We start from the raw sequence: 51372 nt of genomic DNA, 5'->3' as shown, positions 1-51372 counted from the left end.
CATTCATGCGCCCCTGGCCGAGCCATATACCGTGGTTATACGCATTCATGCGCCCCTGGCCGCCTCTACAGCAGCAGGCCGGCGCCGTACAGCACGGCGGCGGAGACCACGCCGGCGATGATATCGTCGACCATAATGCCCATTCCGCCATGTACGTTTTTATCGAACCAGCGAATAGGCCACGGTTTCCAGATATCAAAGATCCGGAAGATAACAAAGCCTGCCAGCACCCACCAGCCGTTAAGCACCGGGATGGCCATCAGCGTGATCCACATGCCGATGAACTCGTCCCAGACAATGCTACCGTGATCGTGTACGCCCATATCACGCGCGGTGCGATGACAGAGATAAACGCCCACGCTGATACCCACCAGCACCACCAGCGAATAGAGCTGCAGCGGCAGAAACGTCATCAGCCACCAGAACGGAATGGCAGCCACCGAGCCTACTGTGCCGGGCATAAATGGGCTTAACCCGCTGCCAAAACCGGTTGCCAGCAGATGCCAGGGATTACGCATCCGCAGGCGACTTTTTGCTACATCTTTATCGCGCGTCAAAATGGTCAAATCCTTTGTGGTTATAGCGGCGCGGCTTGCCGTGCTCCAGCAGCGTCAACCCTTCGGCTTCCGGGGCAATCTGTCCGATGCAGGTATAAGGTGCACCAAGCCGGCCCAGCGCCACATCCAGCGCGCCGCGGTTTACTTCAGGCACCGTGAAGCAGAGTTCATAATCCTCGCCGCCGCTCAGCGCCCAGCGCAGCACCTGCTCCGGCGCAAAATGATCGCGCAGCGTAGCGGAGAGCGGCAGCGCGTCGAGATTCAGGCGTGCGCCAACCCGGCTGGCCGTGAGAATATGACCAAGATCGGAAATCAGACCATCAGAGATATCGATCGCCGACGTAGCGAGACTGCGCAGCGCCTGGCCCTGCAGCACGCGCGGCATCGGACGCAGATGACGCTTGATCAGCACCTCATGCACCGCCGGATCGTCGAGACGATGGTGATGCTGCAGCAGCGATAGTCCCGCCGCGCTGTCGCCCAGCGTGCCGGTAACGTAGATCCAGTCACCCGGCTTTGCGCCGGAGCGCTTCAGCGCGCGCCCGGCAGGCACCAGCCCATGAATACCCAGCGTCAGGCTGAGCGGACCGCGCGTGGTGTCGCCACCAATCAGCTGCATATCGTAGTAGTCGAGCAGCTCAAACAGGCTGTCGCTGAAGCCTGCCAGCCAGGTCTCATCGACCTCAGGCAGCGTCAGCGCCAGCGTCAGCCATGCCGGATCGGCGCCCATTGCAGCTAAGTCACTGAGGTTGACCGCCAGCGCCTTATAGCCGAGATCGGCCGGATGGATATCGCGTAAGAAATGGACGCCCGCCACCAGCGTATCGGTGCTGATAGCGAGGGTCTGTTTGTCAGGAACGTTCAGTAACGCACAGTCATCACCAATGCCCTTCTCCACGTCGCGACGGGAGCTGGTTACACGGTTGAAATAGCGTGCGATCAGTTCAAATTCACCACAGGACATAAATCAGGTCTCAATGAAAAAAGGCCGGTCACCCGGCCTTCTGCACTACTTTCTGTTTGGTCGTATTTGCGGAGCAGCTTTATCCAGCACGCCGTTGACAAACTTATGGCTGTCTTCAGCGCCGAACACTTTTGCCAGCTCAATACCTTCGTTGATGGCGACTTTATACGGCACATCCGCACGCTTGCTCAGCTCATAGAGCGAGAGGCGCAGGATCGCTTTTTCTACCTGACCCAGCTCTTCAAGCTGGCGCGACAGGTACGGTTTCATCAGGCCATCCAGGTACGCGCTGTTGGTCGCCACACCGGCCAGCAGTTCGCGGAAATAGCTAATATCGACGTCTTTGACGTCTTGTTCCGCCAGAAACTGGTATTCCACATCGGCAATGTCGTTGTTAGACAACTGCCAGGAGTAGAGCGCCTGGACAGCGCACTCACGGGCGCGACGACGAGCAGCAGGTTTCACAAAATTCCCCTTACAAAAATCAGGCTTTAATGGCTTTCAATACGTTGATCATTTCAAGTGCGGTCAGCGCGGCTTCCGCGCCTTTGTTACCCGCTTTCGTGCCGGCGCGTTCAATCGCCTGCTCGATATTTTCGGTGGTCAGAACGCCGAAGGTGACCGGGATTTCGCAGCTCATTGCCACGTTGGCAATACCGGAGCTCGCTTCGCCCGCCACATATTCGAAGTGGGCAGTGCCACCGCGGATCACCGTGCCCAGCGCAACAATTGCGTCGTGCTTACCGGTATTCGCCAGCGCACGCGCGGCCAGCGGCAGCTCATAGGCGCCAGGAACCCAGACCACGGTAATGTTTTCAGCTTTAACCTGACCGATACGCTTCAGCGCATCGACCGCGCCATCCAGCAGACTGTCATTGATAAAGTTGTTAAAACGCGCAATTACAATGGCAATTTTGGCATCAGGCGTGGCAACAGCAGCTTCGATAACGTTCATACATATCCTTTGGGTGTGTGTTTTATAGCCCCCGCAGAAGGGGGCGGATTCTATCATACTCTTTAGCCGTGCGCTCAGGCTTTTCCGTGCATGCTTAACGCAGGGTCAGGGTAAGACGCAGATCGTCACCCACTTTGCGCACATCGCGAAAATCGAGGCGCGGCGCGGCGCTCAACGCCTCCAGCCCGGGCAGCGTACAGAGCCCGCGCCCGGCGTCGCCAAGCAGCACCGGTGCCATATAAACAATCAGCTCATCCACCAGCCCGGCCTGAATCAGCGCGCCCGCCAGACCCGCCCCCGCCTCGACCCAGACGCTGTTGATCTGGCGCTGTCCGAGCAGCATCATCATCGCCACCAGATCAAGCTGTTCGCCGCGCGGCGGCACCGCAATCTGCGTCACGCTCTCCGGCCACGCTGCGTTATCGGGCGCGGTGCGCATCAGCCAGCTCTCACCCGGCTGATGAATCAACCGGTGCTGCGGCGTCACGCGCTGCTGGCTGTCAACCACCACCCGCACCGGCTGCCGCAGCGTCTGCGCATCCAGCTGCTGGCGGAGGCTATCGCTGAGTTCCTCGGGGCGCACCGTGAGTGACGGATCGTCGGCCAGCACGGTGGCGCTGCTGGTGAGAATCGCGGAACTCTGTGCGCGGAACTGCTGCACATCCCGGCGGGCGGCCGCCGAGGTGATCCACTTGCTCTCACCGCTCGCCATTGCTGTGCGACCATCCAGCGACGCGCCAAGCTTGAGCTGTATCCAGGGAAAACCGGTGCGCATACGCTTGAGGAACCCGCGATTGAGCGCTTCCGCTTCCGCCATCATCAGCCCGTGACTGACCTCGATTCCCGCCTGCTGCAGGCGCCAGAGGCCGCGCCCGGCGACCTGCGGATTAGGATCCTGCATGGCCACCACCACGCGACTGACGCCAGCGGCAATCAGCGCATCGCAGCAGGGTGGCGTCCGGCCATGATGGCTGCACGGCTCCAGCGTGACGTAGGCCGTTGCGCCGCGCGCCTGCTCCCCTGCCATGCGCAGCGCATGCACTTCAGCATGGGGTTCACCTGCACGCTGATGCCAGCCTTCGCCGACCAGTGTGCCGTCACGCACGATCACGCAGCCGACATTGGGGTTCGGCATCGTAGTAAAGCGACCGCGTCGCGCCAGTTCCAGCGCGCGCGCCATATAGCGAGCATCGGTCATGATTCAGTCCTGTAAGCGGGCGATCTCTTCGCCGAAGTCGCGGATATCTTCAAAGCTGCGGTAGACCGAGGCGAAGCGGATATAGGCGACCTTATCCAGTTTTTTTAGCTCTTCCATCACCAGATTGCCAATCAGCTTGCTGGCAATCTCACGTTCGCCGGTCGCACGCAGCTGCGTTTTGATGTGATTTACTGCGCTATCAACCGCATCAGCACTGACGGGACGCTTCTCCAGCGCTTTCATCATGCCGCTGGTCAGCTTATCTTCGTTAAAAGGCTCACGCACGTCGTTGCTTTTCACCACGCGCGGCATCACCAGCTCCGCCATCTCAAACGTGGTAAAGCGCTCATGGCACACCAGACACTGACGGCGGCGGCGCACCGAGGAACCTTCACTGACCAGGCGTGAGTCGATCACTTTGGTATCCACAGCGGAACAGAATGGGCAATGCATGACGTTTCCTGTCGCGAGATTTTGGGCCACACAGTGTAACGCGAACTCACATTTAACAAAACAGAGGCTGCCTGTCCGGCGCTTTTTTCAGCAGTCATCACCTCTTCTGCCAGCAAACCCTAAAAACGCACTACGCTTAAAAGGCCAATCCGGCACAATCACAGGAGGAACTATGGGTCTGTTTAACTTTGTCAAAGAGGCAGGAGAGAAACTGTGGGATACCGTGACAGGCAGTGATGACTCCAGCAAAAAGCTGCAGGATCACATCAACAAGCTCGGCCTGCCAGACAGCGACAAAGTCAATGTCAATGTACAGGGCGATACCGTGACCGTCAGCGGCGATGGCATTTCACAGGAGCTGAAAGAGAAGATTCTGGTGGCGGCCGGTAACGTTGCGGGCATCACTAAAGTCGATGATAAAGTCACCGTCAGCGACACCGCACGTGAAGCCAACCTCTATACAGTGAAGAAAGGCGATACCCTGAGCGCTATCTCTAAACAGGTTTACGGCGATCCTAATCAGTACAACAAGATTTTTGAAGCTAACAAGCCGATGCTGAGCCATCCGGACAAAATCTATCCGGGTCAGGTACTGCGTATTCCTGAATAAGAGACCGGAGAGAGCATGAGACTCAGGAGCTTACCGGTTCCGTTGGCGCTGCTGTTGCTGCTTAGCGGTTGCAGTACCCCGCCCCCTGCCCCGCAGGTCAGAGAACTGCATCAGGAGGTGAGCCAGCTCAATCAGCAGATGCGTCACCTTACCCGCCGTGCCAGCGCGCTGGAACTACAGGGGCAGCTTAACCGCCAGTCCACTCAGGGCGCATGGCTGGTGCCGCACTCCGCGACGCCGGTAGATCTGGAGACGCAGCTGGGTACGTTGCGCCTGTCACTGCTGAACTTAAGTGCAGAGGCTAACGGAAGCCGGGCCAGCCTGGTCATCCGGTCTGCTGATAACAAGCCGGTACCGGCGCTGAGTGCGACCGTAGTCTGGGGTGAAAGCGATCCGGTCAGCGGCCAGCCGCTGACCGCTGGCAGCCTGAGTCAGCGTATCAGCGTGCCCGCCAGCCTGATGCCGCGCAGTTCTGTGACGGTGCCGCTACGCCTGAGTGGCCTGACACCGGGCCTGCTGGGCTATGTGCGCGTACATGAGGTGACGGCAGACGCCGCGCCATAAAAAAAGGCCCTTCCGGAGAAGGGCCTTTTTACATCGGTCAGCGCCGGGCTTACGGCAGAATAGAAGGCTGATCGGCGCCCTCTTTTTCCACTTTCTGCACCAGCATGTGCTCACGCTTCATCCCCAGCTTCAGCGCCAGCGCTGAAGAGACATAGATGGATGAGATCGTACCGATAGTCACACCAATCAGCATCGTGAGCGAGAAGCCTTTCAGCAGCGCGCCGCCAAAGATGAACAGGATCAGGATCATCGCCAGCGTGGTGATAGAGGTGATCAGGGTACGGCTCAGCGTCTGGGTCAGCGACACGTTGGTGATATCGTAAGAGGAACCGCGACGGATCTTACGGAAGTTCTCACGAATACGGTCAGAAACCACAATCTTATCGTTAAGCGAGTAACCAATCACCGACATCAGCGAGGCAACGATGGTCAGATCGATTTCAATGCTGAACAGCGCCAGCAGGCCGCAGGTAATGATAACGTCATGCGCCAGCGCCAGCACGGTACCCAGTGCCAGACGCCACTCAAAGCGAAACCCGATGTAGATCAGAATAGCGATTAACGCAGAGAGCAGCGCCATCGCCCCCGCCTGCGCCAGATCGCTGCCCACGCTTGGCCCGACAAACTCAATGCGTTTTACCGTCGCGTTCTGCTGCGTGGTCTGATTGATAGAGGACAACACCTTGTTGCCCAGCTCCTGACCCGCATTGCCGGTCGCAGGTGGCATCCGCACCATCACGTCGCGGCTGCTGCCGAAGTTCTGCACCAGCGGCTCGTCAAAGCCCGCTTTTACCAGCCCTTCGCGCAACGCATCCAGGTCCGCAGGTTTTTCCAGGTTAATCTCAATCACCGTACCGCCGGTGAAATCGAGTCCCCAGTTGAACCCGCGCACGCCGATAATGGCGATGGACGCCACGATCAGCAGACCCGAGATGATAAACGCCAGCGTATCCCAGCGCATAAAGTCAACGACCTTACGCCCGTGGTTCAGCTGTTCAATACTATATTCCTGTGCCACAACGCACTCCTCAGATAGACAGCTTGTTGATGCGTTTGCCGCCGTACACCAGGTTAACGATGGCACGGGTGCCGACGATAGCGGTAAACATCGAGGTTGCAATACCGATAGCCGTCGTGATTGCAAAGCCTTTGATAGAGCCGGTACCGACCGCATAAAGAATGATGACTTTAATCAGCGTAGTGACGTTGGCGTCGACGATACTGGAGAAGGCACCTTTGTAGCCTTCATGGATCGCCTGCTGGACCGAACGTCCGTTACGCAGCTCTTCTTTAATACGTTCGTTAATCAACACATTGGCATCTACGGCAACCGCCAGCGTCAGCACGATACCGGCAATGCCCGGCATGGTGAGCGTGGCACCCGGCAGCAGCGACATGATGCCGACAATCAGCACCAGGTTACACAGCAGCGCGCTGGTCGCGATCAGACCAAATTTTTTGTAGAACACCACCATAAAGATAATCGAGGCGATCAGACCCCACAGGCAGGCTTCCAGACCCTGCGTGATGTTCTGCTGACCCATGGTCGGGCCAATAGTACGCTCTTCGACAATCTGAATCGGTGCAATCAGCGCACCGGCACGCAGCAGCAGCGACAGCTGGCGCGCTTCATTCGGGTTGCTGATACCGGTGATGCGGAAGCTGTTACCCAGACGCGACTGAATATTCGCCACGTTGATCACTTCTTCCTGTTTCGCCAGAATCGCTCTGCCGTTGGCATCTTTCTTGCCGCTGTCCTTGTACTCCACAAACAGGGTCGCCATCGGTTTGCCGATATTGTCCTTGGTGAAGTTCGACATGATGTTACCGCCCGCGCCATCCAGTGAAATATTCACCTGCGGCTGGTTGTACTCATCCATGCTGGACGTGGAATCAGTGATGTGGTCGCCAGTGAGAATGACACGCTTATAGAGCACAACCGGCTGCCCTTCACGCGTTTTCTTCACTTCTGAGTCACCCGGCACGCGTCCATTCGCCGCAGCACCCGGATCCACGCTGGTGTTAACCAGACGGAACTCCAGCGTCGCGGTGGCACCCAGAATCTCTTTCGCACGCGCGGTATCCTGGATACCTGGCAGCTCAACCACAATGCGATCGGCACCCTGACGCTGCACCAGCGGTTCGGCAACGCCCAGCTGGTTAACGCGGTTACGCAGGATAGTAATATTCTGCTGCACTGCGTATTCCCGCGCTTCACTCAGGCGCGCATCGGTCATCATCGCGCGCATTGCATCGCTGCCCGCGCTGGTGAATACCATATCGCGGTGGCGTGGCGTTAAGTAGCTGATCGCGTCATCGCGGCTTTTGCCGTCGCGGAAACGGACTTCCACACCGTAGTTAGCGAGTTTGTTAACGTTGGTGTAAGGGATATTTTTTTCACGCAGATCGCTGCGCAGGCCGTCTGCATTCTGCTCCTGCAGCTTGCCCAGCGCGGTATCCATATCCACTTCCATCAGGAAGTGCACCCCGCCCCGCAGGTCGAGACCGAGCTTCATCGGTTCCGCCGCCAGCAGAGTGAGCCAGCGCGGCGTGGCTGGCGCAAGGTTGAGGGCTACCACAAAATCGTCACCCAGCGCAGTCGTGAGCGCTTCGCGCGCGCGCAGCTGCACATCGGTGTTATCGAAACGCGCCAGAATAGCGCCATTTTCCAGTGCGAGGGATTTGCTCTGAATGTTGTCTTGTTTGAGTACGTTCTGGATCTGATCCAACGTCTGCTCACTGGCGGCGCTTCCGCGCGCACCAGTGATCTGAACGGCCGGATCCTCACCATAAAGGTTAGGAAGCGCATACAGCAGGCCGATGAGAATAACGGCGACCAGCATGATGTACTTCCACAAAGGATAACGGTTTAACACGGCAGTTCCCTTCGGGAGATAAAATTACAGCGCCTTCATCGACCCTTTCGGCAGGACGGCGGCCACGAAATCACGTTTGATTACTACTTCAGTGGTGTCGTTCAGGGCGATAGCGATATAACCGGTATCAGCAACTTTAGTGACACGACCCACCAGGCCGCCGTTGGTCAGCACTTCATCTCCTTTCGAGATAGAGTCCATCAGCTTCTTATGATCTTTAGCGCGCTTCTGCTGCGGACGCAGGATCATGAAGTAGAAAATCAGACCAAAAACCACCAGCATGATCACCAGAGAATACGGACTTCCCTGTGACGGAGCGCCCGCTGCTGCGACGGCGTCAGAAATGAAAAAGCTCATTTAATTTCCCTCATTGATAGAATAATCAGACGTTTAACGGTGGAACCGCTTTGCCCGTCCGTAGGTAGAACTCGCTAACAAAGTGCTCTAATTTACCCTCTTCGATGGCCTGGCGTAAACCCGCCATCAGACGCTGGTAGTAGCGCAGATTGTGAATCGTATTCAGGCGTGCGCCCAGTATTTCGTTACAGCGATCAAGATGATGCAAGTAGGCGCGGCTGTAATTGCGACAGGTGTAACAATCACACTCTGCATCCAGCGGTGCGGTGTCATCTTTATACTTCGCGTTGCGGATTTTCACCACGCCGTCGGTAACAAACAGATGACCGTTGCGCGCGTTGCGGGTAGGCATAACGCAGTCAAACATATCGATACCGCGACGTACGCCTTCCACCAGATCTTCCGGTTTCCCGACGCCCATCAGGTAGCGCGGTTTATCCTGCGGAATTTGCGGGCAGACATGTTCCAGAATACGGTGCATATCCTCTTTCGGCTCGCCCACCGCGAGGCCGCCCACAGCGTACCCATCAAAGCCAATCTCTACCAGACCTTTGACGGAGACATCTCGTAAATCTTCGTAAACACCGCCCTGGATAATCCCGAACAGCGCATTTTTATTGCCGAGCGAATCAAAGCGATCGCGGCTGCGCTGCGCCCAGCGCAGCGACATTTCCATTGAGCGTTTCGCGTAATCCCAGTCAGCCGGATATGGCGTGCACTCATCGAAAATCATCACGATATCGGAGCCGAGATCGTACTGGATCTCCATTGATTTCTCCGGATCGAGGAAGATCGGATCGCCGTTGATCGGGTTGCGGAAATGCACGCCCGCTTCCGTGATCTTACGGATATCACCCAGGCTGAATACCTGGAAACCGCCCGAGTCGGTAAGAATCGGCCCCTGCCAGTTCATAAAGTCATGCAGATCGCCATGCAGCTTCATGATCTCCTGACCCGGACGCAGCCAGAGGTGGAAGGTGTTGCCCAGCAGGATCTGCGCGCCGGTCTCTTTCACCTCTTCCGGCGTCATGCCTTTAACGGTGCCGTACGTGCCCACAGGCATAAATGCCGGGGTTTCGACAACGCCACGATCGAAAACCAGACGACCACGACGCGCGCGTCCGTCTGTTGTATCTAATTCAAATTTCACATTAACCTCATCAGAGAAACAGTCTGATTTACCCGACTGAACCCGCGCCACCCGCAGGCGGCACCGGGACATTAAGGGTGTGTGCTTCCGACAGGTTCGTCAGGAGCGTGCGGATTACGGGTGATGTACATCGCATCCCCGTAGCTAAAGAAACGGTACTGTTCGGCAACCGCGCTCTGGTACGCCGCCATGGTGTTTTTATACCCGGCAAACGCAGAAACCAGCATAATCAGCGTCGATTCCGGCAGATGGAAGTTGGTAATGAGCGCATCGATAATCTGATAGCGATAGCCGGGATAGATAAAGATCTGCGTGTCATCAAAGAAAGGCGCCAGCGGCGCATCCTGACTCGCCTGTGCGGCACTCTCCAGCGAACGCACCGAGGTGGTTCCCACCGCCACAACTTTATTACCGCGTGCTTTGCAGGCCAGCACCGCGTCAACCACATCCTGCGGCACCTCTGCATATTCCGAGTGCATGATGTGGTCATTGATATTCTCAACGCGCACCGGCTGGAAGGTCCCTGCCCCGACGTGCAGCGTCACAAAGGCCATCTCCACCCCTTTGGCTTTCAGCGCCTCCAGCAGCGGTTCATCGAAGTGCAGGCCTGCGGTCGGCGCAGCCACCGCACCGGGACGTGCGCTGTATACCGTCTGGTAAAGCTCACGATCGGCCTCTTCATCCGGGCGATCGATATAGGGCGGCAGCGGCATATGGCCTACGCTGTTGAGGATATCAAGCACCGCGCGTTCATCGCTAAACGCGATCTCAAACAGCGTGTCATGCCGCGCTACCATGGTCGCTTTTACGCTCTCATCATCGCCCAGCAGCAGCTCAGCGCCCGGCTTTGGCGCCTTTGAAGCGCGCACGTGCGCCAGCACCCGCTTGTCATCCAGCATACGCTCTACCAGCATTTCAATCCGGCCGCCGCTGGCTTTACGTCCATAAACGCGCGCCGGGATCACGCGCGTATTATTGAACACCAGCAGATCGCCGGGATTGAGCTTTTCCAGCACATCGGTAAAGACACCGTGCTTCAGGGCACCGCTCGGGCCATCCAGCGACAGCAGACGGCATCCGCTGCGCTGCGCCTGGGGATAGTGGGCAATCAGGGATTCGGGCAACTCAAAGCTAAAATCGGCGACACGCATGTATAACTTTTCCGGACTCAAAAACAGGCGGCATAGTTTAGCGGAAAAGTGGGAAATTCTGAACAACTGGCTGCAGAGACGCGATTCTGCCTATAATAGCGCATGAATTTTCTTGCTCACCTTCATCTTGCCACGCTGGCAGACAGCTCACTGCTGGGCAACCTGCTGGCTGACTTTGTGCGCGGCAACGTTCAGGCGCAGTGGCCGGCACCGGTCGCTGCGGGGATCGCCCTGCACCGCCGTATCGACGTGCTGACGGATAATCTGCCTGAAGTGCGCACCGCCCGGCAGTGGTTTCGTCCGGAAACGCGGCGTGTTGCTCCGATCACGCTTGATGTTATCTGGGATCATTTTCTTGCGCGCCACTGGAAGCAGTTTCAGCCCGACATCTCCCTGGCCGCATTTAGTGCGGCCGCGCAGCAGCATATCGTGCCCCAGCTGGCGGGAACGCCGGAAAGCTTTATTGAGCTGAACGCGGTGATGTGGCGCGAACGCTGGTTTGAGCACTACGCTGACCCGGCACGGCTGGAGCGGGTGCTGAGCGGAATGGCGCATCGGCGTCCCCGTCTTGCGGCACTGCGCGACTCCTATCAGGATTTTGTTGACCACTATGATGCGCTGGAAGCGCTGTTTTTTGCTTTCTATCCGCGTCTGATGGCGGATGCACGCGCGCAGCGCCTCTGAATCCACTATCCGCGCCAATACCGCTTTTCCCCTCTTGCCAGCCGCATATATCTGCGGCTTAATGAAGCCTTTCTTAACTTTACCAGACCCGGCTACACCACCATTCCGCCTGTTCAGGCACGTCTGGTTACTACACCAGCCAGAAAATGATAAGAGGGAAACATGTCATCAGCTACGTTAACTGAATTAGAGGCGCGCTATCATTTTGCCTGCGAGGTCGCCAGAGCCGCCGGCAGTCGCGCCATGTCGTGGTATCAGCAGCGTAACCAGCTGGTTGCAGAATATAAGAAGGATTTACAGGATCTGGTCAGTGAAGCCGACCGCAACGTTGAAGAGCTGATCAGGCACCTTATTCTTGAACGCTTTCCTGAAGATGCGGTTATCGGCGAGGAGAGCGGCGGAGACGCCGGAGAGGCACGTTTTATCTGGGTAGTCGACCCGATTGATGGCACCAGCAACTTTCTCAGCGGGCTGCACAACTGGTGTGTAGCGCTGGCGATTGTGTGTGAGGGCGAACCCGTCATTAGTGTGGTATGCGATCCTAATCATCAGGAGACTTTTCACGCCTGCCGGGGCAAAGGCGCATGGATGAATGAGCAGCGTATCCAGGCACACAGCGCCGGGCAGCTGAGCCAGGGCGTGTTTGGCCTGGGCTGTTCAACCAGTCAGCCTGCGGCTCCGCTGCTCGACTTTATCAGCGCGCTGCTGCAGCAGGGCGGCATGTTTATCCGCAACGGTTCCGGCGTACTGATGAGCGCGTGGGCGGCCGCTGGCCGGCTGACCGGCTACTATGAAGCGCGCATGCAGCCGTGGGATGGCCTGCCCGGCATTGTGCTGATGCGGGAAGCGGGCGGAGAGACTAACCGTTATGAACACAATAACGGCCTGACGCAGGGCAATCCGGTGCTGCTGGCTAACGCCACGCTCTGGCCGCAGATCAATGCGCTGCTGGCGGAGCCGCTGACGTGAAATCGCTGCTGCTATTGCTGCTGCTGCCGCTGCTGGCCACCGCAGCCGATCCCTGGCAGCTGGAAAAGGTCGTGGAGATCAGCCGGCACGGCGTGCGTCCTCCGACCGCGGCTAACCGGGCAGAAATTGAAGCGGCCACGCAGCGTCCCTGGCCGCGCTGGAGCACGCCAGATGGCGAACTTACCGGTCACGGCTACAGCGCGGTAGTGAATAAAGGGCGCTGGCAGGGTGACTATTACCGTCAGGCGGGTCTGCTTCGTGCAGGCTGCCCTGACAGCCGGCAAATCTACGTGCGCGCCAGTCCGCTGCAGCGCACGCGGGCTACGGCCCAGGCGCTGACCGACGGTGCGTTTCCCGGCTGTGGTGTGCCGGTGCATGCTGTCGCCGATGCGCCGGACCCTTTGTTTCAGAGCGAAACGTTTCCATTTGCCCGGACCGATGCTGCCCGCGAGCAGGCGGCTATCGCCGAACGAGCCGGCGATCTTGCTGCACTGCAGCAGCGGCTGCAGCCGGTGATCCGGCAGCTGAATGCGGCGGTCTGCGATGGCGAATGCCGCTTTTTTTCGCGTCCATGGCAGCTAAAGCAGACCCGAAACGGCCACAGCTATGTTCAGGGATTAAGCGTGATGGCAAGCATGGTGGAAACGCTGCGGCTGGGCTGGAGTGAAAACCTGCCGCCGGAGGCACTGGCGCAGGGTCGCCTGACTTCAGCACAGCATATTACGGCACTGCTGCCGCTGCTCACTGCCAATTACGATCTGAGTAACGATGTCCCCTATCTGGCACAAAAACGCGGTTCTCTATTGCTGGATGCGGCGATCGCGGCGCTGGAAGATCGGCCCGGTTCGCCCGATACCCGCTGGCTGCTGCTGGTGGCCCATGACACTAATATCGCCATGGTACGCACCCTGATGCATTTCAGCTGGCAGCTGCCGGGCTACGCACGCGGGAATATTCCGCCAGGCAGCAGCCTGGTGTTTGAGCGCTGGCGCGATACGCGCGATAACAGCCGCCAGCTGCGTATTTACTTTCAGGCTCAGAGTCTGGATGCGCTGCGCCAGCTCACGCCGGTAGATCGGCTGCATCCTTTACTGCAGGCAGAGTGGCATCAGCCAGACTGTCACAACAGCGCCGTCGGCACGCTCTGTCCTTATCAATCAACGCTGGCTCAGCTCAGACAGGGAGTTGACAGCAGCGCCCTCGCCCCCGTCACGTGGGCACCCTGAGCCAGTTGCACCTTTGTTCAGCCCGCCATGCGGGCTTATTAATTTTTTACCTGCCTTTTAATTCTGCTGAAGCGTTTTTGTCGCTGAATTGCGATAATTCTATATTTGCCTGCATTGACGTAACACTATGAAAATTAGGGTATTCTGAGGGCGTCAATCATCCCTTAGTTTTGACCTATTTTTCCGTTTTTGTTCTATTTTTCGGCGACAGGATGCGCCGAATACTTTTTTTTCCATAAAAAAAGTCGCCACACAGGGCGACTCTTTTCTTTTCAGCTCAGCGTAACGCTCAGCGTTTCTGTCTTTTTACCAGCGGCCACGCCAGCAGCAGCAGCACAATCCATGCAAAGCCCACATAGAGTGAAATTCGCGTATCCGGGAAGTAGCCAATCAGCGCAATGATAAAGGCAAGAAACAGCACGCCTGCCCAGGTCGTGGCACTGCCGCCTGGCACGGCAAACTGCAGCTGTGCCGCCTGCGCCTTACCAATTTTGCGCCGGAATGCAATCTGCGACAGCAGGATCATGATCCACACCCACACCGTGGCAAAGGTCGCCAGCGAGGCGATCACCAAAAAGACTTTTTCCGGCATCAGATAGTTAAGATAAACGGCGATGAGCATCGCGAACATCATCACCACCACCGTGACCCACGGGATACCGCGCGAAGAGACTTTCTGAAACACTTTAGGCGCGTGACCCTGCTGCGCCATACCGTGCAGCATACGTCCCACACCAAACACATCGCTGTTGATGGCAGACAGCGAAGCGGTCAGCACGACAAAGTTAAGAATTGACGCCGCCGCAGCAATCCCCAGATGCTGGAACGTCAGCACAAACGGGCTGCCCTCGGTACCCACCTGATTCCACGGGTAGATCGACATGATGACAAACAGCGTGCCGACATAAAACACCAGGATACGCAGCGGCACTGAATTGATCGCGCGCGGAATGGATTTGGCTGGCTCATCCGCTTCACCGGCAGTAATACCGATGATCTCGATGCCCCCATAGGCAAACATCACCATCTGCAGGGAGAGCAGCATACCTACAATACCGTGGGCGAAGAAACCGCCGTTGCTCCAGAGATTATGGATCCCGGTTGGCTGGCCGCCGTTGCCGATGCCCCAGAAAATCATGCCAAAACCCGCCACAATCATGATGATAATGGTGGCGACCTTGAAGAAGGAGAACCAGAACTCTACCTCGCCAAATACCTTCACGCTCATCAGGTTGATGGCACCAATAATCAGCACCACTGACAGCACCCAGATCCAGTGCGGCACCTCCGGAAACCAGACGCCCATATAAATGCCAAAGGCAGTGACGTCCGCAATCGCCACAATCAGGATCTCAAAGCAGTAGGTCCAGCCGGTGATGTAGCCCGCCAGCGGACCGAGATAATCCTGCGCATAGCGGGAAAAGGAGCTGGATTGCGGGTTGTTAACCGACATCTCTCCCAGCGCACGCATAATGATATAGGCCACTGCGCCGCCGATAATATAGGCCAGCAAAACGCTGGGGCCCGCCATCCTGATAGCATCCGCCGAGCCGTAAAACAGCCCGGTGCCGATTGCCGATCCCAGCGCCATAAAGCGAATATGGCGCGTGCTCAGTCCGCGTTTGAGCGTGTTGGTTTCTTGCATAACAAACAGGTCCTGTGAAAATGAAAAAACCACGGGCAAGCCCGTGGTCGGAATGAACAGCCGTGTCGTTTACTGCCGGACCGCTACCTGCTGCGATCCTTTAACGCGATCTACAACGGCAGCAATCACCATCATTGCCAGCGAAGGCGGCAGCCAGGCGAGTCCCTGATCGGCCAGCGGCAGATGCTGACTGAACAGCGGCAGTATCTCTTTAAAGCTGGTGGTTTTGATTGCATCCACAATGCCAAACAGCAGGCTGACCAGCATGGTTGGCGCAATAATACGCGCACTGCGGTTCCACCAGTTGAGGGTGAAGCTTAGCACTATCAGCACGATACAGGGCGGATAAATTGCTGTCAGCACCGGGATAGAGATCTGAATCAGATGGCTCAGGCCCAGATTCGACACCACCATTGAGAACAGGCCCAGAATAAACACCAGCGCTTTATACGACAGCGGCAGATATTGTGCAAAAAATTCAGCGCAGGCGCAGGTCAGGCCAACGGCCGTTACCATGCAGGCGATAAAGATCAGCGCAGCCAGGAAGAAGCTGCCCATGCTGCCAAACGTCTGCTGTACGTACGCATGCAGGATCGCGGCGCCGTTAGCATTCTGGTCAACCAGACCGGCGCTGCCGGAGCCGAGCTTAAACAGGCTCAGGTAAACCAGCGTCAGTCCGACACCGGCGATAAGGCCAGCCAGCATGGTGTAGCGCGTCAGCAGTTTCGCATCTTCAACGCCGCGTGAACGCGCCGCATTCACAATCACAATACCAAACACCAGTGCGCCCAGCGTATCCATGGTGAGATAGCCATTCACAAAACCGGTAGAGAACGCAGCGCGCTGATAGTCTGCCGTCGCAGGTGCAATACCGCCTGCCGGCCAGACCAGCGCCGCTACGCCGAGTATGGTCAGCGCCACAATTTTCAGCGGTGCCAGCACGTGCCCTACGGTATCCAGCAGTTTGCCCGGATAGAGAGAGATGCCGATCACCAGCGCAAAGTAGATCAGGCTGTAGATAAACAGCGGCAGCGCGCCGTCACCGGTCAGCGGAGCGATACCGACTTCAAACGACACTGTTGCGGTACGGGGTGTTGCGAACAGCGGACCCACGGCCAGATAGCAGACCGTCGCCAGCAGCAGACCCGCCGCTTTACCGATTGGCGAGCTGAGCGCATCGATGCCGCCGCCAACGCGCGCCAGCGCAATCACGGTCATAACCGGCAGGCCAACCGCGGTAGCGAGGAAACCGAATGCAGCAACCCAGACGTGTTCACCAGACTGAATGCCCACCATAGGTGGAAAGATAATGTTGCCTGCGCCAACAAACAGGGCAAAGGTCATAAAGCCCAGCGCAAGGATGTCCTTCGGGGTTAAACGGTATGTCATAACGTCTGTCGTGCCTGTAGCTGATGTTGCGGTGGAAGTTGAGTTTGTGTTGTCCCCTGATTGCGCAGTAACAATGGCTTAGCTGGATTAACCAGTGCGAAATGCGGGCCGAATCGAGACAGCGCAGGTGATTTAATCTGCTTTTCTTCTGTTCACAGAGGGATGAATCGACAACGGCGCAAATTAAAACGTTTATAGCGGAGAAAGACAATACAGGATCGAAAAACCAGAAGGATATCGCGCATAAGCGCATGCAGGCAGTGATTATGGGCGAAATAGCCGCTAAACGCCCCAGATGATTTGTTTAAAATTCAGACAAACCAAAAGTTGTTCTTGCATAAGTGCGGTTCCGGATGCACAAAAGGCGCGATTTACGCGCCTGTCTGCACAACTTTACACTCTCACCACACCTGTTTAGCAATATCCACGACCAGGCGGATCTTCTGCCACTGTTCCGCTTCGCTCAGGCTGTTGCCCTCTTCGGTAGAGGCAAAACCGCACTGCGGACTGAGGCAGATCTGATCGAGGCTGATATACTGCGCCGCTTCCTGCAGCCGCGCTTTGACCTGTTCAGGATCTTCCAGCGCGCCGGTTTTCGTCGTGATAAGACCGAGTACCGCTTTCTGATGGCCTGGCTTAATGAAGCGCAGCGGCTCAAATCCGCCGGAGCGCTCATTGTCATACTCCAGGAAAAAGGCGTCGATATTCACGCTGCCGAACAGGATTTCCGCTACCGGCTCATAGCCGCCTTCCGATATCCAGGTAGAACGGAAGTTGCCGCGGCACACGTGCAGCCCGACGGTGAGATCCGCCGGTTTGTCTGCCAGCGCTGCGTTGAGTACCTGTGCATAGGTGCGGGCCAGCGCCTGCGGATCGTCACCGCGCGCGCGGATCTGTTCCTGCTGTTCACCGGAGCAGAGATAGGCCCAGACGGTGTCGTCCAGCTGCAGATAGCGGCAGCCGGCAGCATAAAACGCGGCAATGGCGTCTTTATAGGTCTGAGCCAGATCGGCAAAATAGGCGTCCAGATCGGGATAAACCGTGGCGTCGATAACCTTACGGCCGCCGCGGAAATGCAGCACGCTCGGGCTGGGAATGGTCATTTTAGCGACCGCATCGCCGGCGATACTCTGCAGAAAGCGGAAGTGATCCAGCATCGGATGCGCCGGATTAAACGAGACTTTACCGGTGACTTTTACGCCGTGCGCTTTGGTCTGCACGCCGTTGAACTGGATACCCTGCTCCGCTTCAAACAGCTCCACGCCATTCAGGTCGCCAAAGAAATCAAAATGCCACCATGCGCGACGGAACTCTCCGTCAGTAACAACCTGCAGGCCATTGGCGCGCTGCTGCTCTACCACATGACGGATAGCCTGATCTTCCACTTCGCGCAGCTGCTCAGCGCTAATTTCACCACGGGCGTGCTGCTCGCGTGCCTGTTTAATGGCAGCGGGACGCAGAAAACTGCCGACGGTATCGGCGCGGAACGGGGCATGCAGAGCGGACATAGATTCTCCTTGCAGACCGGTAGTTGCGGTCAGGTATAATTTCTCATGGTTATTTTAGCCGTCTGGATGGCTATATGTCCAAAGAGTGCCACGCTTCAGCGCGCAGGGCAACGGAAGAATTTTCAGCAGACATGAGGAAAATTCACTTTCCTGTGTCCGTTCTTCATATTTATTCAATGGCCGCCCGCGCAGCGGAGATTTGCGTGTCTGAGAGAGGTAAATAGCCCGCTTCCGCCACCCGGCGCTGCCCCTGCGACGACAGCACCTGATGCAGAAATGCAGCCACCAGCGGTGGCAGCGGCTTGCCGGGCGGTTTGTTCACATAAATATAGAGTGGCCGCGACCAGGGATAGCGGCCACTGCGGATCGACCCGGCATCAGGCATGATGCTTTCACCGGTTCGGGTCACTATCGGCAGCATCCTGACGCCGCTGAGATGAAAGCCAAAGCTGGCGTAGCCGATACTCTCTGGCGTGGCCGCTACCGCCTGCACCACGGCAGCCGAGCCGGGGAACTCCGCCACGTCAGCGCGAAAATCGCCGCGACAGAGCGCCTGCTGTTTGAAGAAGCCCCAGGTGCCGGAGGCGGAGTTGCGGCCAAAGCGCTGGATACGCCGCTGCGCCCATTTACCGTCTGCAACGCCTGTATCGCCCCAGCGCTGCGGCACCTGCGTGCCGCCGCACAGGCGGGTGACGGAATAGATCGCATCAAGCTGCGGCTGACTGATACTCCGTAACGGATTAGCCTGATTCACCACCACCACCAGCGCATCCATCGCGACCGGGACAGCGAGCGGTGCGTAGCCGTAACGGGCAATGAAGAGCTGACGTTCCTCATTTTGCATCGGCCGGCTCATTGCGCCCAGCTGTGCGGCACCTGCCGCCAGCGCCGTTGGCGCGGTCGAAGAGCCCGCAGCCTGAACCTGAACGTTAACACCGGGTGCCTGCAGGCTGAAATCTTCTCCCCACAGCGTCATCAGATAGCCCAGCGTGTCGGACCCCACGCTACTGAGATTGCCGGTCAGCATCGCTTTTTGCGCCTGCGCCAGAACCGGGGAGAGCAGCAACAACGTGAAGAGCAGAGATTTCAGCATGGTGCCGCCGTCAGAGAAAAGAGAAATGCTATTGTGGCGCGCCGGCGAAAGCGGCGCAATGCTGATTACCCTGCCCGTTCCTGCGCGGCCTCTTCCACAATCAGACGCGACGGCAGCAGAAAGCGAAAGCAGGTCTCCTGATGCGGCTGGCTGGTGATCTCCAGCCGGGCGTTGTGATGGCTCAGCGCATGCTTGACGATCGCCAGCCCCAGTCCGCTGCCCCCTGTTGCCCGGGAACGCGCTTTATCAACGCGGTAAAAGCGCTCCGTCAGGCGCGGAAGATGCTCTTCGCTGATGCCGGGGCCGTTATCGCAAACTTTAAACTCTGCCCCCCGTCGCGTGCGCAGCCAGCTGACAGTGATATGGGTGCCTTCCGGCGTGTGATTAACCGCGTTATAGACCAGGTTAGAGATAGCGCTGCGCAGCTGCTCGTCGTTACCCAGTACGCGCAGATGAGGATCGGTTTGAAAGTGAATAACGTGACGCCCCTGGCTCAGCGTTTCCGCTTCGCGCTGCAGCAGATGCAGCATGGCCGGCACGTCGACCCGCTCTTTGAGATCGAGCGCCGGCGCCGCCTCAATGCGTGACAGCGTCAGCAGCTGCCTGACCAGACTGTCCATGCGCCGGGTCTGCTCCTGCATCGTACCCAGCGCTTTGCTGCGCGTGCGCGCATTCATCGCCTCATCGTCCATCATCTCCAGATAGCCCTGCAGCACCGTGAGCGGCGTGCGCAGTTCATGACTGACGTTGGCAAAAAAGTTGCGGCGGGCGCCCTCCAGCTGATGCATCTGGGTCACGTCGCGCGCCACCATCAGCCACTGCCCTTCACTGTAAGGCATCACGCGGAACTCCATGTGCCGCTGATTGTTCAGTACCACCGTCAGCGGCCGGTCAAAATCGCGCTGGCGGATATAGCGGGAGAATTCCGGATAGCGCAGCAGGTTGAGAATATTCTGGCCGTTATCCTCCGGCCAGCGCAGCCCCAGATGCTGCTGAGCGAGGCCGTTACACCAGAAAATGGTTCCCTCTTCGGTGGTCAGCACCACGGCATCCGGCAGCGACTCCGCGCCGCTGCGAAAGCGTTTGATCAGGTTTCCCAGCTCGCGGCGGCGGCGGCGGTTACGCAGCTGCATCTGATAGAGGCCATAAAACAGCGGCTCCCAGCTGCCGCGCCCGGTGGGTGGTGTCATTGAGCGGTCGACCCACAGCCAGTGGGAGAGACGCATCAGGTTAGCGAAATGCCAGAGCAGAACGCCTGAAACAGCAGCCAGCAGCCACCACGGCAGATAGCCAGACAGCAGGCCGAGCAGCAGCGCAGGCAGACAGGCCAGCGCCAGCTCGGTCAGTAATCGCTTCCAGGAGAGGCGTTCCAGCACGGTAGCAGGCTCCGTTTAGTAGCGGGCAGAGAAACGGTACCCTGTTCCGCGTACGGTTTGTACCATGCGGTCATGGCCGGAGGTTTCCAGTGCTTTACGCAGGCGACGGATATGAACATCAACGGTGCGATCTTCGACATACACATTGGTGCCCCAGACGTGGTTCAGCAGCTGTTCACGACTGTAGACCCGCTCCGGATGCGTCATAAAAAAATGCAGCAGTTTATATTCAGTCGGCCCCATCTCCAGCGGCGTGGTTTCCGACATCACGCGATGTGAGGAGGGATCGAGACTCAGTCCCTGCATCTCAATCACCTCTTCGACCGCCATCGGGGAGATACGCCGCATCACGGCTTTGATGCGCGCCATCAGCTCTTTTGGTGAGAACGGCTTGGTGATGTAATCGTCGGCACCCACTTCCAGCCCGCGCACGCGATCTTCTTCTTCACCGCGCGCGGTCAGCATCATGACCGGGATATCGCGCGTCATGGCTTCACGCTTCAGATGCTTAATAAACTGAATGCCGCTGCCGCCGGGTAACATCCAGTCCAGCAGGATCAGATCGGGCCAGGGCTCAATCAGCCGGCTAATCGCGCTGTCATAATCGTCCGCTTCGATTGGCTGGTAGTCATTCTGTTCCAGCACAAAACATAACATCTCCCGGATGGGTGCTTCATCTTCCACAACCAAAATGCGCTTGGCCATTATTGCTCCTGCGAGTGTGACGGGATGTCACTGGGATATGCGGCGTCATTATGCGTCAGTTTTATGACACTTTTATGAAAAACCCTGCCCGTAAGCAAGAGATAAAAACGGCAGCATCACCGGCAAAAACGTGTTTTTTCCTTTACGGCCGAAGCCGTTATACTGGCCGCCAGCTTTCAGGCAGGACACCCCATGCGCATTATTCACACCGCAGACTGGCATCTCGGTCAGTTTTTTTACAGCAAGAGTCGCGCCGCAGAACATCAGGCTTTTCTCGACTGGCTGCTCCGGCAAATTGCTGAGCATCAGGTTGATGCACTGATCGTGGCAGGCGATCTGTTTGATACCGGCTCGCCCCCCAGTTATGCCCGTGAAATGTTTAACCGGTTCGTCGTCGCGCTACAGCCCAGCGGCTGTCAGCTGATTGTGCTGGCGGGCAATCACGATTCGGTTGCCACGCTGAATGAGTCGCGTGAACTGCTGGCCTGCCTCAATACCCGGGTGATCACCAGCGCCACGCCCGGCGGCGAACAGCAGGTGCTGACGCTGATGCGCCGTGACGGATCGCCGGGCGCACTGCTGTGCGCCATACCCTATCTGCGCCCGCGCGATATTCTGCGCAGCCGGGCCGGTCAGTCCGGTCGCGACAAACAGCTGTCGCTGCTGCAGGCGATTGAACAGCACTATCAGCACTGCTACAACGCTGCCGTGGCAGAACGAGACCGGCTGGATCAGCCGCTGCCGATCATCGCCACCGGCCACCTCACTACCGTGGGCGTGACCAAAAGCGACGCGGTACGCGATATCTATATCGGCACGCTGGATGCGTTTCCGGCGCAGGCGTTTCCGCCCGCAGACTATATTGCGCTCGGCCATATTCACCGCGCGCAGCGGATTGGCGGCACGGATCATATTCGCTACAGCGGCTCCCCTATCCCGCTCAGCTTTGATGAAACCGGACGAGATAAAAGCGTCTTTCTGCTCGATTTTAGCAGCACGCTGGAGCGCGTCACTGCGCTGCCTGTACCCGCCTTTCAGCCTATGCAGATGCTAAAAGGATCGATGGCAGACATTGAGGCACAGCTGGCACAGTTTGCGCGCTATGACGAGCCGCTGCCGGTATGGCTGGATATTGAGATCACCACGCAGGAGTATCTCACCGATCTGCAGCGGCGTATTGAACAGCTCACAGCCACCCTGCCGGTAGAGGTGCTGCTGGTGCGCCGCAGTCGTACGCTGCGTCAGCGCAGCCTGGAGCAGCTCACTAATGAAACACTGAGCGAGTTAAAGGTAGAAGAGGTGTTTGCCCGTCGTCTGGCGCAGGAGTCAGAGCTGGACGCGCAGCAGAGTGACGGGCTGACCCGCCTGTTTCGCACCGCGCTGGCTGCACTGGAGGATCCATCCGCATGAAAATTCTGACGTTACGTTTTAAAAATCTCAACGCGCTGCGCGGCGAATGGCTGATCGACTTCCGTCAGGAGCCGTTTGCCAGCAACGGCCTGTTTGCCATCACGGGTGCCACCGGCGCCGGGAAAACCACGCTGCTCGATGCCATCTGTCTGGCGCTCTATCACCAGACGCCGCGCCTTGGCGGACTGTCGCAGAGTGAAAATCAGCTGATGACGCGCGACACCGCCGAGTGTCTGGCCGAAGTGGAGTTTGAAGTTAAAGGTGAGGCCTGGCGCGCTTTCTGGAGCCAGAACCGCGCACGCGGTCAGGCTGACGGCAAGCTGCAGGCGCCACGCGTTGAGCTGGCGCGGGTCGCCGATAACCAGATCGTGGCGGATAAAGTCGGCGATAAGCTGAAAGCCATAGAGTCGCTCTCCGGGCTTGATTTTGCCCGCTTCACCCGTTCAATGATGCTGTCGCAGGGTCAGTTTGCGGCATTTCTGAACGCCCGGCCCGGCGAGCGCGCCGAACTGCTGGAGGAGCTGACCGGGACCGAAATTTATGGCGATATCTCCATCCATATCTTTGAACGCTGGCGCGCGGCGCGCGCGGCGCTTGAAACGCTGCGCGCCCGTGCCGGCGGCATGACGCTGCTGGATGAAGCGCAGCGTGCGGCGCTCACACAGCAGCTGAACACATTAAGCGCTGAAGAAGTCGCGCTGAATACCCAGCTCACGCAGGCGCAGGAACAGCAGCAGTGGCTGACGCAGGCGCAGCAGCTGACGCAGGAGCAGCAGATCGCTGCCGCAGCGCGTCAGGCTGCCGAACAGGCGTGGCAGCAGGCGCATACAGATCGCCAGCGACTGGCGCGCGCCGAACCGGCAGAGAAGCTGCGTGCCGGGCTGCAGCTGCGCGGGCAGCTGCAGCAGGACAGCGATGCACAGCAGCAGCTGATCCGCCAGCTGCAGCAGCAGCAACAGCAGGCTGAAGCGACGCTGCAGCAGGCAGAACACGGCTATCAGCAGGCGCTGCAGATGCGCGATGATGCGGCCGGGGCGGGACAGCAGCTTGAAACGCTGCTGACGGAGCAGGTGCTGCCGCTCGATCAGCAGATAGCGCGCACCGCACAGCAGCTGAGTGAACAGCAGCAGCTGCTGACACAGCAACAGCAGGCGGTCGTGCAGAGCGAACAGGCGCTGCAGCAGCAGCAGCAGGCGAGTGAACGCTTACAGCAACAGCTGGCGGAACAGCAGGCGTGGCGCACGCGCGAAGCGGCTACCGCGGGCTGGGGGCCGGAGCTGGCGCGCTGGCAGGCGGATATCGATCATCTTGAGGGGCGTGAACAGGCGGCGACGCAGCTTGCCGAACAGCGGCAGCGGCAGCGACAGCAGCTGGCGCAGCAGCAGCAGGCGCTGGCGGCGCGCGAACAGGCGGCTCAGCCATTAGCGCAGGCGGAAGCGGAGAGCCGCCAGCAGCGCGAACAGGCTGAGCAGGCGCTGACCTCTCTGGAAAATCAGCAGCGCAGCGCCGATCTGCGTGACGCCCTCGCCCGCTATCAGCAGCAGCGTGCCCCGCGTCAGCAGCTGACGCTGCTGGCCGCGCAGTGGCAATCGCTGCAGCCGCAGCGCATACAGCGCGCTACCCGGCTGAAGCAGCTGCAGCAGAGTTACCGGGAGGGTGAAGCGACGCTGCAGACGCTGCGCGACAGCTGGAAGCGCGAGCAGCAGGCGCTGCTCGATCTGCGTCGCCTGTGTGAACTGGAACGGACCATCGCCCGGCTGGCTGATGAGCGCGCCAGGTTACAGCCTGACACCCCCTGCCCGCTGTGTGGTTCCTGTCAGCATCCGGCGATAGCGGAATATCAGCAGGTCAGACCGGATGACAATCAGCAGCGACTTGCCGTGCTGGAGACGGCCGTCGCACAGCTAAAAGAGTCAGGTACGGCACAGGGCGAACAGCAAAAACTCTCCCTGCAGCAGCAGCAGGCGCTTGAAGAGGAGCTGGCTGAACTGGATCGCCAGCTGGCGGCACTGGATAGCGAGTGGCAGGCGCTGTGCGCTACTCTGGGGCTGCACTATACGCCTGCACAGCATGCGGAATTCACCGCCTGGCAGCAGCAGCTGGAGGCGCAGGCGCTGGCGGAGCAACAGCAGCTGCAGGCGCGCGAGCAGGCGGCGGCAGCGCTGCAGCAGGCCAAAGATGCGCATCTCCAGCAGCAGCAGCAGTGGCAGCAGCACCAGCAGCAGCAGCAGCTTGCGCAGCAGCAGCTGGAGAGCGCACAGCAGCAGCTGGCCGATCTGGAACAGCGCCTCCGGGATGAGCAGCAGGCGCTGCAGCAGTATACGACGCGGCTGACAGAGCAGCTCAGTGCCCATCAGCTTATTCTGCCGGACGCCGCCGGACGCGCCAGCTGGCTCGCTGCACAGCAGCAGCGCTGGCAGCGCTGGCAGGAAAGTGAGCAGTTACTGACTTCTCTGCAGCCGCAGCTCGCCAGAGCCGGAAGCGAGCAGCACAGCCTGCAGCAGACGCTGCAGCGTGAACAGCAGCAGCAGGAGAGCCTGCAGCGCGCTCTGACGCTGATGCAGCAGCAGCAGCAGGAGCAGCAGCAGCAGCGCAACCAGCTGTTTGGGTCGCGCAGCGTGACGGAGGCGCGCCAGCAGCAGCACGCGCGACTGCAGCAGCAGGAACAGGCGCTGGCACAGGCGCTGCAGCAGCGGCAGCAGGCGCACAGTGGGCTGCACAGCCTGCAGGGGCAGCTGGCGCAAACGCACAGCCAGCAGAAAGCTCTGACAGAGCGTCTGCAGCAGGCTGAGCAGCAGTTCTGCCAGGCGCTGCAGCAGAGCGCGTTTGCGGATGAAGCGGCGCTACGCGCGGCGCTGCTGCCGGAGGAGACGCTGCAGCAGTTGCGCACACAGCTGCAGCAGCTGGAGCAGCAGCGTTTGCAACAGATCGCCCGCGATGAGCAGCTGGAGCAGCGACTGACGCAGCATCAGCAGCAGCGTCCGGCTGGCCTCAGCGATGAGCAGGCTGCCACGCTCAGCCAGCAGCTTGAGACGTTACGTCTGACGCTGCGTGATAACGCGCGCCAGCAGGGAGAAGCGCAGCAGCAGCTGCAGAGTGATGCGGCCCTGCGTCAGCAGCAGCAGACGCTGCTGGCAGAGATCGCTGCCGATGAAGCTGAGCTGGTGCAGCTAAGCCGCCTCAACGATCTGATTGGTTCAGCCAAAGGGGATAAGTTCCGGCGTTTTGCTCAGGGGTTAACGCTGGATCATCTGGTATGGCTGGCAAATCGTCAGCTCGATCGCCTGCATGGCCGCTATCTGCTGCAGCGACGCCTCAGCGATGAGCTGGAGCTGGAGGTGGTGGATACCTGGCAGGCGGACGCCACCCGCGATACCCGGACGCTTTCGGGTGGTGAAAGTTTTCTGGTGAGTCTGGCGCTGGCGCTGGCGCTTTCCGACCTGGTCAGCCATAAAACCCGCATTGAATCCCTGTTTCTCGATGAAGGGTTTGGCACGCTTGATGCGGAAACGCTGGATACCGCGCTCGACGCGCTGGATGCGCTTAACGCCAGCGGGAAAACCATTGGCGTGATCAGCCACGTTGAGGCGATGAAAGAGCGTATTCCGGTTCAGATCCGGGTACGAAAAATGAATGGTCTGGGATACAGCAAGCTGCTGCTGCCGGGTGAGTAACCTGCGACTGATTCTGGTTCTGCAGAGAGTCAGAGGAATGCCATAGCTTTCCGCCCGGCGCGCGGTAGACTCAGCGGCTGACTTCCGTTTATCAGGCTCTGTTATGAAAATACCGTTTATTGCCGCCGCAGCGGGCCTGCTGCTGACAACGCTGATGCTGAATGGCTGCGCCCGTTCGCCTGCCGTTCAGCCCGTCGCATCAGCCAACCTGTGTGAGCCGGATGCGGCGCCGGAAAGCGCTTCCTGCCACTGGACGCGCAGCGTTCAGCATCAGCTTAACCAGCAGTTCCGCGATGCGGCACGCTATGCCGGACAGCAGTGCTGGCTGCGACTGGAGTGGCAGGCCAGCGGGCGCTTTGCCGTCACCCAGACGCAGGGTGACGAGGCGCTGTGCCTGCGCGCCTGGCAGCTGGTTGCCCGGTCCGGCGCGCTGCCCCCGCCGCCCGATCGCACGCAGCCGGCGTGGTTTGGTTTTGCGCCGCATACGTCATAACGTTGCCTGCCCTTCCAGCGGCCAGAGCCAGGCAGCACCGCGCACGCCGCTGGAATCGCCGTGCAGCGCTTTACGTACCGGCGTTTCACACTCGCGGCCAAACACCCAGGGTTTCATCAGGGCGGGCAGCGTCTGATACAGGCGATCCACATTACTCATACCGCCGCCCAGCACAATCACGTCGGGATCGAGCAGATTCACCACCTGCGCCAGCGCTTTCGCCAGCCGCTGTTCGTAGCGGCGCATCGCCTGCTCCGCCAGCGGATCCTGCTGCGCGATCAGCTGCATAATCTCCGCGCCTTTCAGCGCCTGTCCGCTCAGCCGCTGGTAGTCAGTGGCAAAACCGGTGCCGGAGACAAAGGTTTCAATACATCCCCGTAAACCGCAGTAGCACGGTACTTCCTGCTGAAAGCGCTGCTCGTCGGCATCCATCCACGGCAGCGGATTGTGCCCCCACTCGCCGGCGTTGCCATTTAGCCCGATGCGCGACACGCCGTTCATGGCGATCCCCGCGCCGGATCCGGTGCCGATGATCACCGCAAACACCAGCGGCTGACCGGCGCCGGCGCCGTCCGTGGCTTCAGAGACCGCCAGACAGTTTGCATCATTGGCAATACGCACCTCCCGGCTCAGCGCCTGCGCCAGATCTTTGTCCAGCGGCTGACCGTTCAGCCAGGTGGAGTTGGCATTTTTAACCCGCTGCGCATAAGGCGAAATCGAGCCGGGAATACCGACCCCGACGCTGCCCCGTTCTCCGGTCTGCGCCTCGGCCAGACGGACCAAATCCGCCATCGCCCCGACCGTGGCAGCGTAGTCGTTGCGCGGGGTATTCACGCGATAGCGGAACAGCTGCAGGCCGTCATCAGATAAAGCAATAACCTCTGTCTTGGTGCCGCCTAAATCGATACCGATACGCACGGGTTATTCCTCATTATTCACATGGGGTGGAGATACAGTAGAGGGGCCATTCGGGAAAGGCAATGAAACCCGGCGCAGGTTTCGCTATCATGCGCGCTCCCTGTTTGAGACTTGTGCGCCCGATCGCACCCACGGTAAGGAATCCCGATGTTGTGGTTTAAAAATATGATGGTTTATCGTCTGAATCGTGACCTTCCGCTGTCCGCAGACGATCTGGAAAAACAGCTTGATGTATTTACGTTCTCACCGTGCGGAAGTCAGGATATGGCCCAGACTGGCTGGGTATCGCCGATGGGTAACCGCGGGGAAGCGCTGGCCCACGAGGTCAACGGACAGATAGTGATCTGCGCCCGCACCGAGCAGAAAATTCTGCCGTCACCGGTCGTGAAGCAGGCGCTGGATGCCAAAATTGAGAAGCTGGAGGCAGAGCAGAGCCGCAAGCTGAAAAAAACCGAAAAAGATTCGCTGAAAGATGAAGTACTGCATAGCCTGCTGCCGCGCGCTTTCAGTCGTTTCAGTCAGACCTTTATGTGGATCGATACGGTTAATAATCTGATCGCTGTCGACTGCGCCAGCGCTAAAAAAGCGGAAGATACGCTGGCGCTGCTGCGCAAGAGCCTCGGCTCGCTGCCGGTCGTGCCGCTGACCATGGAGAAGCCAATTGAGCTGACGCTGACGGAGTGGGTGCGCGGCGGCGAACTGCCTGCAGGCTACGATCTGATGGATGAAGCGGAGCTGAAAGCGCTGCTGGAAGATGGTGGCGTGATCCGCTGCAAGAAGCAGGATCTGATCTCCGATGAGATTGCCAACCACATTGAAGCGGGCAAAGTGGTGACCAGACTGGCGCTCGACTGGCAGGAACGAATTCAGTTTGTGATCGCTGATGATGGTTCAGTAAAACGCCTGAAATTCAGCGATACGCTGCGTGAACAGAATGATGATATCGATCGCGATGATTTCGCTCAGCGCTTTGACGCTGACTTTACGCTGATGACCGGCGAACTCGCCGCGCTGATTGCCAGCCTGACCGATGCGCTCGGCGGCGAAGCCCCGCGTTAATAAGGCATAAAAAAAGCTGCAGCCTGAAGGTTGCAGCTCTGTCTCTCTTTTACCGTTTACAGGTAGCGGCAGAGATAGGAGGTAGGCTCAGCTACCTGCAGGTGAAACTCACTGTGGCCCGGGACATTAAATGTGCTGCCCGCCTCATACCATTTCCACTCCGCCTCGCCTGGCAGCAGCACTTTCAGTGCGCCGCTCACCACCGTCATCTCTTCCGGCTGGCCGGTGCCAAAAGTGTACTCGCCTTCAGCCATAACGCCTACGCTGGCGCGGCCAATGGTCACGCTGTCGAACCCGATCGATTTCACTTTTCCGTCGAAATAATCACTGACATTGAGCATGCTTTTTCCTCGCAGCACATGAAGGTTATCAGCAGATTACAAGGGAAACCGTCAGAGTGTCACGTAAATAAATTGCTGCTGACGCAGCAGCAGCGCAATTCAGGAGAGTCCGGAGAATTCACTGGCGTCCCTGCCAGAGAGGTTTATTCTTTTTCCACGTCTTCGTAGCGATCTTTCGCATCCTGCGCTTCCTGCTCTGATTCATGCTCGCTGATCAGGGAGTTCTCTTTGGGATGATCGGCACGCAATTCATACCAGGTAACTTTGTTACCTTCAGGCCCTTTTTCGACGGCGACGACACGGGCTTCACGCGGATAGGGTGGTCTGGATGGCATCGTTTTCCCTCTCTTATCAGTGTTCCACACGGCAGGGGCAATCCGCTGCCTGTTACTGAGTATAGACCAGCATACATTGATGCCAGTAAAGCGGGAGTTTTCTGATGACGATCAGCTGGCGCGGGCCAGAGCGAGTGAACGTATAATCTCTTCTGCAACCTGCTCAGGCGGCTGCATGGCATCGACCCGATAGTGCGCTGCCTGCTGATAAAGCGGCGCGCGCAGGCGCAGAATTTCATCCATTTCTTCTGCAATCGGCTGGCCGGTCAGGGTGGGCCGCTGCGCAGTTTCAGGCTGCTGCTGCAGCCGCTTCGCCAGCGCTTCCGCCGGCGCGCTGAGCCAGATGACATGTCCCCGCTCACGCATAAAGTGGCGATTTACATCTGCCAGAACCATTCCGCCGCCGGTGGCAATCACCGTTGCCGGTGCGGTGACGGCGCGCAGCGCCTCAGTTTCACGCGCGCGAAAGCTCTCCCAGCCTTCACGGGCAACAATCTCAGCTACGCTGCACTCTGCTGTCTGCTGCAGATAGTGGTCGGTATCACAGAAGGTATATCCCAGCGTGCGCGCCAGCACTTGGCCGATAGTCGTTTTGCCGCATCCGCGTGCGCCAATCAGATAGATGGGTAATGACATCCGGGCTCATTCTCCGCCGTGCTCTGCCACGCCGGCAGGCCATCAGGTCAATAATGCGTCGCATAATATCCGGATTTTATTTTAGCAGCCAGTTTCAGAGCACAAATTACGCGCATTTTAGCGCGTACTATAATTAGCACACTGAATTGATTGAGAAAAAGCATGCGCGTTTCGTGCATGATCTGACTTATGAACGCGGGCAACATTTGCTTACCACGTCAGCGATTTACTTTCGCCGCCCCTGCCCGCATATAGATAACCTTAACGCCAACGGAGGTTCACCCATGCAAAATCAGGAACAGCAGCTCATTGAAAATCTCTTCAGCCGGTTAAAGCAGGCCGGTGAGCAGAGTGGTCCGCGCGATGCGGGTGCTGAACAGCTTATCCGTCAGCATCTGCAGAGCCAGCCTGAAGCGCCTTACTATATGGCCCAGGCGATTCTGATTCAGGAAGCTGCGCTGAAAAAGCTGAATGCCCGGATTACCGAACTGGAAAACATGCAGGCACAGCAGCAGGCTCCGCAGCAGAGCGGCGGCTTTCTGTCCGGTTTGTTTGGCAGCGGGTCGCGTCCGCAGCCACCGCAGCAGCAGCAGTCAGGCTGGAACAATGCGGCCCCGCAGCAGCCAGCCGCGCCGGCCCGCGGCACCGGCTTTCTCGGCGGCGCGCTGCAGACGGCAGTGGGCGTGGCGGGCGGCGTGGTGATGGCAGATATGCTCACCAGCCTGTTTCATCATTCGCAGCCGGAAGAGATCGTCAATATCATCAACGAACCGGCGCTGCCGCAGGTGGACGATAACCTGGATACGTTTAACGGCAACGACAGCAGCAATGCATTTCTCAATGACAACAGCAGCTGGAATGACAATAGTTTTGCCGACAACAGCGATCTGAATGATTTTGATAGCGGCGGCTTTGATGATGATGACAGTTTTGTCTGATCAGCGCTGACGCAGCCACTTGTCCAGCTCGTTGGCAAACAGCTGGCGGTCGCGCGGACTCAGCGCCGCCGGACCGCCGCTCTGAATGCCACTGGCACGCATTGTCTCCATAAAATCGCGCATGGTGAGGCGCTGCCGGATGGTATCAGGCGAGTAGCGCTCACCGCGCGGATTCAGCGCGGCGGCCCCTTTTTCCAGTACTTCCGCCGCCAGCGGAATGTCGCCGGTGATCACCAGCTCTCCTGGCTGTACGCGCTTCACAATTTCATTGTCTGCCACATCAAAGCCGGCCGCGACCTGCAGCGTCTTCAGCCAGGGCGAAGGCGGCACGCGCAGCGGCTGGTTAGCGACAAAGGTCACCGTCACGTTTGTGCGTTCAGCCGCGCGATAAAGCACCTCTTTAATGACGACCGGACAGGCGTCAGCATCGACCCAGATTGACATAATGGTTTCCTGATAACGAATAACAGGCGCGATCTTGCCGTGCTCGCCAGGAAAGGCAAACGATATTTTGCCGGTACTTGTTATTCACCGCCGCTGACGTAAGCTAACCCGCAGCGAAATCAACACGATTAAGGAGAGAGCGATGCTGGAGAAAAAAATCGGCTTCATCGGCTGCGGTAACATGGCGCAGGCGATCATCAGCGGCCTGACCGGCAGCGGGCTTATCGTCCCGGCCAATATTCTGGTATGGGACCGTAAAGCGGAGACCAACCAGCAGATGGCACAGCAGCACGGGATCAGCGCAGCAGAGAGCGCAGAAGCCCTGGCGCGCGAGGCGGATATCCTGTTTGGCGCGGTCAAACCTAATGTGATCCTGAAAGTGCTCAGCGATCTGGCGGGGGTGATGAAAAAGGATGCGCTGGTGGTCTCGATTGCCGCGGGCGTGACGCTGGATTCACTGGCCGGCGTACTGGGCCACGATCGTAAAATTGTGCGGGTGATGCCCAATACGCCGGCACTGGTCAATCAGGGCATGACCTCGGTGACCCCCAACGTGCTGGTGGAGCCGCAGGAAGTGGACGAGATCGTGGCTATCTTTGAAAGCTTCGGGAAAGCCGCGGTGGTCAATGAGTATCTGATCCATGCGGTCGTGGGCGTCAGCGGCTCTGCTCCGGCATATGTGTTTATGTTTATTGAAGCCATGGCCGACGCCGCCGTGCTGGGCGGCATGCCGCGCGCGCAGGCGTATGAGTTTGCTGCGCAGGCGGTAAAAGGCGCCGCACAAATGGTCATTGAGACGGGCAAACATCCCGCTGAGCTGAAAGATCAGGTCTGCTCGCCCGGCGGTACGACGATTGAGGCCGTAAAAGCACTGGAAGAGAATGGCTTTCGCGCGGCGGTAATGAACGCCATGCAGCGCTGCATGGCTAAGTCAGAAGCGCTGAGTAAAGGCTAACCCCTGCCCGCACCTGCCGGCAATCCGGTCCTCTTTTCTGCACAGAGGACCGGCATCAGGCAGGGTATTACGCTGTATACTTCTCATACAGCGCCATGCCCTGCGCCAGCGTCAGCGGCTGCTGCATCGCGTCGATCAGCGCGGCAGTGAGCGTGTACAATCCTGCCGAACAGACCGCCGCAATATGGCCCTGCTGGCAGTAGAACGCGATAAACGTCTGTTCATCCAGCGAACCAAGCAGACGATAGTCATCCCACTCCTCCGCATGCCCGAGATATTCGTAACGGGTACCGTAGTGCGCCGTCCAGAAAAAAGGCACGCGATCGTACTCAATCTGCTTATCCAGCATATTCAGCGCGGCAATCCGCCCCTGCTGGTGAGCCACGCGATAGTGCTCAATACGCTGCGTGCCGTCAGCGGTGGGATAGGTGGCGATATCACCGGCAACCCAGACGGTATCCGTCACCCGCAGCTGGCGATCGGTCAGCAGGCTGCCATCCTCCTGCAGCGTTAAGTCATGCACAAACCCGGTCGCAGGCCTGACGCCGGTGCCGAACAGTACCCGTCGTGCGGGCAGCCTTTTTCCCCCTTTGAGGCGAACTGCGGCGACCTCACTCTCTCCCTCCAGCGCCTCCGGCTCACCCTGCTCAAACGTGACACCGTTGCTGCGGTGCAGCGCATAAAAGTGTTCAGCTATCTCTTCGCCAAACTGTTTGACAAACGGCAGACGCTGGCGGGCAACCACGGTGACCTTTACGCCGCGACTGCGCAGCGCTCCGGCCACTTCCATGCCGATAAAGCTGTTACCGACGATCACCAGCTCCTGCGTTTCATCGACCTCTTTCAGCAGCGCCGCAGCCTGATCGCGCGAACGCAGCAGGTGAACGCCGGCCAAATCTCTGCCAGGCATATCCGGCGCCTGTGGTACGCCACCGGTGGCTACCAGCAGCCGGTCAAACCTCACCTGCTGCCCGCTTTTCAGCGTTAACGTTTGTGCACGCGCCTGCAGCTGTACCACCTCATCCTGCAGCAGCGTGACCGGTTCCAGCACATCCTCCTGCAGCAGCGTGGGCACGTCATCAATAGCCATTTTGCCCGCCGGCACAAACTTGCTCAGCGCGGTACGGTCGTATGGGGCCGCAGCTTCCCGATCAATACGAATGATGTGTCCCTTAAATCCCTCATCGCGCAGCGTCCAGATCGCCGCGGCACCCGCCGCTCCGCTGCCAAGAATGACATAGACCGGCGCGTTATCTGTCGTAGCGGGTGCGGATGCTTCAGAGAGTGGCTGCTCACTGACAAACACGTTGCCCTGCTCAATCCGCACCGGATAACGCGTCAGGTTGGCAAGCGCCAGCGGTTCACACATTTTGCCATCCTGCAGCTGAAATACCGCTTTGTGCCACGGGCAAATCAGCCTGCCATCACAGACGGCCCCTTCAGCCAGCGGCGCGCCAGCGTGCGGGCATTTGGCCTGAAATGCCTGCACCTGCGCGCCATCACGGATCAAAATTATTTCGGTCTCGCCCACGCTAAACGGGACCGGCTTCTGCTGCGCCAGCGCGTCAAGCTCTGTGACAAATTGATAGCTCACACTTTGCTCCTTTATTATTGTCGGATGCGGGATGACAAACCCCTGCAAAGAGTAAGTGTGGCAAAGCCTGGGAAACTGGCAGGAAAAATAAAGCAAGCGGCAGCTAAGGCGTTAATCAGCCACCGCTTTTATCATCAGGCGCTTTTTTTCAGGCAGGTACTCATGAAGGTTTTGCGCGCATCACCCGAGAGATCTTTTTCTCCGGCTGCACTGTTACAGCTTTTCATTTTCAGCTGCTGCGGCGTCATATTGCCGAGCTTGCTCTCTTTTTTCAGGCAATCGCTCATAAAGGTTTTACGCTCATCGCCTTTCAGATTTTGCGTGGCGGCCAGCTGATTACAGCGCGTCATCTTTTCCTGCTGCGGCGTTTTTTCAGCGGCGCCTGCACTGCCGACGGTAAACAGCAGGGCAGCGCCAGTCAGAGCCAGTAAAGAACGTTTCATTGCCAGGATCTCCGTGTAGGGGGGCTTTATCAGCCTGGCACGAAAATCGGTAAAACAGCGGTAAATCACTCAGGCACGCTCAGTAACGCGGGTGCTTGAGCAATTTTTCGATATAGTTGCGTAATAGCGCAGCATCCGCGCTCTCTGCAATCGGTGCGGCGGGCGGCATCGCATTTTCAATCGCGCTGGCGATTTGATGATGCTGTTCTGCATTCAGCTGGCGCAGCATGGCAGTCAGCACTATCTCCAGCGCCTCGATCTGCACCACCAGATCTTTGGATGCCTCTTCTTTCTCCGCCAGCCTGAGCAGGAGTTCTGCAATCAGATTTTTCATGCAATGAACTCGATAAGGAAAGGAGTGCTGACGGTAGCACTGAGCCGAAGAAAACAACAAGCGCTTTTCCTCACTTTTGTGAATAAATAGCCCTTAAAAAAGCGTAACAATTCAACGTCTAATGGCGAAACGTTTTGCTGACGCAGACAGCCTGCTGCACATCCGGCTTTTTTGTCACGGTTTCAGCAACGAATGCTTTACAGCTGATGCTATTTGCATCAATGTGAGCGCATTACAATTACAGAGACATCATCATGACTTCTGCACTCTCCTTAGCGGCTATTCTGGCCCGTCGCGACTGGGAAAACCCGGTGATTACCAGCCTGCAACGTCTGGACAGCCATCCGCCGTTTGCCAGCTGGCGCGACGAACAGGCTGCCCGCGACGATCGCCCGTCACCTTCAGTGCAGTCACTGAATGGCGAGTGGCAGTTTAGCTACTTTACTCACCCCGAAGCGGTGCCGGAGAGCTGGCTGTGGCAGGATCTGCCGGATGCTGCGACTATGCCGGTGCCATCTAACTGGCAGCTGCACGGCTACGATGCGCCAGTTTATACCAACGTGCAGTATCCTATTCCGGTTAATCCGCCGTTTGTGCCGCAGGCTAACCCAACAGGATGCTATTCGCTCACATTCAGCGTTGATGAGCAGTGGCTGCAGCAGGGCCAGACGCGCGTTATTTTTGACGGTGTGAATTCAGCCTGCTTTGTATGGTGCAACGGACAGTGGCTGGGCTACTCCCAGGACAGCCGTCTGCCGGCAGAGTTTGATCTCAGCGCCGCCCTGCAGCCGGGTGAAAATCGCCTGGCCGTAATGGTGCTGCGCTGGTGCGACGGCAGCTATCTGGAAGATCAGGATATGTGGCGCATGAGCGGCATTTTCCGCGATGTGACGCTGCTGCATAAACCTGACACCCGCTTTGCAGATATCCAGCTTGAAACCGCGCTCAGCCCGGAGTATTCGCAGGGCGATTTACGCGTCAGCGTCAAGCTTGATGCCAGTGAAACCGCCCTGGCAGGCTGCCACATTCGCGTCAGCCTGTGGCTGGGTGAGACCTGCGTCGGCACGCAGGAGCAGATGTCCGGCAGCGCCATTATTGATGAGCGCGGACGCTATCCGGAACGGGCCACGCTGCGGCTGCCGGTAAACCAGCCACGGCTCTGGAGTGCGGAGACGCCTCACCTTTACCGCGCAGTGGTCACACTGCTGGATGCGCAACATCAGGTGCTGGAAGCGGAAGCGTATGACGTCGGGTTCCGGCGCGTCAGCATTGAGCAGGGACAGCTCTGCCTGAACGGCAAGCCGCTGCTGATCCGCGGCGTTAACCGCCATGAACACCATCCGGAACGCGGTCAGGTGGTGGATGAGGCCAGCATGCGCCGTGATATTGAGCTGATGAAGCGCCATAACTTCAACGCGGTGCGCTGCGCCCACTACCCTAATCATCCGCTCTGGTATCGGCTTTGCGATCGTTACGGTCTGTATGTAGTGGATGAGGCGAATATTGAAACGCACGGTATGCAGCCGATGAACCGGCTCTCTGACGATCCGCGCTGGTTTGCCGCCTTCAGCGAGCGGGTTACGCGCATGGTACAGCGCGACCGCAATCACGCCTGTATCATTATCTGGTCGCTGGGCAATGAGTCCGGGCACGGCAGCACGCATGATGCGCTTTACCGCTGGGTCAAAAGCAGCGACACAACGCGCCCGGTGCAGTATGAGGGAGGCGGCGCAGACAGCGCCGCAACCGATATTATCTGCCCGATGTACGCGCGGGTCGATCAGGATCAGCCCTTCCCTGCCGTACCCAAGTGGTCGCTGAAAAAGTGGATTGGTTTGCCGGGCGAACAGCGTCCGCTGATCCTGTGTGAATACGCGCACGCCATGGGGAACAGCTTTGGCGGTTTTGCGAAGTACTGGCAGGCGTTTCGTGCGTTTCCGCGTCTGCAGGGCGGCTTTGTCTGGGACTGGGCCGATCAGAGCCTGACGCGCTATGACAGCAACGGAAACGCCTGGCAGGCGTACGGCGGCGATTTTGGCGATACCCCTAACGACCGCCAGTTCTGCATGAATGGCCTGGTCTATGCTGACCGCTCGCCGCATCCGGCCCTGTATGAAGCGCAGCGCGCGCAGCAGTTTTTCCGCTTTGAGCATGACGCCACGCAGCCAGGGCGCATCACGGTCACCAGCGAATATCTGTTCCGGCACAGCGATAACGAGCAGCTGCGCTGGGGTATTGAGCAGGACGGGGTGCCGGTGGCGACCGGCACGGTACCGCTCGATATTGCGCCACAGGGCAGCCAGCAGATTGAGATTGCGCTGCCATCAGGCCTGCAGGGTGCCGTATGGCTGAATGTCGCAGTGCATCAGCCGGAAGCCACCGCCTGGTCCGAAGCTGATGCGCGCGTCGCGTGGGATCAGTGGCAGCTGCCTGCCGCGCTGCCGCTGCGTCTGCCGGTATCCGGCAACAGTGCGCCGCAGCTGCTCATGCAGCCGGAGGAGATTGACGTGGCGATCGCGCAGCAGCGCTGGCGCTTCTCACGCCTGAGCGGTGAGCTGGTACAGTGGCAGGTGGGTGAGCGGCAGACCCTGCTGACGCCGCTGCAGCCCTGCTTTATCCGCGCCCCCATCGACAACGACATTGGCACCAGTGAAGCGGCCAGCGTAGATCCCAATGCCTGGATTGAGCGCTGGCGGCGCGCCGGCTACGGGCAGCTCGAACCGGTGCTGCTGGCGATGCAGGCTGACAGCCTGGCGCACGGGGTACAGATTGAAACCTGGCATCAGTGGCGCACGCAGGAGCAGGTCTGTTTTACCACGCACCAGCGCTACTTTATCAACGCCCGGGGTGAGGTTACGCTGTCCCTGACGGTTGAGCAGGCCGCCGGGTTACCGCCGCCGGCGCGTATCGGCTGGCGCTGCCAGCTGGCACACTCACCGGAGCAGGTGAGCTGGCTGGGTCTGGGTCCTCACGAAAATTATCCGGATCGCCAGCTGGCAGCGCAGTTTTCCCGCTGGCAGCTGCCGCTTGCCGATCTCACCACCGACTATGTTTTCCCCGGTGAAAACGGCTTGCGCTGCGGTACCCGGCAGCTCGACAGCGGCAGCTGGCAAATCAGCGGTGATTTCGCCTTTTCACTCAGTCGCTACAGTCTTGAGCAGCTGCGCGATACGTCACATCGTCATCTGCTGCAACCGGAAACAGGCTGCTGGCTGCATCTTGATGGTTTTCATATGGGAGTTGGCGGCGATGACTCCTGGAGCCCGAGCGTCAGCCCGGAATTTCTGCTGACGCAGCAGCGCTGGCAGATGACGCTGACGCTGCATCAGGACGATCGGCAAATGTGAAAAAATATGACGAAACGTTGCTGACAAGCTTACGGCGCGCAACTATGTTTAAAAAATAACCAGACGCGCAGCCCCTTTTGCGGGCACGCCGTTCGGGTTCTGTTGCTGCCGCCTGCTGGCGGCACGCCGTGTTGTCTCTGCGGAGGTCAGCCATGAGAACCTATCCTGACAGCGCCAGTCGGGCGATTACCGACTACTTCAACACGCCTGCCTGGCACGTGCCGCATGAGAGCGATCTGCTGGCGGCTATTATGCGGGAACTGATGGCCGAGGGGCAGCCTGCGACCAGTAAAGCGGTTATTGCGCGGGTCATTGAAAAGCTGGAGTTTGAGGGCGATGAGCAGCGTCTGCAGAGCTACCGGACGCTGCTGGCACAATTACTGGGCAGCGAGCCGGGAGCCTGAGGGATGATTTATTTTGCGACCCGCAGCTGATCGGCTTCGCTGACGACGGCTTTGCCGCTCTGACGATGGTAGAGGCAGAGTTCACGTCCGGTGCGGTTTTTCATGTGTTTTTGCGGATAGCGTCCCTGCAGCAGCAGCGCGTCATAACCGGTGCGGTCGTCAAACTGCACCGGCTTACCCACAATTTTCGCCTGCGCCAGCGTACTGGCCAGCAGGCACGCCTGACGGCTCTGCTGCTCATTTTCCTGCCAGGCAGCTTCGCCGGATGCATGCGCCAGCGGGGCCAGCAGCGTTAACAGCAGAAAGCCTGAAAATCTTTTCATCATTACCTCTTGTTGCAGTAGCGCGTTCGCCGGTTAAAAAAATTCCCGCCGCAGCGGGAAGAAACAAGACGAACAGTGCATGTCTGAGATGACGAGGCGATCTCTGTTTGTCAGAGTATCCTCGCCGCCGGGCATGACAACCCGATGACAGTCGTGTGTCCGTCTGGTGTCAGCCGCAGTAGACGCGGGTGATGTTGCCCTCTTTATCGCCCATGAAATTCAGCCGGTGCAGATTAAAGTCCATGGTGACGGCACCGTTCCAGGGGATCGCGCGTACCGGACCGGCAAATTTCTGACTGCCGATCGCTGTCAGTGGCTGGCCAATAAAGTTCTGATACTGCGATGCGCGACACTGGTCGGTTTCCGGATCCACGCTGGCCGCAGCCTGGGTACTGGTTTTGCCGGCAGACTGACAGGCGCTTAAGGCCATGGCAGCGGTTAGCAACAGGACTTTTCCACAATGCGTCACAACTCTCTCCTTCTGAACAGATAACTACGTAGCCTCTGAGAGTAGCAAAGCCCGGCGCGTAAACGAACTTCGCTGGCCGAAAAATGCCGGTTTCCGCTCCGGAAACTGCGCGGTTACGCGGAAAATTTAAGATTAATCGCACTAAGTGACTCACTGACTCGCCAGAAAAAAACTATTCTTTCTAAGAATCATCTGAGGAGGCTTACTATGGAACTCATGATTTTTATCGGCTGCGTCATACTGATGACGTTCGTGGCCGTACGCGTTCGCTAACGCGCCGGCCGGTGACTGCCAGGCACATCTGCCGGGCACCTGCCCGCCGTGCCTGGTTTTTTACTGTAACGCTGAAGTGGTACTGAAATCTGAGATCGCGCACCTCGACAGCACTCTGCGCCATTGCTACTATGCCCTTCCCCCTGCCCGCTGAGTCGCCTATGGATACTCAATCCGACAAAGTTACCTTAACCCTGTTTTACGCGGGCTGCTTTGTTGTCTATTACCTCATAACGATGCTGATTACGCTCTTTCCTAACTACAGCGCGTTACGTAATGATGGGTTGCTGGTACCGGTTCTCTGCCTGTTTGAGTTCGCCGTGATCTATCCGCTTTACCGCTTTTATTGTCAGCGTCGCAGCGATATCCCGCTGGGTGCACTGCGTCCTCTGCAGACGCTGCTGTTTATCGGTGCGCTGTTTCTGCTGATGATGGCTCAGACCCGGTTTTTGCAGCCGGAAGGCTGGCTGATTGAGCAGAGCCAGCAGGGGCGCAACTCGATGCTGATCCTGCTGCTGACGGCGGTACTGCTGGCGCCGGTATTTGAGGAAGTGCTGTTTCGCGGTTTTCTGCTGCAGGCGTTTCTGCTCTGGGCACCCCGCAGCCGCTTCGCCTGCATGCTGCTGACTTCCCTGCTGTTTGCGGCGCTGCACACGCAATATGTGCACTGGGAAACGCTGGTGGCGCTGACGCTCTTTTCACTGCTGCTCTGCTATGCGCGCCTGCGCAGTAATAACCTGGCCCTGCCTATCTTTCTGCATACGCTGAATAATCTGATTGCAATACTGCCCGCCTGGTTCTTTGCCTGATCGGCTTCACTGTTTACCTGTGCTCTCCTCTGTCGCCGCGCATTTTCAGTTACTATCACGCTTACACATGAAGGGATGACGGGACGGAAAAATGATTACAATGCTGGATGTGGCCCGGAAGGCTGGCGTCTCCAAAGCCACCGTATCGCGCGTGCTGGCGGGTACGCGCTACGTCAGTAAAGCGACGCAGCAGAAAGTGTTTCAGGCGATTGAAGAGACCGGTTATCGTCCTAACCTGCTGGCACGCAGTCTGGCAACCCAAAAGTCACAGAATATTGGTCTGATTGTCACCCACTCCCTGTTCAACGGCCCCTATTTCAGCGAACTGCTTTATCAGACTGCCACCCTGACCAATAACTACGGGCGCCAGCTGATCCTGGCTGACGGCAAAACCAGTGCCGACGATGAACGGGCGGCGATTGAATTTCTGCTCGATCTGCGCTGTGACGCCATCATTATCTATCCGCGCTTTCTGGATACGGCCGCGCTGGAAGCGCTGATTGAGCAGCACGCCATTCCGATTATGGTGGTCAACCGGCAGCTGACGCAGCATGCAGAACACTGCGTCTGGGCGACCCATCAGCAAAACACCTTTGATGCCGTGTGTTATCTGATCCAGCGCGGACATCAGGATATCGCGTTCATTACTGGCCTGCCGGGCTCGCCCACCGCTGCCGCGCGGCTGGCTGGTTATCAGCAGGCGCTGGCTGCTCATCAGCTGCCCTTTGAGCCTGCCCGGGTCGTCCAGGGCGCCTGGACCTCGCTCAGCGGCCAGCTGGCCACGCAGCAGCTGCTGGCATCAAAGGTCACGTTCAGCGCACTGATGGCGAGCAATGACGATATGGTAATGGGCGCGGCGCTGGCGCTGCATGCGGCCGGGAGGCGACTGCCGCAGGATGTCTCACTGATGGGTTTTGATGACATTAATATGGCCGCTTTTTTTCTGCCGCCGCTGACCACGGTACATGTCCCGGTCGCCGAAATGATCCAGCACACGCTGGCGCAGCTGGTCGCAATGCTGGAGGGGAAGCCTGTGACGGTGTTGCCGCCCTTTAGCGGGCGGCTGATTGAACGCGCGTCGGTCGCTGACGGACCGGCGCGGCGTAACGCGATCAGTAGCTGACCGCGTCGTCGAGCGTGGCGCCGTTGCTGGCAATCAGCTGCTGATACCAGAAAAAGCTCTTTTTACGATAGCGCGCCAGATCTTTCAGGTCATGCTCATCGCGGTTCACATAGATAAACCCGTAGCGTTTACTGATCCCCTGATGCGTACTGACCAGATCGATCGCTGACCACGGACAGTAGCCAAACAGCGCCACGCCGTCCGCAATTGCCAGCCGCAGCTGCCGCAGATGATCGCGCAGGTAGGCGATACGGTAATCATCGTGTACTTTGTTGCCCGCCTCCAGCGTATCAAAGGCACCCAGACCATTCTCCGTTACAATCAGCGGCAGCGCATAGCGCGCGTAGATCTCACGGGCGGTAATGCGAAAGCCGACCGGATCGATATACCAGCCAAACTGATTCTGCGGCAGATGCGGATTATTGCAGCCGACATACACCGTGCTGTCGATCCCCGCCATCTGCTGATCCGCTTTTTGCTTACTGTTCAGTTCACCACGGGCGGCATCCGGCAGGTCAGCGCTGACGGTAGCGGAGGCATAATAGTTGAAGGCGATAAAATCAGGTTTGCCCGCTGCGATGGTCTCCATATCGCCCGCTTCAATCTCCGGCAGCCAGCCACGCTGCTGCAAGAACGCCCAGACCACCGCGTTGTAGCGTCCGTGTACCGCCAGATCGAGATAGAGCCAGTTGCGGATCGCTGAAAAGTTGTCGGCGGCCAGCACATCTTCCGGCCGTGAGCTGGCGGCGTAGACGCAGGAGATATTGGGCGCCGGACCAATTTTTGCGTCCGGCAAACGCTGATGGCAGGCGATCATCGCCCGCGCCTGTGCCAGCATCATATGGTGATTCTGCTGATAAAGGCTGCGCTGCACATCTTCTGTGCCTTCTGCCAGCGTGCCGATGACCTCCCCCTTGAGGATCATCATGTTCTGTTCATTGATGGTCAGCCAGTATTTTACCTGTTTGCCATAGTGTTCAAAGCAGGTCACGGCAAAGCGCTCGAAGGCCGCTACGGTGCGCCGGTTGGACCAGCCGCCTGTCTGCTGCAGCGCCCACGGCAGGTCAAAATGATAGAGCGTGACCAGCGGTTCAATGCCGTGCCGGCAGATTTCATCAATCAGCTGCTGATAAAACGCCACGCCCGCCGGATTCAGCTCGCCGTCGCCGTCGGGGTAGAGGCGGCTCCATGCGATGGAGAACCGGTAGGTTTTCAGCCCCATTTCGGCCAGCAGCGCAATATCCTCTTTAAAGCGGTGATAGTGATCGCTGCAAACGGTAAAGTCAGTGACGTTATCACTGAAACGCGCATGGTCAATGACTGACGGTCCTTTGCCATCCGCATTCCATGCGCCCTCAACCTGATACGCTGAGGTTGATGCGCCCCAGAGAAACCCCTCCGGAAACGCACCGGGATTGTGATGCTGCATAGCTGCTCCTTACTGTTGTGCCGCCAGTTCACGACGTAGCTGAATGATCTCTTCTGCCAGTTCGCGGCAGAGCATGGCGTTCATCAGGTGATCCTGGGCATGCACCATAATCAGGTTAACCGGAATTTTCCCGCAGCCTTCATCAGCCCCAATCAGTTCCGTCTGGATACGATGCGCCGCTTTCGCTGCCTGCGTGGCGGCCGTGAGCTGTGCGTCTGCGTCACTCCACGCCTGATTACGCGCCGCGCGCAGCGCCTGCATGGCGCAGGAGCGCGCCTCGCCCGCCTGAATAATCAGTTCCATTACCGTGCTTTCATCAATTTCCATCATGACTCCTTAGCCAGTTGTGCAGCTGCGGCCTGCTCCTGCTCCTGTTGCAGCAGCTGTCGCTCATACATTTTGAAAAACGGGTAGTAGATAAGCGTGGCAATCGCCACCAGCACGGCGATCAGCACAATCACGCGCCAGTCCCAGCCGGTTGACCAGGCTGCGCCAATCGGGGCGGGCGTGGTCCACGGCGCCAGCGACACCACGTGATTGATCAGGTTAGTTTTGGTGGCGGTCCAGGCGATCACGGCGTTAACCAGCGGCGCAAGCAGAAACGGAATAAACAGAATGGGGTTCATCACCACCGGTGAGCCAAAAATTACCGGCTCGTTGATGTTAAACATGCTGGGCACAATACTCAGCTTGCCAATTGAACGCAGATGCGCTGACCGGCTGCGCAGATAAAGCAGCACCAGTCCCATGGTGGAACCGGAGCCGCCTATCACGATAAAAAACTGCCAGAAGGGTTCAATAAACACGTGCATGACCGGCTCTCCGGCGTTCAGCGCCTGCTGATTCAGCCCGAGATTGGTCAGCCAGAACGCCTGCAGGATCCCTCCTACGATCACCGCACCATGAATGCCGGCAAACCACAGCATATGGCACAAAAGCACTGCAATCAGTACCGCAGGCAGTGAGTCCGACGCGGAGATGACCGGCGCGAAGATGGCCATAATCGCCTGAGGCAGCAGCATGCCAAACTGCGCCTGCACCCACAGGCTGAGCGGAAACAGCGTCAGGAAAATGGCGACAATCGGGATCAGCAGATCAAACGACTGACGAATTTTCGGCGGAACCTGCTCGGGCAGCTTAAAGCCGATATGGTGTTTCTGCAGGAAATGCATCATTTCCGTGGCGAACAGCGCGACCAGAATCGCCGTGAAGATCCCTTCACCACCCAGCGAGCCCACCGGCAGCGTCTTATCGCTCTGGGGAGCGGCCACCACCAGGAAAGCCATCAGCGACAGGCTGGCCGCCATAAAACCATTCATTTTGTAGCTGCTGGCAAGGTTATAGGCGATAGCACTGGCGATATAGAGCGCCATAATGCCCATTGTCATGTTGTAGGGCATCATGATCTGCGCTTCGTGCGCCCGCACCATACCCAGCCACCACTGTGCGAAGGCCCATGAACTGTCGGCAGAAAACGGCGGATGGGCAAACAACAGCATAAAGGAGCCGACAATCAGAAACGGCATAGAGGCGATGAAACCATCGCGAATTGCGATCACGTGACGCTGGCTGGAGAGGCGTCCGGCAAATGGACTGATCCGGTTTTCAATGACGCCAAATAAAGATTCGCTGATGCTGCTCATGGGCAAGCTCCTTGCAACAGGCAACAAGAGAATTAACCTGCACAGCGGCTGTGCAGGCGGAAGAATTATTTGAGTGCAGGCGTTATTTTCAGGCGTGAATCAGCTTTAAGGAATCCGCTAATATTTTCTCGCCATTCATCATGCCGTAATCCATGCTATTTATCACGGCAATAGGCTTATTAAGCTGCTGAGCTATCGGAGCAAAATCAGCCAGTTTATATTTGATTTGCGGCCCAAGCAGACAGCAATCAACATCCTGAATTTCATCGTTAAACTCTTCTATTCCCACCGCTTTTATCTCGACATCAACACCCTGCTCTTTTGCCGCTTTTTCCATTTTCTGCACCACCATGCTGGTGGACATTCCGGCGGCACAGCACAGTAAAATTTTTGGCATGATCGTTTCCTCTGAATGGCGTTTAATTAACGAATACACAGCCAGCAGATTTTCTGCAACCGGTTTCAGATCTGGATACAGAAAGTGTGAGAAATATCAAAACTCAATCCGGATAAATTAAGTGGCAAAGAAATAATGCAGGATGGTGATTATATAATGGCAGGTGCGTAATCGCATGAGAAAGCCGTCTGGCAGACGCCGCAGTTCAGTTAACGGCTGCGGCGCTTACCGGACGGCTGACGCTATCAGGAGATAGCAGACTCTTTGTGTTTATCTGCTTCGAAGTGACTCTTGAACTGCTCGTAAATGGAAATCATATTTGACGCATCGCCATGCAGGGGGCTCAGTTTTCCGGCACGGACCAGCTCAATAACCAGCTGCAGGGCAGCCTGTTTTGGACTGCTGGCAGGATGGGCAATATCAGACATGCTTTTCTCACTCATTTAAAGGGGTCAGCTGCACAGTTTAGCCTGGATTATGCCGGGTTTGGATGCGCAGCGCGCTGCTATCAGACCGTTCGGATAAAAAAGCCGCTCAGGGTGTTCATTGACCTGTGAGGCAATTGTCTATACTGGATCAAAAAAGGGAACACACAGCCACACATTCCGTACCAGCGCGAAGGTGTTAAAGGAGCCGGTTATGCTGATTGGTTTTGTTTTATTAGTGAGTGCCTGCGGGCATGATGCCTGTGACGCGTTACCGGTGTCAGAGCGTATTTATCCGACGAAAACGGCCTGTGAAACCATGGCCAATCGTATCTATAAAGTGCGCCCTAATGTGGTCTTACTGTGTGGCGAAGTACATCGCTGAATTGAGACCAGGATTTGCTGCATTGCGCACATTTTAGCCAGCTGCCATTGCAAGCACTGGCAATAAGGTTCAAAATATAAGCTGTTTTACACTATCATCGTTGTGAATCCCATGAAGAAATCGCGCCCCCGCCGTCCTGCCGGACGCTGGGTTTATTACATTTTGTATGACGGTATCCTCTGGCCCTGCCCGGTACGCTGGGAGTGGGAAAATGGCTTTGATGGCTGGCTACCCTTCTACTATTCACCCACGTTTGAGTTTGTGGCGGGCGATCCGCGCAAGGCGTATCGTATTGCGCGCAGCAGCCTGCGCAACGTGCGCGAAGCACTGCATGATGCAGAGTATGCCTGAGGGCAGAAACAACGATGCGCCCGCAGGCGCATCGTTAAAGCATTGACCGTTACGCGTTGCGCAATCAGTTATTCAGCGTGTAATCCAGCGTAATTTCCGCATTCAGCAGCTGCGATACCGGGCAGCCTGCTTTCGCTTTCTGAATAATCTCGTCAAACGCGTCTTTATCCACACCTGGCAGCGAAATCGTGCTGGTGAGTGCCACTTTGGTAATAGCAAAGCCTTCGCCTTTTTTATCCAGCGAGACATCAGCGGTGGTGTCGATACTTTCCGCTTTGTGGCCGGCATTGCCCAGCATCAGCGACAGCGCCATAGAGAAACAGGCAGCGTGTGCAGCACCAATCAGCTCTTCCGGGTTCGTGCCTTTCTGGCCTTCAAAGCGCGTATTAAAACCATACGGCTGCTGATTCAGTACGCCACTCTCTGTGCTGACGGTACCTTTACCTTTGATATCACCTTCCCAGTGGGCCGATCCTTTCTTGTGAATGGTCATGTCATTCCTCCTGTTAGTGGACAGCACTCAGTATAGACAATCCACTCTGTTTTGCCTGGCTCAGCGTACCGCGCGCGGACGTGCGGGCTGTAAACCCGCCTCGCTCAGCAGTGCATTAGCCTGCACCAGCGACTCCTGCGTAATATCGGCGATCGATTTTGCACCGGTCAGCGTCATCGCTACCCGCATCTCTTTTTCAATCAGCGTCAGCAGATTCTCCACGCCGCGCTGGCCGTGTGTGGCGAGCGCATAGATAAAGGCGCGCCCCAGCAGTACGCTGTCGGCACCCAGCGCCAGCATGCGCACCACATCCAGACCGCTGCGAATGCCGCTGTCTGCCAGAATGGTGATATCGCCTTTAACCGCATCGGCGATGGCCGGCAGCGCCCGCGCGGAGGAGAGTACGCCATCCAGCTGCCGTCCGCCGTGGTTAGAGACCACGATGCCGTCAGCGCCGAAACGCACCGCGTCGCGCGCATCTTCCGCATCCAGGATCCCTTTAATCACCATCGGCCCCTCCCAGAAGTCGCGGATCCACTCCAGATCCTGCCAGGAGATCGAGGGATCGAAGTTGTTTGCCAGCCAGCCAATATAGTCCTCCAGCCCGGTGGGCTTGCCGAGATAGGCCGAAATATTGCCCAGATCGTGAGGCCTTCCGTGTAGCCCGACGTCCCATGCCCACTGCGGATGCGTTGCCGCCTGCCAGTAACGACGCAGCGCGGCGTGCGGCCCGCTCATGCCGGAGTGCGCATCACGGTAGCGTGCGCCCGGCGTGGGCATATCGACCGTAAACACCAGCGTTGAACAGCCGGCGGCTTTGGCGCGCTCCAGCGCGTTACGCATAAATCCGCGATCGCGCAGCACATAGAGCTGAAACCACATCGGCCGGTTAATGGCCGGTGCCACCTCTTCAATTGGACAGAGCGAGACGGTAGAGAGCGTAAAGGGGATCCCCTTCTGCGCGGCTGCCCGCGCCGCCTGCACCTCTCCCCGGCGCGCATACATTCCGCATAATCCCACCGGCGCCAGCGCCACCGGCATCGCCAGCGTCTCGTTAAACAACCGGGTTTCCAGGCTCAGCGCAGACATATTTTTCAGCACCCGCTGACGGAGCGCGACGTCAGAGAGATCAGCCACGTTTCGCCGCAGGGTATGTTCGGCATAGGCACCGCCGTCAAGATAGTGAAACAGGAACGGGGGCAATATGCGTTGCGCTGCGGCGCGATAGTCACTGGCAGCAGAAATAATCATCAGGTGTTCTCCTTACGGGTCGCTGCCGTTTCACCCGGCAGGCGGGTAATGCGCGCCTGCCGCGCTTCATCTTCATGCAGCGTTTTCATCGTGGTATGGACAAAGCCGAGGTGATCCATCGCCGCCTGACGCGCGGCGGCGGCGTCCCCCGCCATCACCGCATCAAACATCGCCTGATGCTGCTCATTAAGGCGGTTAAATATTACCGGCTGGGTATACATGCGCTGACGGCTGTGCAGGACCGAGGACTGCAGCAAATCGAAAAAGCCGCGCATGGTCTGCAGTAAGACCAGGTTGTGCGACGCCTCTGCGATGGCGAGATGAAAACGCAGATCGGCCTGCGCCGCGAGATCGGGATCGCCGCAGTCGTTCAGTCGCAGCAGCGCATCAAAGGCGTAGCGCAGTTTTTCTTTATCCGCTTCCGTTGCGCGCAGCGCGGCGTGCCACGCGGTGCTGGCCTCAATGGCGTGGCGCGCCTCCAGAATATCCCAGCGGTAGTCGGGATCGGCCGCCAGCAGCTGACGCATCGGCTCAACGATACGCTGTTCTGACCAGGGCTCCGGCGGCTGGCACAGCCAGGTGCCGCCGCCGCGTTTGCTGATCAGGACGCCGCTGTTGATCAGCTGCTGAATCGCCTCGCGCAGGGAAGAGCGCGAGACGCCCAGCAGCGCCGCCAGCTGGCGTTCCCCCGGCAGCCGCATACCGGGCGTTAGCTGCTGCGCGCTGATCCAGGCGCTGAGACGCTCGCGCAGCGGCGCGCTCACGGGATCATCCACGTCAGCACGTAGGCCTGCAGCGTGGTGATCACCCCGACCATGCAGGTAAAAATCAGGCTGTGTTTTACAGTGAAGCGGAACAGATCGGACTCTTTCCCCACCAGCCCGACCGCCGCGCAGGCGATGGCAATCGACTGCGGCGATATCATCTTGCCGGTCACGCCGCCGGTGGTATTGGCGGCCACCAGCAGAATATCGGACACGCCGATTTGCTGAGCCGTGGTGGCCTGCAGCGCAGCAAACAGCGCGTTGGAGGAGGTGTCCGATCCGGTCAGGAACACGCCCAGCCAGCCGAGAAACGGCGAGAAAAAGGTAAACGCCTGCCCGGTGTGCGCCAGCGCCAGCGCCAGCGTGGCGGAAAGCCCGGAGTAGTTAGAGATAAAGGCAAACGCCAGCACCATGCCGATAGAGTAGATCGGCAGCGCCAGCTCTTTCAGCGTCTCTGCAAACGTCTGCAGCGCCGCGCGCGGTTTCATCCGCAGCCAGAGGATCGACAGCAGCGCCGCAACCAGAATCGCCGTGCCGGTGGCGGAAACCACATCGAATTTAAACAGTGCAGCGTACGGCGTGGCCTGACTCACTACCGGCGGCATCCGCGCCACCAGTTCATGCAGCAGCGGTACCGGCACGGTAAAGACCCAGTCATAGAGCACGCCGCCTTTGGCGAACAGCGCCTTGAACGGGGGGATGCTCCACAGCGTCACCGTTGCCGTCAGAAACAGAAACGGCATCCATGCGCGCACAATTTGCGCCAGCGTGTAGCGCTGCGCGTCCGGCGCGGCGTCAGCGGTATCGCGTTCTTCAAAACGGAAAATGCGTACCGGCTGCCAGCGACGTAAAAACAGCGTCAGACAGATCAATGAGGCGAGCGAGGAGATAATATCCGGCAGCTCCGGCCCGAGAAAGTTGGAACTCAGGAACTGGGCAATGGCAAACGATCCTCCCGCCACGATCACCGCCGGCCAGGTCTCTTTCACCCCGCGCCAGCCATCCATAATCGCCATGATCCAGAACAGCACAATCAGCGTCAGAAACGGCAGCTGCCGCCCGGCCATCTGGCCAATCTGAAAGCTGTCCAGCCCGGTGACCTGCCCGGCCACAATAATCGGAATACCCATCGCGCCGAACGCTACCGGGGCCGTATTGACAATTAAACAGAGGCCCGCCGCATAAAGCGGTTTAAAGCCCAGCCCGACCAGCAGCGCAGCGGTAATGGCCACCGGCGCACCAAAGCCTGCAGCGCCCTCCAGAAAGGCACCGAACGCAAACCCGACGATCAGCATCTGCAGGCGCTGATCCGGCGTGATCGACAGGATCGACGCACGGATAATGTCAAACTGCCCGGTTTTAACTGAGATTTTATACACAAACACGGCGGCAATGATGATCCAGGCGATCGGCCACAGACCATAGAAAAACCCGTACACCGCCGATGCCAGCGCCTGCCCCACTGGCATGCCATACAGCAGCAGCGCCACCAGCAGCGCCAGCACAACGGTAGCCGTGCCCGCCTGATAGCCTTTAAGCTTGAGTTTAATCAGCGCGAAAAAGAAAAAAACAATCGGGATCACTGCGACTAAGCTGGAAAGCCACAGATTATTAAGCGGATCATAATTTTGCTGCCATACCTGCATGCCATTATCTCCGGAGGAGTCAGACCGGCACGGTGCAGCAGAACATGCACCGTGCAACAGTGCCCGTAACGCGCTGAAAGTGGTCGGACCGCTTTCAGAAAACCGGGCTTATGGCGTCAGATAGTTAATGCGTTGTTAACTGAAAGCAACGCATTGCGGGAGAATTTTGCAGCAGTGTGACCAGACAAAAAGGTTTTACCGGCTTTGGTAGGACCAATCAGCGCGACGGGTGAGTAAATGCCCTCGCATAGCTGTGTGGATGAAAGCGCAGGTTCAGCACAATCAGGCCCAGCGTGATCGCGCCCTGCATCAGCCAGATACCGGAGAAGCTGCCGCTGAATGCCTGCAGCTGGCCAGCGATAAACGGCATGCAGCCGGCAATGATAAAACCGGCCCCCTGCATAAATGCCACCAGCCGTGCGCCCGCCTGCGGGTGCGGCAGATGATCGAGTGCCAGCACCATCGCCAGCGGAAACGCAGCGCCAAGACCAAACCCGGCCACCGCGGCCCAGCACCACGGGGCGAACAGCGGCGCAATCAGCAGGCCTGCCATACCGGCCAGCTGACAGAGCAGGCTGAAAATCAGCTGCGGGCGCCGGTCAGCACGGCGTGCCAGCAGCGGCATCAGCAGCGCCCCGATAACCTGACACAGAATCATTACGCCAAGCAGTGAACCGCCCGCCTGCTCACTCCAGCCGGACTGCCGGTACGCGTCCGGAAGCCACGCCACGCAGGTGGCGTAGCCGCCGTTAACCAGTCCAAAGCTCAGCGCCAGCGACCAGGCGCGCGGCGTGCGCCACAGCGGGGGCAGCGCCGGTGCCGGCTGCGCCGCCGTC

At 58.3% G+C, this 51372-nt stretch carries 54 protein-coding genes; 17 read left to right on the top strand and 37 right to left on the bottom strand.

Annotated elements, in window-relative coordinates; all coding sequences use genetic code 11:
* Positions 1 to 65 precede the first annotated feature (65 nt).
* The 6 genes from pgpA to nrdR all read right to left on the bottom strand — a co-directional run bounded on the left by pgpA (position 66) and on the right by nrdR (position 4127).
* Entirely contained in the window at positions 66 to 557 is a 492-nt protein-coding gene (gene pgpA, locus B3041_RS03555; RefSeq protein ID WP_065649963.1) for a phosphatidylglycerophosphatase A, read from the bottom strand.
* Entirely contained in the window at positions 544 to 1521 is a 978-nt protein-coding gene (thiL, locus tag B3041_RS03550) for a thiamine-phosphate kinase (RefSeq protein ID WP_065649964.1), read from the bottom strand. Before thiL ends, pgpA begins: the two co-directional genes overlap by 14 nt.
* A gap of 45 nt (positions 1522 to 1566) precedes the next feature.
* Positions 1567 to 1986, bottom strand: a complete 420-nt coding sequence (nusB, locus tag B3041_RS03545) for a transcription antitermination factor NusB (RefSeq protein ID WP_065649965.1) — start codon at positions 1984 to 1986, stop codon at positions 1567 to 1569.
* A 19-nt stretch (positions 1987 to 2005) separates the two neighbouring features.
* Positions 2006 to 2476 carry a 6,7-dimethyl-8-ribityllumazine synthase gene (ribE, locus tag B3041_RS03540; RefSeq protein WP_039382965.1) on the bottom strand — a complete coding sequence of 157 codons (471 nt, stop codon included), beginning with the start codon at positions 2474 to 2476 and terminating at the stop codon, positions 2006 to 2008.
* Between the two features lie 94 nt (positions 2477 to 2570).
* Entirely contained in the window at positions 2571 to 3674 is a 1104-nt protein-coding gene (gene ribD / locus B3041_RS03535; RefSeq protein ID WP_065649966.1) for a bifunctional diaminohydroxyphosphoribosylaminopyrimidine deaminase/5-amino-6-(5-phosphoribosylamino)uracil reductase RibD, read from the bottom strand.
* 3 nt (positions 3675 to 3677) lie between these two features.
* Positions 3678 to 4127, bottom strand: coding sequence for a transcriptional regulator NrdR (gene nrdR, locus B3041_RS03530; RefSeq protein ID WP_039382963.1), 450 nt, complete (start codon positions 4125 to 4127; stop codon positions 3678 to 3680).
* Positions 4128 to 4299: 172 nt separating this feature from the next.
* Between nrdR and lysM the strand changes: the two genes are divergently transcribed.
* Both lysM and B3041_RS03520 read left to right on the top strand, forming a co-directional pair.
* On the top strand, positions 4300 to 4737 hold the full coding sequence (lysM, locus tag B3041_RS03525; protein WP_065649967.1) for a peptidoglycan-binding protein LysM: 438 nt from the start codon (positions 4300 to 4302) through the stop codon (positions 4735 to 4737).
* 15 nt (positions 4738 to 4752) lie between these two features.
* Entirely contained in the window at positions 4753 to 5301 is a 549-nt protein-coding gene (locus B3041_RS03520; RefSeq protein WP_292969406.1) for a DUF3251 domain-containing protein, read from the top strand.
* 49 nt (positions 5302 to 5350) lie between these two features.
* Here the strand turns inward: B3041_RS03520 and secF are convergent, their stop codons facing one another.
* From secF to queA, 5 genes are all read right to left on the bottom strand, one after another.
* Positions 5351 to 6319: a protein translocase subunit SecF gene (secF, locus tag B3041_RS03515; protein WP_065649969.1), complete on the bottom strand. Its 969-nt coding sequence runs from the start codon at positions 6317 to 6319 to the stop codon at positions 5351 to 5353.
* Between the two features lie 10 nt (positions 6320 to 6329).
* A complete protein-coding gene (gene secD, locus B3041_RS03510; RefSeq protein WP_075050751.1) occupies positions 6330 to 8177 on the bottom strand; it encodes a protein translocase subunit SecD in 1848 nt (615 codons plus the stop codon).
* A 24-nt stretch (positions 8178 to 8201) separates the two neighbouring features.
* Positions 8202 to 8534, bottom strand: a complete 333-nt coding sequence (gene yajC, locus B3041_RS03505; protein ID WP_039382958.1) for a preprotein translocase subunit YajC — start codon at positions 8532 to 8534, stop codon at positions 8202 to 8204.
* Between the two features lie 25 nt (positions 8535 to 8559).
* Complete coding sequence (gene tgt, locus B3041_RS03500; protein WP_039385736.1) at positions 8560 to 9684, bottom strand: tRNA guanosine(34) transglycosylase Tgt; 1125 nt, start codon at positions 9682 to 9684, stop codon at positions 8560 to 8562.
* A gap of 71 nt (positions 9685 to 9755) precedes the next feature.
* A complete protein-coding gene (gene queA / locus B3041_RS03495) occupies positions 9756 to 10835 on the bottom strand; it encodes a tRNA preQ1(34) S-adenosylmethionine ribosyltransferase-isomerase QueA (protein WP_292969396.1) in 1080 nt (359 codons plus the stop codon).
* 102 nt (positions 10836 to 10937) lie between these two features.
* Here queA and B3041_RS03490 point away from each other — a divergent pair, with 102 nt between their 5' ends.
* From B3041_RS03490 to B3041_RS03480, 3 genes are all read left to right on the top strand, one after another.
* A complete protein-coding gene (locus B3041_RS03490; RefSeq protein ID WP_292969393.1) occupies positions 10938 to 11519 on the top strand; it encodes an ACP phosphodiesterase in 582 nt (193 codons plus the stop codon).
* A gap of 162 nt (positions 11520 to 11681) precedes the next feature.
* Positions 11682 to 12488: an inositol monophosphatase family protein gene (locus B3041_RS03485; RefSeq protein WP_292969390.1), complete on the top strand. Its 807-nt coding sequence runs from the start codon at positions 11682 to 11684 to the stop codon at positions 12486 to 12488.
* Complete coding sequence (locus B3041_RS03480; RefSeq protein ID WP_065649974.1) at positions 12485 to 13714, top strand: histidine-type phosphatase; 1230 nt, start codon at positions 12485 to 12487, stop codon at positions 13712 to 13714. The genes B3041_RS03485 and B3041_RS03480 overlap by 4 nt, the downstream gene beginning before the upstream one ends.
* 289 nt (positions 13715 to 14003) lie before the next feature.
* Here the strand turns inward: B3041_RS03480 and proY are convergent, their stop codons facing one another.
* From proY to phoB, 6 genes are all read right to left on the bottom strand, one after another.
* Positions 14004 to 15359 carry a proline-specific permease ProY gene (gene proY, locus B3041_RS03475; RefSeq protein WP_065649975.1) on the bottom strand — a complete coding sequence of 452 codons (1356 nt, stop codon included), beginning with the start codon at positions 15357 to 15359 and terminating at the stop codon, positions 14004 to 14006.
* 69 nt (positions 15360 to 15428) lie between these two features.
* Positions 15429 to 16748 carry a branched-chain amino acid transport system II carrier protein gene (gene brnQ, locus B3041_RS03470; RefSeq protein ID WP_065649976.1) on the bottom strand — a complete coding sequence of 440 codons (1320 nt, stop codon included), beginning with the start codon at positions 16746 to 16748 and terminating at the stop codon, positions 15429 to 15431.
* Positions 16749 to 17149: 401 nt separating this feature from the next.
* Positions 17150 to 18256, bottom strand: coding sequence for a cobalamin-independent methionine synthase II family protein (locus tag B3041_RS03465; protein ID WP_292969385.1), 1107 nt, complete (start codon positions 18254 to 18256; stop codon positions 17150 to 17152).
* 169 nt (positions 18257 to 18425) lie between these two features.
* The gene (locus tag B3041_RS03460) at positions 18426 to 19346 is read right to left on the bottom strand and encodes a PstS family phosphate ABC transporter substrate-binding protein (protein WP_292969837.1); all 921 of its coding nucleotides are present in this window, start codon (positions 19344 to 19346) and stop codon (positions 18426 to 18428) included.
* Positions 19347 to 19414: 68 nt separating this feature from the next.
* On the bottom strand, positions 19415 to 20725 hold the full coding sequence (phoR, locus tag B3041_RS03455; RefSeq protein ID WP_292969382.1) for a phosphate regulon sensor histidine kinase PhoR: 1311 nt from the start codon (positions 20723 to 20725) through the stop codon (positions 19415 to 19417).
* 15 nt (positions 20726 to 20740) lie between these two features.
* Positions 20741 to 21430: a phosphate response regulator transcription factor PhoB gene (phoB, locus tag B3041_RS03450; protein WP_065649979.1), complete on the bottom strand. Its 690-nt coding sequence runs from the start codon at positions 21428 to 21430 to the stop codon at positions 20741 to 20743.
* A 192-nt stretch (positions 21431 to 21622) separates the two neighbouring features.
* On the opposite strand from phoB, the gene sbcD reads away from it, so the two are divergent.
* The 3 genes from sbcD to B3041_RS03435 all read left to right on the top strand — a co-directional run bounded on the left by sbcD (position 21623) and on the right by B3041_RS03435 (position 27007).
* Entirely contained in the window at positions 21623 to 22840 is a 1218-nt protein-coding gene (gene sbcD, locus B3041_RS03445; protein WP_292969378.1) for an exonuclease subunit SbcD, read from the top strand.
* Positions 22837 to 26514, top strand: coding sequence for an SbcC/MukB-like Walker B domain-containing protein (locus B3041_RS03440; RefSeq protein WP_292969375.1), 3678 nt, complete (start codon positions 22837 to 22839; stop codon positions 26512 to 26514). The genes sbcD and B3041_RS03440 overlap by 4 nt, the downstream gene beginning before the upstream one ends.
* 103 nt (positions 26515 to 26617) lie before the next feature.
* The gene (locus tag B3041_RS03435) at positions 26618 to 27007 is read left to right on the top strand and encodes a cell envelope integrity TolA C-terminal domain-containing protein (RefSeq protein ID WP_292969372.1); all 390 of its coding nucleotides are present in this window, start codon (positions 26618 to 26620) and stop codon (positions 27005 to 27007) included.
* On the opposite strand, the gene mak is transcribed toward B3041_RS03435, so the two are convergent.
* Positions 27002 to 27925, bottom strand: a complete 924-nt coding sequence (gene mak / locus B3041_RS03430) for a fructokinase (protein ID WP_292969369.1) — start codon at positions 27923 to 27925, stop codon at positions 27002 to 27004. The genes B3041_RS03435 and mak overlap by 6 nt on opposite strands.
* Positions 27926 to 28072: 147 nt before the next feature.
* On the opposite strand from mak, the gene rdgC reads away from it, so the two are divergent.
* Positions 28073 to 28984, top strand: coding sequence for a recombination-associated protein RdgC (rdgC, locus tag B3041_RS03425; protein WP_292969366.1), 912 nt, complete (start codon positions 28073 to 28075; stop codon positions 28982 to 28984).
* Between the two features lie 56 nt (positions 28985 to 29040).
* On the opposite strand, the gene ppnP is transcribed toward rdgC, so the two are convergent.
* The 3 genes from ppnP to aroL all read right to left on the bottom strand — a co-directional run bounded on the left by ppnP (position 29041) and on the right by aroL (position 30296).
* Positions 29041 to 29325, bottom strand: coding sequence for a pyrimidine/purine nucleoside phosphorylase (gene ppnP / locus B3041_RS03420; RefSeq protein ID WP_039382944.1), 285 nt, complete (start codon positions 29323 to 29325; stop codon positions 29041 to 29043).
* A 143-nt stretch (positions 29326 to 29468) separates the two neighbouring features.
* Positions 29469 to 29660, bottom strand: a complete 192-nt coding sequence (locus B3041_RS03415; RefSeq protein ID WP_065649985.1) for a YaiA family protein — start codon at positions 29658 to 29660, stop codon at positions 29469 to 29471.
* 111 nt (positions 29661 to 29771) lie between these two features.
* Positions 29772 to 30296, bottom strand: coding sequence for a shikimate kinase AroL (gene aroL, locus B3041_RS03410; protein ID WP_292969359.1), 525 nt, complete (start codon positions 30294 to 30296; stop codon positions 29772 to 29774).
* 284 nt (positions 30297 to 30580) lie between these two features.
* Here aroL and B3041_RS03405 point away from each other — a divergent pair, with 284 nt between their 5' ends.
* On the top strand, positions 30581 to 31234 hold the full coding sequence (locus B3041_RS03405; RefSeq protein ID WP_292969356.1) for a DUF2076 domain-containing protein: 654 nt from the start codon (positions 30581 to 30583) through the stop codon (positions 31232 to 31234).
* Here the strand turns inward: B3041_RS03405 and B3041_RS03400 are convergent, their stop codons facing one another.
* Complete coding sequence (locus B3041_RS03400) at positions 31235 to 31678, bottom strand: YaiI/YqxD family protein (RefSeq protein WP_065649988.1); 444 nt, start codon at positions 31676 to 31678, stop codon at positions 31235 to 31237. It abuts the gene before it with no gap.
* A 142-nt stretch (positions 31679 to 31820) separates the two neighbouring features.
* On the opposite strand from B3041_RS03400, the gene proC reads away from it, so the two are divergent.
* Entirely contained in the window at positions 31821 to 32633 is an 813-nt protein-coding gene (gene proC / locus B3041_RS03395; protein ID WP_292969352.1) for a pyrroline-5-carboxylate reductase, read from the top strand.
* 67 nt (positions 32634 to 32700) lie between these two features.
* On the opposite strand, the gene B3041_RS03390 is transcribed toward proC, so the two are convergent.
* The 3 genes from B3041_RS03390 to iraP form a co-directional block, all read right to left on the bottom strand.
* Positions 32701 to 34227, bottom strand: a complete 1527-nt coding sequence (locus B3041_RS03390) for an FAD-dependent oxidoreductase (protein WP_292969349.1) — start codon at positions 34225 to 34227, stop codon at positions 32701 to 32703.
* A gap of 134 nt (positions 34228 to 34361) precedes the next feature.
* Positions 34362 to 34670: a PsiF family protein gene (locus tag B3041_RS03385; protein WP_065649991.1), complete on the bottom strand. Its 309-nt coding sequence runs from the start codon at positions 34668 to 34670 to the stop codon at positions 34362 to 34364.
* 79 nt (positions 34671 to 34749) lie between these two features.
* Positions 34750 to 35004 carry an anti-adapter protein IraP gene (gene iraP / locus B3041_RS03380; protein ID WP_065649992.1) on the bottom strand — a complete coding sequence of 85 codons (255 nt, stop codon included), beginning with the start codon at positions 35002 to 35004 and terminating at the stop codon, positions 34750 to 34752.
* A 254-nt stretch (positions 35005 to 35258) separates the two neighbouring features.
* Here iraP and B3041_RS03375 point away from each other — a divergent pair, with 254 nt between their 5' ends.
* Positions 35259 to 38351 (top strand): beta-galactosidase, encoded by a 3093-nt coding sequence (locus B3041_RS03375; protein ID WP_292969344.1) that lies wholly within the window; start codon positions 35259 to 35261, stop codon positions 38349 to 38351.
* Between the two features lie 152 nt (positions 38352 to 38503).
* Positions 38504 to 38755 (top strand): biofilm development regulator YmgB/AriR family protein, encoded by a 252-nt coding sequence (locus tag B3041_RS03370; protein ID WP_039382934.1) that lies wholly within the window; start codon positions 38504 to 38506, stop codon positions 38753 to 38755.
* 8 nt (positions 38756 to 38763) lie between these two features.
* Here the strand turns inward: B3041_RS03370 and B3041_RS03365 are convergent, their stop codons facing one another.
* Both B3041_RS03365 and B3041_RS03360 read right to left on the bottom strand, forming a co-directional pair.
* Positions 38764 to 39078, bottom strand: coding sequence for a hypothetical protein (locus B3041_RS03365; protein ID WP_039385730.1), 315 nt, complete (start codon positions 39076 to 39078; stop codon positions 38764 to 38766).
* A gap of 169 nt (positions 39079 to 39247) precedes the next feature.
* Positions 39248 to 39547 (bottom strand): I78 family peptidase inhibitor, encoded by a 300-nt coding sequence (locus B3041_RS03360; protein WP_292969339.1) that lies wholly within the window; start codon positions 39545 to 39547, stop codon positions 39248 to 39250.
* Between the two features lie 434 nt (positions 39548 to 39981).
* Between B3041_RS03360 and B3041_RS03355 the strand changes: the two genes are divergently transcribed.
* Both B3041_RS03355 and B3041_RS03350 read left to right on the top strand, forming a co-directional pair.
* Positions 39982 to 40629, top strand: coding sequence for a CPBP family intramembrane glutamic endopeptidase (locus B3041_RS03355; RefSeq protein ID WP_065649995.1), 648 nt, complete (start codon positions 39982 to 39984; stop codon positions 40627 to 40629).
* A gap of 91 nt (positions 40630 to 40720) precedes the next feature.
* Positions 40721 to 41752 (top strand): LacI family DNA-binding transcriptional regulator, encoded by a 1032-nt coding sequence (locus B3041_RS03350; protein WP_065649996.1) that lies wholly within the window; start codon positions 40721 to 40723, stop codon positions 41750 to 41752.
* On the opposite strand, the gene B3041_RS03345 is transcribed toward B3041_RS03350, so the two are convergent.
* The 5 genes from B3041_RS03345 to B3041_RS03325 all read right to left on the bottom strand — a co-directional run bounded on the left by B3041_RS03345 (position 41742) and on the right by B3041_RS03325 (position 45649).
* On the bottom strand, positions 41742 to 43181 hold the full coding sequence (locus B3041_RS03345) for a glycoside hydrolase family 1 protein (RefSeq protein ID WP_065649997.1): 1440 nt from the start codon (positions 43179 to 43181) through the stop codon (positions 41742 to 41744). The two genes, B3041_RS03350 and B3041_RS03345, sit on opposite strands and share 11 nt — an antisense overlap.
* Positions 43182 to 43190: 9 nt before the next feature.
* Positions 43191 to 43508 carry a PTS lactose/cellobiose transporter subunit IIA gene (locus tag B3041_RS03340; protein WP_065649998.1) on the bottom strand — a complete coding sequence of 106 codons (318 nt, stop codon included), beginning with the start codon at positions 43506 to 43508 and terminating at the stop codon, positions 43191 to 43193.
* Positions 43508 to 44824, bottom strand: a complete 1317-nt coding sequence (locus tag B3041_RS03335) for a PTS sugar transporter subunit IIC (protein WP_065649999.1) — start codon at positions 44822 to 44824, stop codon at positions 43508 to 43510. The genes B3041_RS03340 and B3041_RS03335 overlap by 1 nt, the downstream gene beginning before the upstream one ends.
* 88 nt (positions 44825 to 44912) lie before the next feature.
* The gene (locus B3041_RS03330; RefSeq protein WP_065650000.1) at positions 44913 to 45221 is read right to left on the bottom strand and encodes a PTS sugar transporter subunit IIB; all 309 of its coding nucleotides are present in this window, start codon (positions 45219 to 45221) and stop codon (positions 44913 to 44915) included.
* A 245-nt stretch (positions 45222 to 45466) separates the two neighbouring features.
* Complete coding sequence (locus tag B3041_RS03325; protein WP_065650502.1) at positions 45467 to 45649, bottom strand: hypothetical protein; 183 nt, start codon at positions 45647 to 45649, stop codon at positions 45467 to 45469.
* Between the two features lie 211 nt (positions 45650 to 45860).
* Between B3041_RS03325 and B3041_RS03320 the strand changes: the two genes are divergently transcribed.
* Both B3041_RS03320 and B3041_RS03315 read left to right on the top strand, forming a co-directional pair.
* Positions 45861 to 46031 (top strand): hypothetical protein, encoded by a 171-nt coding sequence (locus tag B3041_RS03320; RefSeq protein WP_166713742.1) that lies wholly within the window; start codon positions 45861 to 45863, stop codon positions 46029 to 46031.
* Between the two features lie 111 nt (positions 46032 to 46142).
* Positions 46143 to 46382 (top strand): hypothetical protein, encoded by a 240-nt coding sequence (locus B3041_RS03315; RefSeq protein WP_039382924.1) that lies wholly within the window; start codon positions 46143 to 46145, stop codon positions 46380 to 46382.
* A 64-nt stretch (positions 46383 to 46446) separates the two neighbouring features.
* Here the strand turns inward: B3041_RS03315 and B3041_RS03310 are convergent, their stop codons facing one another.
* From B3041_RS03310 to B3041_RS03290, 5 genes are all read right to left on the bottom strand, one after another.
* Entirely contained in the window at positions 46447 to 46875 is a 429-nt protein-coding gene (locus B3041_RS03310; RefSeq protein WP_065650001.1) for an OsmC family protein, read from the bottom strand.
* Positions 46876 to 46935: 60 nt separating this feature from the next.
* Positions 46936 to 48126 (bottom strand): FMN-dependent L-lactate dehydrogenase LldD, encoded by a 1191-nt coding sequence (lldD, locus tag B3041_RS03305; RefSeq protein ID WP_065650002.1) that lies wholly within the window; start codon positions 48124 to 48126, stop codon positions 46936 to 46938.
* A complete protein-coding gene (lldR, locus tag B3041_RS03300; RefSeq protein WP_223810701.1) occupies positions 48126 to 48890 on the bottom strand; it encodes a transcriptional regulator LldR in 765 nt (254 codons plus the stop codon). The genes lldD and lldR overlap by 1 nt, the downstream gene beginning before the upstream one ends.
* Positions 48887 to 50536, bottom strand: a complete 1650-nt coding sequence (lldP, locus tag B3041_RS03295) for an L-lactate permease (RefSeq protein ID WP_065650004.1) — start codon at positions 50534 to 50536, stop codon at positions 48887 to 48889. Before lldP ends, lldR begins: the two co-directional genes overlap by 4 nt.
* A 217-nt stretch (positions 50537 to 50753) precedes the next feature.
* Positions 50754 to 51372, bottom strand: a 619-nt coding sequence (locus tag B3041_RS03290) for an MFS transporter (protein WP_292969313.1), incomplete at its 5' end; no start/stop codon positions are given.

This window comes from Pantoea sp. UBA4549 (genome assembly GCF_002387285.1).
In the GTDB taxonomy this organism is placed as follows: domain Bacteria; phylum Pseudomonadota; class Gammaproteobacteria; order Enterobacterales; family Enterobacteriaceae; genus Pantoea; species Pantoea borealis.
Note: the sequence above shows the minus strand (reverse complement) of the source record. Positions and strands in the feature narration are given on the sequence as shown.

What these genes read in the sequence shown, in the direction of transcription:
- B3041_RS03440 (WP_292969375.1), top strand. Translation starts at nt 22,837, where the DNA reads ATGAAAATTCTGACGTTACGTTTTAAAAATCTCAACGCGCTGCGCGGC.
- queA (WP_292969396.1), bottom strand. Translation starts at nt 10,835, where the DNA reads ATGCGTGTCGCCGATTTTAGCTTTGAGTTGCCCGAATCCCTGATTGCC.
- B3041_RS03365 (WP_039385730.1), bottom strand. Translation starts at nt 39,078, where the DNA reads ATGAAAAGATTTTCAGGCTTTCTGCTGTTAACGCTGCTGGCCCCGCTG.
- brnQ (WP_065649976.1), bottom strand. Translation starts at nt 16,748, where the DNA reads ATGACATACCGTTTAACCCCGAAGGACATCCTTGCGCTGGGCTTTATG.
- B3041_RS03490 (WP_292969393.1), top strand. Translation starts at nt 10,938, where the DNA reads ATGAATTTTCTTGCTCACCTTCATCTTGCCACGCTGGCAGACAGCTCA.
- iraP (WP_065649992.1), bottom strand. Translation starts at nt 35,004, where the DNA reads ATGAAAAATCTGATTGCAGAACTCCTGCTCAGGCTGGCGGAGAAAGAA.
- B3041_RS03330 (WP_065650000.1), bottom strand. Translation starts at nt 45,221, where the DNA reads ATGCCAAAAATTTTACTGTGCTGTGCCGCCGGAATGTCCACCAGCATG.
- B3041_RS03485 (WP_292969390.1), top strand. Translation starts at nt 11,682, where the DNA reads ATGTCATCAGCTACGTTAACTGAATTAGAGGCGCGCTATCATTTTGCC.
- ribE (WP_039382965.1), bottom strand. Translation starts at nt 2,476, where the DNA reads ATGAACGTTATCGAAGCTGCTGTTGCCACGCCTGATGCCAAAATTGCC.
- B3041_RS03520 (WP_292969406.1), top strand. Translation starts at nt 4,753, where the DNA reads ATGAGACTCAGGAGCTTACCGGTTCCGTTGGCGCTGCTGTTGCTGCTT.
- B3041_RS03335 (WP_065649999.1), bottom strand. Translation starts at nt 44,824, where the DNA reads ATGAGCAGCATCAGCGAATCTTTATTTGGCGTCATTGAAAACCGGATC.
- B3041_RS03400 (WP_065649988.1), bottom strand. Translation starts at nt 31,678, where the DNA reads ATGTCAATCTGGGTCGATGCTGACGCCTGTCCGGTCGTCATTAAAGAG.
- phoB (WP_065649979.1), bottom strand. Translation starts at nt 21,430, where the DNA reads ATGGCCAAGCGCATTTTGGTTGTGGAAGATGAAGCACCCATCCGGGAG.
- B3041_RS03435 (WP_292969372.1), top strand. Translation starts at nt 26,618, where the DNA reads ATGAAAATACCGTTTATTGCCGCCGCAGCGGGCCTGCTGCTGACAACG.
- B3041_RS03345 (WP_065649997.1), bottom strand. Translation starts at nt 43,181, where the DNA reads ATGCAGCATCACAATCCCGGTGCGTTTCCGGAGGGGTTTCTCTGGGGC.
- nrdR (WP_039382963.1), bottom strand. Translation starts at nt 4,127, where the DNA reads ATGCATTGCCCATTCTGTTCCGCTGTGGATACCAAAGTGATCGACTCA.
- lysM (WP_065649967.1), top strand. Translation starts at nt 4,300, where the DNA reads ATGGGTCTGTTTAACTTTGTCAAAGAGGCAGGAGAGAAACTGTGGGAT.
- B3041_RS03405 (WP_292969356.1), top strand. Translation starts at nt 30,581, where the DNA reads ATGCAAAATCAGGAACAGCAGCTCATTGAAAATCTCTTCAGCCGGTTA.
- B3041_RS03465 (WP_292969385.1), bottom strand. Translation starts at nt 18,256, where the DNA reads ATGTCCGCTCTGCATGCCCCGTTCCGCGCCGATACCGTCGGCAGTTTT.
- rdgC (WP_292969366.1), top strand. Translation starts at nt 28,073, where the DNA reads ATGTTGTGGTTTAAAAATATGATGGTTTATCGTCTGAATCGTGACCTT.
- aroL (WP_292969359.1), bottom strand. Translation starts at nt 30,296, where the DNA reads ATGTCATTACCCATCTATCTGATTGGCGCACGCGGATGCGGCAAAACG.
- B3041_RS03315 (WP_039382924.1), top strand. Translation starts at nt 46,143, where the DNA reads ATGAAGAAATCGCGCCCCCGCCGTCCTGCCGGACGCTGGGTTTATTAC.
- B3041_RS03385 (WP_065649991.1), bottom strand. Translation starts at nt 34,670, where the DNA reads ATGAAACGTTCTTTACTGGCTCTGACTGGCGCTGCCCTGCTGTTTACC.
- B3041_RS03350 (WP_065649996.1), top strand. Translation starts at nt 40,721, where the DNA reads ATGATTACAATGCTGGATGTGGCCCGGAAGGCTGGCGTCTCCAAAGCC.
- B3041_RS03320 (WP_166713742.1), top strand. Translation starts at nt 45,861, where the DNA reads ATGCTGATTGGTTTTGTTTTATTAGTGAGTGCCTGCGGGCATGATGCC.
- B3041_RS03325 (WP_065650502.1), bottom strand. Translation starts at nt 45,649, where the DNA reads ATGTCTGATATTGCCCATCCTGCCAGCAGTCCAAAACAGGCTGCCCTG.
- lldD (WP_065650002.1), bottom strand. Translation starts at nt 48,126, where the DNA reads ATGATTATTTCTGCTGCCAGTGACTATCGCGCCGCAGCGCAACGCATA.
- B3041_RS03310 (WP_065650001.1), bottom strand. Translation starts at nt 46,875, where the DNA reads ATGACCATTCACAAGAAAGGATCGGCCCACTGGGAAGGTGATATCAAA.
- ribD (WP_065649966.1), bottom strand. Translation starts at nt 3,674, where the DNA reads ATGACCGATGCTCGCTATATGGCGCGCGCGCTGGAACTGGCGCGACGC.
- sbcD (WP_292969378.1), top strand. Translation starts at nt 21,623, where the DNA reads ATGCGCATTATTCACACCGCAGACTGGCATCTCGGTCAGTTTTTTTAC.
- proY (WP_065649975.1), bottom strand. Translation starts at nt 15,359, where the DNA reads ATGCAAGAAACCAACACGCTCAAACGCGGACTGAGCACGCGCCATATT.
- thiL (WP_065649964.1), bottom strand. Translation starts at nt 1,521, where the DNA reads ATGTCCTGTGGTGAATTTGAACTGATCGCACGCTATTTCAACCGTGTA.
- ppnP (WP_039382944.1), bottom strand. Translation starts at nt 29,325, where the DNA reads ATGCTCAATGTCAGTGATTATTTCGACGGAAAAGTGAAATCGATCGGG.
- B3041_RS03340 (WP_065649998.1), bottom strand. Translation starts at nt 43,508, where the DNA reads ATGGAAATTGATGAAAGCACGGTAATGGAACTGATTATTCAGGCGGGC.
- B3041_RS03375 (WP_292969344.1), top strand. Translation starts at nt 35,259, where the DNA reads ATGACTTCTGCACTCTCCTTAGCGGCTATTCTGGCCCGTCGCGACTGG.
- lldP (WP_065650004.1), bottom strand. Translation starts at nt 50,536, where the DNA reads ATGCAGGTATGGCAGCAAAATTATGATCCGCTTAATAATCTGTGGCTT.
- proC (WP_292969352.1), top strand. Translation starts at nt 31,821, where the DNA reads ATGCTGGAGAAAAAAATCGGCTTCATCGGCTGCGGTAACATGGCGCAG.
- B3041_RS03415 (WP_065649985.1), bottom strand. Translation starts at nt 29,660, where the DNA reads ATGCCATCCAGACCACCCTATCCGCGTGAAGCCCGTGTCGTCGCCGTC.
- yajC (WP_039382958.1), bottom strand. Translation starts at nt 8,534, where the DNA reads ATGAGCTTTTTCATTTCTGACGCCGTCGCAGCAGCGGGCGCTCCGTCA.
- B3041_RS03370 (WP_039382934.1), top strand. Translation starts at nt 38,504, where the DNA reads ATGAGAACCTATCCTGACAGCGCCAGTCGGGCGATTACCGACTACTTC.
- B3041_RS03355 (WP_065649995.1), top strand. Translation starts at nt 39,982, where the DNA reads ATGGATACTCAATCCGACAAAGTTACCTTAACCCTGTTTTACGCGGGC.